General features: G+C 73.3%; 41 protein-coding genes, 2 tRNA genes and 1 riboswitch (2 of these 44 only partly in view). Of the genes, 26 read left to right on the top strand and 17 right to left on the bottom strand.

Annotated features, from left to right (window positions below):
* The 3 genes from NAEX_RS40855 to NAEX_RS40845 form a co-directional block, all read left to right on the top strand.
* Nucleotides 1-1565, top strand: partial view of a RecQ family ATP-dependent DNA helicase gene (locus NAEX_RS40855; RefSeq protein WP_245913910.1) — the 3' portion only. 463 nt of this gene lie to the left of the window's left edge; the window shows 1565 of its 2028 coding nt (coding positions 464-2028); the start codon falls outside the window, past its left edge; it ends in the stop codon at nt 1563-1565.
* Between the two features lie 155 nt (nt 1566-1720).
* Nucleotides 1721-2020: a GIY-YIG nuclease family protein gene (locus NAEX_RS40850; protein ID WP_096332872.1), complete on the top strand. Its 300-nt coding sequence runs from the start codon at nt 1721-1723 to the stop codon at nt 2018-2020.
* A 38-nt stretch (nt 2021-2058) separates the two neighbouring features.
* Nucleotides 2059-2682: a histidine phosphatase family protein gene (locus tag NAEX_RS40845; RefSeq protein ID WP_096332871.1), complete on the top strand. Its 624-nt coding sequence runs from the start codon at nt 2059-2061 to the stop codon at nt 2680-2682.
* A 337-nt stretch (nt 2683-3019) separates the two neighbouring features.
* Here NAEX_RS40845 and NAEX_RS40840 read toward each other — a convergent pair whose 3' ends face one another.
* The gene (locus NAEX_RS40840; protein ID WP_143140624.1) at nt 3020-4102 is read right to left on the bottom strand and encodes a hypothetical protein; all 1083 of its coding nucleotides are present in this window, start codon (nt 4100-4102) and stop codon (nt 3020-3022) included.
* A 541-nt stretch (nt 4103-4643) separates the two neighbouring features.
* Here NAEX_RS40840 and NAEX_RS40835 point away from each other — a divergent pair.
* Nucleotides 4644-5426 carry a BtpA/SgcQ family protein gene (locus NAEX_RS40835; RefSeq protein WP_096332869.1) on the top strand — a complete coding sequence of 261 codons (783 nt, stop codon included), beginning with the start codon at nt 4644-4646 and terminating at the stop codon, nt 5424-5426.
* A gap of 30 nt (nt 5427-5456) precedes the next feature.
* On the opposite strand, the gene NAEX_RS40830 is transcribed toward NAEX_RS40835, so the two are convergent.
* From NAEX_RS40830 to NAEX_RS48985, 5 genes are all read right to left on the bottom strand, one after another.
* A tRNA-Arg gene (locus NAEX_RS40830) sits at nt 5457-5530 on the bottom strand.
* A 52-nt stretch (nt 5531-5582) separates the two neighbouring features.
* Nucleotides 5583-5659, bottom strand: a tRNA-Pro gene (locus NAEX_RS40825).
* Nucleotides 5660-6016: 357 nt separating this feature from the next.
* A complete protein-coding gene (locus NAEX_RS40815) occupies nt 6017-6670 on the bottom strand; it encodes a non-canonical purine NTP pyrophosphatase (protein ID WP_096333894.1) in 654 nt (217 codons plus the stop codon).
* Between the two features lie 32 nt (nt 6671-6702).
* A complete protein-coding gene (rph, locus tag NAEX_RS40810; RefSeq protein WP_096332867.1) occupies nt 6703-7449 on the bottom strand; it encodes a ribonuclease PH in 747 nt (248 codons plus the stop codon).
* 247 nt (nt 7450-7696) lie between these two features.
* A complete protein-coding gene (locus tag NAEX_RS48985) occupies nt 7697-7960 on the bottom strand; it encodes a hypothetical protein (protein WP_143140625.1) in 264 nt (87 codons plus the stop codon).
* 281 nt (nt 7961-8241) lie between these two features.
* Here NAEX_RS48985 and NAEX_RS40800 point away from each other — a divergent pair, with 281 nt between their 5' ends.
* The 5 genes from NAEX_RS40800 (at nt 8242) to NAEX_RS40780 (ending at nt 15185) form a co-directional block, all read left to right on the top strand.
* Nucleotides 8242-10314, top strand: a complete 2073-nt coding sequence (locus NAEX_RS40800; protein ID WP_170136431.1) for an enoyl-CoA hydratase-related protein — start codon at nt 8242-8244, stop codon at nt 10312-10314.
* A gap of 324 nt (nt 10315-10638) precedes the next feature.
* Nucleotides 10639-12696 (top strand): TonB-dependent receptor, encoded by a 2058-nt coding sequence (locus NAEX_RS40795; RefSeq protein WP_143140626.1) that lies wholly within the window; start codon nt 10639-10641, stop codon nt 12694-12696.
* A 259-nt stretch (nt 12697-12955) separates the two neighbouring features.
* The gene (locus NAEX_RS40790) at nt 12956-13693 is read left to right on the top strand and encodes a hypothetical protein (protein WP_096332863.1); all 738 of its coding nucleotides are present in this window, start codon (nt 12956-12958) and stop codon (nt 13691-13693) included.
* A gap of 14 nt (nt 13694-13707) precedes the next feature.
* The gene (locus NAEX_RS40785) at nt 13708-14478 is read left to right on the top strand and encodes a hypothetical protein (protein ID WP_096332862.1); all 771 of its coding nucleotides are present in this window, start codon (nt 13708-13710) and stop codon (nt 14476-14478) included.
* A 188-nt stretch (nt 14479-14666) separates the two neighbouring features.
* Nucleotides 14667-15185, top strand: coding sequence for a hypothetical protein (locus tag NAEX_RS40780; protein WP_096332861.1), 519 nt, complete (start codon nt 14667-14669; stop codon nt 15183-15185).
* A 130-nt stretch (nt 15186-15315) separates the two neighbouring features.
* Here the strand turns inward: NAEX_RS40780 and NAEX_RS40775 are convergent, their stop codons facing one another.
* Entirely contained in the window at nt 15316-16380 is a 1065-nt protein-coding gene (locus NAEX_RS40775; RefSeq protein WP_096332860.1) for a saccharopine dehydrogenase family protein, read from the bottom strand.
* A gap of 88 nt (nt 16381-16468) precedes the next feature.
* Here NAEX_RS40775 and NAEX_RS40770 point away from each other — a divergent pair, with 88 nt between their 5' ends.
* On the top strand, nt 16469-18304 hold the full coding sequence (locus NAEX_RS40770) for an STAS domain-containing protein (RefSeq protein ID WP_143140627.1): 1836 nt from the start codon (nt 16469-16471) through the stop codon (nt 18302-18304).
* Between the two features lie 48 nt (nt 18305-18352).
* Nucleotides 18353-19840: a serine/threonine-protein kinase gene (locus tag NAEX_RS40765; protein WP_096332858.1), complete on the top strand. Its 1488-nt coding sequence runs from the start codon at nt 18353-18355 to the stop codon at nt 19838-19840.
* Nucleotides 19841-19888: 48 nt separating this feature from the next.
* On the opposite strand, the gene NAEX_RS40760 is transcribed toward NAEX_RS40765, so the two are convergent.
* Complete coding sequence (locus NAEX_RS40760; protein ID WP_096332857.1) at nt 19889-21442, bottom strand: DUF4215 domain-containing protein; 1554 nt, start codon at nt 21440-21442, stop codon at nt 19889-19891.
* 365 nt (nt 21443-21807) lie between these two features.
* Nucleotides 21808-21900: riboswitch (TPP riboswitch) on the top strand.
* Between the two features lie 43 nt (nt 21901-21943).
* Between NAEX_RS40760 and thiC the strand changes: the two genes are divergently transcribed.
* Nucleotides 21944-23626 (top strand): phosphomethylpyrimidine synthase ThiC, encoded by a 1683-nt coding sequence (gene thiC / locus NAEX_RS40755; RefSeq protein ID WP_420814179.1) that lies wholly within the window; start codon nt 21944-21946, stop codon nt 23624-23626.
* A 103-nt stretch (nt 23627-23729) separates the two neighbouring features.
* The gene (locus NAEX_RS40750; RefSeq protein ID WP_096332855.1) at nt 23730-26042 is read left to right on the top strand and encodes a sulfatase-like hydrolase/transferase; all 2313 of its coding nucleotides are present in this window, start codon (nt 23730-23732) and stop codon (nt 26040-26042) included.
* Nucleotides 26043-26310: 268 nt separating this feature from the next.
* Here NAEX_RS40750 and NAEX_RS40745 read toward each other — a convergent pair whose 3' ends face one another.
* From NAEX_RS40745 to NAEX_RS40720, 6 genes are all read right to left on the bottom strand, one after another.
* The gene (locus tag NAEX_RS40745; RefSeq protein WP_096332854.1) at nt 26311-27123 is read right to left on the bottom strand and encodes a hypothetical protein; all 813 of its coding nucleotides are present in this window, start codon (nt 27121-27123) and stop codon (nt 26311-26313) included.
* A gap of 503 nt (nt 27124-27626) precedes the next feature.
* Nucleotides 27627-29108 (bottom strand): proton-conducting transporter transmembrane domain-containing protein, encoded by a 1482-nt coding sequence (locus NAEX_RS40740; RefSeq protein ID WP_096332853.1) that lies wholly within the window; start codon nt 29106-29108, stop codon nt 27627-27629.
* Complete coding sequence (locus tag NAEX_RS40735) at nt 29105-30445, bottom strand: proton-conducting transporter transmembrane domain-containing protein (RefSeq protein ID WP_096332852.1); 1341 nt, start codon at nt 30443-30445, stop codon at nt 29105-29107. Before NAEX_RS40735 ends, NAEX_RS40740 begins: the two co-directional genes overlap by 4 nt.
* Nucleotides 30446-30469: 24 nt before the next feature.
* Nucleotides 30470-33622 (bottom strand): DUF2309 domain-containing protein, encoded by a 3153-nt coding sequence (locus NAEX_RS40730; RefSeq protein WP_170136430.1) that lies wholly within the window; start codon nt 33620-33622, stop codon nt 30470-30472.
* A 243-nt stretch (nt 33623-33865) separates the two neighbouring features.
* Nucleotides 33866-34759 carry a KPN_02809 family neutral zinc metallopeptidase gene (gene ypfJ / locus NAEX_RS40725; protein WP_096332850.1) on the bottom strand — a complete coding sequence of 298 codons (894 nt, stop codon included), beginning with the start codon at nt 34757-34759 and terminating at the stop codon, nt 33866-33868.
* Nucleotides 34760-34774: 15 nt separating this feature from the next.
* Entirely contained in the window at nt 34775-37849 is a 3075-nt protein-coding gene (locus NAEX_RS40720) for a hypothetical protein (protein WP_170136429.1), read from the bottom strand.
* Nucleotides 37850-38108: 259 nt separating this feature from the next.
* On the opposite strand from NAEX_RS40720, the gene NAEX_RS40715 reads away from it, so the two are divergent.
* Nucleotides 38109-38867 carry a sugar phosphate nucleotidyltransferase gene (locus NAEX_RS40715; protein WP_096332848.1) on the top strand — a complete coding sequence of 253 codons (759 nt, stop codon included), beginning with the start codon at nt 38109-38111 and terminating at the stop codon, nt 38865-38867.
* A gap of 259 nt (nt 38868-39126) precedes the next feature.
* Here NAEX_RS40715 and NAEX_RS40710 read toward each other — a convergent pair whose 3' ends face one another.
* The gene (locus NAEX_RS40710) at nt 39127-39510 is read right to left on the bottom strand and encodes a response regulator (RefSeq protein ID WP_211302558.1); all 384 of its coding nucleotides are present in this window, start codon (nt 39508-39510) and stop codon (nt 39127-39129) included.
* A 136-nt stretch (nt 39511-39646) separates the two neighbouring features.
* Between NAEX_RS40710 and NAEX_RS40705 the strand changes: the two genes are divergently transcribed.
* From NAEX_RS40705 to NAEX_RS40685, 5 genes are all read left to right on the top strand, one after another.
* Complete coding sequence (locus NAEX_RS40705; RefSeq protein WP_143140628.1) at nt 39647-41143, top strand: BamA/TamA family outer membrane protein; 1497 nt, start codon at nt 39647-39649, stop codon at nt 41141-41143.
* Complete coding sequence (locus tag NAEX_RS40700; protein WP_096332845.1) at nt 41140-41784, top strand: hypothetical protein; 645 nt, start codon at nt 41140-41142, stop codon at nt 41782-41784. Before NAEX_RS40705 ends, NAEX_RS40700 begins: the two co-directional genes overlap by 4 nt.
* Nucleotides 41781-43778, top strand: a complete 1998-nt coding sequence (locus NAEX_RS40695) for a sensor histidine kinase (protein ID WP_096332844.1) — start codon at nt 41781-41783, stop codon at nt 43776-43778. The genes NAEX_RS40700 and NAEX_RS40695 overlap by 4 nt, the downstream gene beginning before the upstream one ends.
* Before the next feature lie 218 nt (nt 43779-43996).
* On the top strand, nt 43997-46741 hold the full coding sequence (locus NAEX_RS40690; RefSeq protein ID WP_096332843.1) for a DUF4388 domain-containing protein: 2745 nt from the start codon (nt 43997-43999) through the stop codon (nt 46739-46741).
* Between the two features lie 674 nt (nt 46742-47415).
* A complete protein-coding gene (locus tag NAEX_RS40685) occupies nt 47416-48894 on the top strand; it encodes a DUF1254 domain-containing protein (protein WP_170136428.1) in 1479 nt (492 codons plus the stop codon).
* Nucleotides 48895-49013: 119 nt separating this feature from the next.
* Here NAEX_RS40685 and aac(3) read toward each other — a convergent pair whose 3' ends face one another.
* On the bottom strand, nt 49014-49835 hold the full coding sequence (aac(3), locus tag NAEX_RS40680) for an aminoglycoside 3-N-acetyltransferase (RefSeq protein WP_170136427.1): 822 nt from the start codon (nt 49833-49835) through the stop codon (nt 49014-49016).
* Nucleotides 49836-49908: 73 nt separating this feature from the next.
* Here aac(3) and NAEX_RS40675 point away from each other — a divergent pair, with 73 nt between their 5' ends.
* Nucleotides 49909-50352 (top strand): hypothetical protein, encoded by a 444-nt coding sequence (locus tag NAEX_RS40675; protein WP_170136426.1) that lies wholly within the window; start codon nt 49909-49911, stop codon nt 50350-50352.
* A gap of 63 nt (nt 50353-50415) precedes the next feature.
* Here the strand turns inward: NAEX_RS40675 and NAEX_RS40670 are convergent, their stop codons facing one another.
* Nucleotides 50416-52686, bottom strand: coding sequence for a S46 family peptidase (locus tag NAEX_RS40670; protein WP_096332839.1), 2271 nt, complete (start codon nt 52684-52686; stop codon nt 50416-50418).
* Nucleotides 52687-52876: 190 nt separating this feature from the next.
* Here NAEX_RS40670 and NAEX_RS40665 point away from each other — a divergent pair, with 190 nt between their 5' ends.
* The 6 genes from NAEX_RS40665 to NAEX_RS40645 form a co-directional block, all read left to right on the top strand.
* Complete coding sequence (locus tag NAEX_RS40665; RefSeq protein ID WP_096332838.1) at nt 52877-53932, top strand: diacylglycerol/lipid kinase family protein; 1056 nt, start codon at nt 52877-52879, stop codon at nt 53930-53932.
* 246 nt (nt 53933-54178) lie between these two features.
* Entirely contained in the window at nt 54179-55183 is a 1005-nt protein-coding gene (locus NAEX_RS40660) for a DUF3829 domain-containing protein (RefSeq protein ID WP_096332837.1), read from the top strand.
* A gap of 58 nt (nt 55184-55241) precedes the next feature.
* On the top strand, nt 55242-56282 hold the full coding sequence (locus NAEX_RS40655) for a zinc-binding dehydrogenase (RefSeq protein ID WP_096332836.1): 1041 nt from the start codon (nt 55242-55244) through the stop codon (nt 56280-56282).
* 115 nt (nt 56283-56397) lie between these two features.
* Entirely contained in the window at nt 56398-56538 is a 141-nt protein-coding gene (locus tag NAEX_RS51505; RefSeq protein WP_170136425.1) for a hypothetical protein, read from the top strand.
* Complete coding sequence (locus tag NAEX_RS40650) at nt 56535-57275, top strand: class I SAM-dependent methyltransferase (RefSeq protein ID WP_096332835.1); 741 nt, start codon at nt 56535-56537, stop codon at nt 57273-57275. Before NAEX_RS51505 ends, NAEX_RS40650 begins: the two co-directional genes overlap by 4 nt.
* 144 nt (nt 57276-57419) lie before the next feature.
* Nucleotides 57420-57671, top strand: the start of a protein-coding gene (locus NAEX_RS40645) for a GAF domain-containing protein (RefSeq protein ID WP_096332834.1). The gene runs 825 nt beyond the window's last position; 252 of the gene's 1077 nt are visible here — the first part of the coding sequence; it begins with the start codon at nt 57420-57422; its stop codon lies off the right edge, out of view.

The following is a 57671-nucleotide window of genomic DNA, read 5'->3' as shown; positions in this document are numbered from 1 at the left end:
GCCGGATCGCCGTCCCCCTGGTCGCCGTCGACGAGGCCCACTGCATCAGCGAGTGGGGCCACGACTTCCGCCCGGAGTACCTGCAGATCGGCGAGCTCCTGGCCGATCTCCCGCGCGCGCGCGTCCTCGCCTGCACCGCCACCGCCACCCCCGTCGTGCGCGACGAGATCCTCTCGCGCCTCGGCTTGCCGGCCGACACCCCGCAGATCGTCCGCGGCTTCGCCCGCCCCAACCTCGCCCTGCACGTCGCCGAGGAGGAGGACCGCCGCGCGCGCGAGCGGCTGGTCGATCGCACCCTCGAGCAGGCGCTCGGCCGCGGCCCGGGCGCCCGTCCTGCGGGACATGCCGCGGAGGACATGTCCTCCGGGACAGCCATCATCTACGCCCCCACCCGCAAGGTCACCGAGCAGGAGACGGTCCGGCTGGTCGCCCGCGGCTGGCGGGCCGAGGCCTACCACGCCGGCCTGGAGGGCCCGCAGCGCGAGAAGGTCCAGGCCCGGTTCTCGCGCGGCGAGCTCGACGTCGTCGTCGCCACCAACGCCTTCGGCATGGGCATCGACCGCGGCGACGTGCGGGCGGTGATCCACCTCGCCCCGCCGGGCTCGATCGAGGCCTACTACCAGGAGGTCGGCCGGGCCGGCCGCGACGGCCGCGACGCGCTGGGCCTCTTGCTGATCGCCCCCGGCGACCTGCCGCTGCGGCGGCGGCTGATCGAGCGCGGCGGCGGCGACGACAGCTCGCCCGCGCCCGCGGTCGTCGAGCACAAGTGGAACACCTTCCTCGAGCTGATGCGCTGGGCCGAGGGCGGCTCGTGCCGGCACGACGCGATCCTCCGCTACTTCGGCGACGAGGGCGAGGCGCTGGGCGGCTGCGGTCGCTGCGACGTGTGTCGCCAGCTCTCGGCCGAGGCCGACGACGACCCCGAGGCCACCACCCTCATCGTCCGCAAGGCGCTCAGCGCGGTCGCCCGGATCCACCGCCGCTTCGGCCTGCAGGCGGCGGTCAGCCTGCTGCGCGGCGCCGCCGACGAGCGGCTCGAGCGCACCGGCCTGGTGAACACCCCCACCTTCGGCGCCCTGCGCGAGCACGACGGCGCCTGGCTGCTCCGCCTGCTGCGCCGCTGCGTCGTCGCCGGCTGGGTCGACTTCACCGGCGACGACCGCCCGGTCGTCGTCCTGACCGACATCGGCCGCCGCGTCATGCGCGGCGAGCTGCCGGCCCGCCTGCTGCTGCCGCCGCGCGTCCGGCCTGCCACAAAGGACATGCTCCCTGAGACAGGCTTCGCAGGACATGCCCCGAAGGCCAGCGCTCGCGCGCGCGAGCCGGAGGCCGTGCTCGACGCCGCCGCCCTGGCCCTGTTCGAGCGACTCCGCGCCCACCGCATGCAGGTCGCCAGCCGCGAGGGCGTCCCGCCCTACGTCGTCGCCAGCGATCGCAGCCTGCGCGACCTCGCGCTGCTGCGCCCGCGCAGCCGCGACCAGCTGCTCCTCGCCCACGGGATCGGCCCGGCCAAGGCCGACAAGTACGGCGCCGGCCTGCTCGAGGTGATCGCCGCCGCCGGCTGAGCCCCGCGCTCCGCCCTCGACGGCCCACCGCTGCGCCCGCCGGCGCGCCTCGCCCTCCGTCCGCGCCCTCGCCCGCCCTTCGGAGCGCGGCGCCCACGCCCGGGGGCGCCGCCTCGCTCCTCGCGCCGGGCGATTCGCGAGTATCGTGCTCCCCCGTGCCCGAGCGGCGCTACACCGTCTACCTCCTCCGCTGCGCCGACGGCTCGCTGTACGCCGGCATCACCGACGACCTCGCGCGTCGCCTCGCCACCCACAACGCCGGCAAGGGCGCCAAGTACACGCGCGCGCGGTTGCCGGTCGAGGTCGCGTGGAAGCGCGGGCAGCAGCTGCCGCGGCACGCCCGGCAGTTGGAGTACGCGCTCAAGGCCCTCCGGCGGGCCGACAAGGAGCGGCTCGTGGCGGGGGACCTCGCGCTGTGGCGGCGGCTGCGGCGGCTCGCCGTGACTCCTTTGTGAGCCCCCCGGCCCCGTGTTACAAAGCGCCGCCGCGCCCTATGAGCCTCGAAGTCGTCCACAGCCGGGTCATCCTCGTCCGGCACGGCCACTACGAGCGGATCGGCGACGAGGGCGACACCGTCTGGGGCCTCACCCCGCTGGGCCGGCGCCAGGCCGTGCGCACCGGAAGGCGCCTGGCCCAGATCCTCGACGCCGCCCAGGGTCGGTTCGAGGGCCTGTTCTCGAGCCCCTGGCCGCGCGCCCTGCAGACCGCCGAGATCGCCGCGCACGAGCTCCACATCGACCGGATCAAGGTCAAGCCGTACCTCCACGAGGTCCTGCCGATCGTCGACGCCAACCGCGTCGCCGAGTTCGGCGTCCACCCCGGCCTGCCGTTCACCAGCCCCGAGGACCGGGCGCTCACCGTCAAGCAGGTCGAGAAGGTCCGCGACCGCTTCTTCCGCGCCCCGAAGCAGACCCAGTTCGCGGTCATCTTCACCCACGGCAACCTGATCCGCTACCTCGTCGCCCACACCCTGCGCCTGCCCTACGAGGCCTGGAGCCGCTTCGACTGCTCGCACTGCGGGATCACCGAGCTCCGGATCTACCAGGAAGACTTCGAGGCGCTGATCAACTACAACGACACCGGCCACCTGCCCCCGTCGCTGATCACGACCGCCTGACCGTCTCTGTCTGCGAGGGCATGCCCGATCGAGCATGTCCTCACGGTCACGGCCCGGGCCTTGCCGACCCCCGGCGACCGGGGGCGTTGGCGACGCCCCGCGGAGCCCGGGTCAGCGCGGGGCGAGACCGTCGCCCGCGAGCTCGTCACGGCCCCGTCCAGGCCGCGTCGGGATCGGACGGCTGCGATGGCACGCGGCCCCGCCGCGCACGCTCGACCCGCCGCCCGGCTCGCGCCTGTCCCTGGGGACAGCTCATTCGCACCGGCGAGCGTCACCACCGACCGCGCGGCGCGACCAGACAGGTCCGTCGAGGCGCGTCCGCGCTGCAGGGGTCGGCCTAGAAGTGGTAGTCGAGCCGGTACGGCACGCAGGCCAGCATCTCCGGGTTGTCGACCTTGATCCACACCTTCGCCGAGTCGTCGAGCCCCGTGCAGTTCAGCGCCGGCGACACCGTCCCGAGCCCGCAGCAGCCCTTCTGGCCCATCGGCGCGGTGTCGGGCGTGTCGTTCCCGCCGCACGTCACCGTCGTCGTGCCGCTGTCGCACTGCAGGTACACGCACAGCCGGCCGGCGTCGTTCTCGGCCACCAGCGTGCGCGACGGGTCGACCATGTTGAGGAACGCGTCGACCCCGCTGAACGTGTACCAGTCGACGTCGCCGGCGCCCTGGATCGTCCCGCAGGCGAACGACCCACTGGCGTCGGCGTCGGTGATCTCGCCGAGGCTGTGGGCGGTCGCCTGCGTCTCGTGCGGCTCCGCCCCGTAGTCCTCGCACGCGTCGGTGACCTCCCTGCACGCCTGGCAGCTCGCGTCGGAGTGGCAGAAGTTCGCCCCCATCGGCCCGCACGGGCTGTGCATCGGCTTGGCCGAGAACACCGGCTCACCGGCCATGCACGTGTCGATCGTGCAGTCGTTGTCGTCGTTCGGCAGGTCGTCGTCGGCCGGCGTGTACTCGACCTGCCCCTGAAGACAGCCAGCCAGCTTGCAGTCCCCGGGCGCCTGCGGCGGCGGATCGTCGGTCGGGATCTCCTTCGTCCCGCCGCCGCCGTCGCACACCGTCGCCCGGCAGTCGCCCGGCAGATCGTCCACGGGTGTCCCTTCGGCCAGGTTCATCGTCCCGCACACCCCGGCCTCGCAGGTCGGCGCCTGGCACGTCGGCGCCTGGCAATCGGCGGCCGTCTGGCACTCCGCCGGCTCGCCCGTCGTCGGTGACGTCGTCGTCGGTCCCGTCGTCGTCGTCGTCGTCCCGCTCGTCGGGGGATCCGGCTCCGTCGTCGTCGGTCCCGTCGTCATCGTCGCGCTCGCGTCGGTCGACGTCCCCGTCGTCGTCGCCTCGCTGGCCCCGCCCGTGCTCGTCCCCGGCCCGCTGTCGCCGCAACCCCCGACCACCAGCGCCGCCGCGATCGTCCACGTCCCCCGCATGCCGAACACCTCCTGCGCCGACGCTATCCGCGCCGCGTGTGCGCCGCGTGTGCGGGCGATCACCGGCGATCCCCGGCGCGCGCGTTCGCGGGTCGATGCGCTCGGCCGAGCGCGCAGCCGCCTCTTCGGCCACCGGGCCGCGTCCACGCGAATCTGTCTCCATCGCCGCAGCGCAGCTCGCTGCGCACGGGCACGAACGCCTCGTGCTCGCCGGCCCCGCGCTCGCGAGTCGAGCTCGCGTCGGCGTGGTCGGATCTCCGCCTCGCGCACCGCCGACCGGCTCGCCATCGATCTCGACCACCGCATGTCGTCGCGGCCCTGCTGCCGACCGGCTCGCCATCGATCTCGACCACCGGGTCGCGTCGCGGCCCTGCTGCCGCCCAAGTCGCCCGCGATCTCGATCACCGCCACGCGTCGTGGCCGCCTCGCGCACGGGTGCTCGGCCTTCATCCGCGCGACGCACCCTCGTCGTGCGTGTCTCCGCGAACCCACTCCCGCTCGCCGGCTGCGCCCGCGCGGCATCGCTGCTACCTTCGCCGCCATGCGCAGCCTCGTCGGCGTCTTGCACCTCCCGCCGCTCCCCGGCAGCCCGCGGAGCAGCGAGCCCGTCGCCGCGATCGCCCGCGCCGTCGCCCGCGACGCGCAGGCCCTCGCCGCCGCCGGCTTCGACCTCGCCGTCGTCGAGAACTTCGGCGACGTCCCCTTCTTCAAGGGACATGTCCCTCCGGTCACGATCGCCGGCATCACCGCCTGCGCCCTCGCCGTGCGCGACGCCTGCCCCGACCTCGCTCTCGGCATCAACGTCCTGCGCAACGACGGCCTCGCCGCCGTCGCCATCGCCGTCGTCGTCGGCGCCGCCAGCGTGCGGATCAACGTCCTCTCGGGCGCGCGCGTCACCGATCAGGGCCTCGTCGAGGGGCAGGCCGCCGAGGTCCTCCGCTTGCGGCGCGAGCTCGGGCGGCCCGACCTCGCGATCTGGGCCGACGTCGCCGTCAAGCACTCCGCCCCGCTCGCCGCCCGCGACCTCGCCGACGAGACCCGCGACCTCGTCCAGCGCGGCCTCGCCGACGCCGTCCTCGTCACCGGCAGCGGCACCGGCGAGGCCGTCGACCCCGACCACCTGCGCCGCGTCCGGGCGGCCGCCGGCGGCGTCCCGCTCTACGTCGCCAGCGGCGCCACCGAGGCCGCCCTGCCGGTCCTCGCCGGCCTGTGCGACGGCGTCATCGTCGGCAGCGCCCTGCGAGCCGACGGCCGCGCCGGCGGTCCTGTCGACCCCGAGCGCGCGCGTCGCTTCGCCGCCGCCTGGCGGGCCGCCCGCGCCTGAAGCCTTTTCCGCGGCCGGGCGCGAACGCGACGCGCCCACCAGGATTCGAACCTGGGACCCTCGGCTTAGAAGGCCGATGCTCTATCCAACTGAGCTATGGGCGCCGGGCCTGGGGAGGCCGTGGAACAGGCCGCGGACGGCCGTGAAACGAGAAATTGGTCGGGGCGAGAGGATTCGAACCTCCGGCATCCTGCACCCAAAGCAGGCGCGCTACCAGACTGCGCTACGCCCCGAGCGGTCCCGGACCATACACGACCCCCGGGCCGCGATCCAGCGCCACGAACCCCCGCCGCCCTCGGCGCGCCTCCTCCGGCCGACGCCCCACGAAGGCCCGGCGCCCGCACGCTCGCCTCGTTCCGGTCCCCGCGACCGAGCGCCACGCCCCCTCGCCGCCGCGGATCACGAGGCCCGCCGTGCCGACGGCGTGCAGCGCCAGGGCGAACCGGACCGGGCTGCTGGTGAGGAGGCCCGCACGATCGCCTGGGTCCTGGTCGTGCGCGCCGGCCCGCACCGCCGCCCTGCGACGCCTCGGCCTCACCGCCGAGGCCTCACCTTGCGGCCTCGCAAGATCCGCCCGCCTCGTCGCCCGCTCAGCAGGCCAGCACCGCCGGCAGCGCCGCCAGCAACTGCGCCGTCGCCCGGCCGCGGTGGGACAGCGCGTTCTTCTCGGCCGGCGGCAGCTCGGCCGACGAGCGGTCGCTGCCGGTCGGCCAGAAGTACGGGTCGTAGCCGAACCCGCCCGAGCCGCGCGGCGTCGTCCGCACCGTCCCGTCCCAGCGGCCCGTGAACAGGCGCACTGCTTCGTCCGCGCCGGCGATCGGCGCCCCGTCGACCCGCGTCAGCGCCAGCACGCACAGGTAATACGCCGGCGAGCGGTCGAGCCCGCGGGCGTTCAGCTCGGCCACCAGGCGGGCGTTGTTGGCCGCGTCGTCGGCCTGCGGCCCGGCGAAGTACGCCGAATCGACCCCCGGAGCCCCGTCCAGCGCCTCCACGCAGATCCCCGAGTCGTCGGCCAGCACCAGCGTCGTCCCCGGCTCCCCGCGGCTGCGCAGCCACTCCGCGATCGTCAGCGCCTTGAGCCGCGCGTGCGCCTCGAAGCTGCCTTGATCCTCCGCGACCTCCGGCGCCGGCCCGAGCGAGCGCGCCGAGCAGACCGTCAGCGGCAGCCCGGCCGCCCGCACGATCACCGCCAGCTCCGTCACCTTGTGCGGGTTGCTGGTCGCCAGCACCAGCCTTCGGGACATGCCCGATTGTTCCTGCCCGATCATTTACGAACTCACAATCTTGCCTGTTCGGCCACCTTCGCCAGGGCCGCGCGCTGGCCCGCGAACAGCGACGCGATGCCCGACTCGGCCAGGTCGAGCATGCGCGACAGCGTCGGCCTGTCAAAGCCGCCGCGCTCGCCGGTGCCCTGGATCTCGACCAGCCCGCCGCGCTCGAGCATCACCACGTTGCAGTCGACCACCGCCTGGCTGTCCTCCACGTAAGCCAGGTCGAGCATCGGCGCCTCGGCGCCGGCGGCCGGCAGCGGGCACACCCCGACCGAGACCGCCGCCACCAGCGAGCGCACCGGGTCGGCCGTCAGCACCCCTTCGCGCTGCAGCGCCCGCACCGCCAGGGCCAGCGCCACCATCCCGCCGGTGATCGCCGCCGTGCGCGTCCCGCCGTCGGCCTCGATCACGTCGCAGTCGACCGTCAGCGCCACCGGCCCTTGCGGCCCGACCAGCTTCTCGAGATCGATCGCCGCCCGCAGGGAGCGGCCGATGAGCCGCTGGATCTCCTTGGCCCGGCCGTCGGGCTCGCGGCGTCCGCGAGGGCGTACGGCCCCGGGCAGCATCGCGTATTCGGCCGTCACCCAGCCGCCCTGCGTCAGCCAGCCGGGCGGCTTGGCCTCGCGGCTCGCGGTGCAGATCACCCGCGTCCGGCCGGTCGCCACCAGCACCGAGCCGAGGGCCGAGCCGATGAAGCCGGGCTCGAGGGAGAAGGGTCGTAATTGATCGAGGGCGCGGCCGTCGTGGCGCATGGCTCACCCTAGCAAAACCGTGCGGCTCTTCGCTGTGCAGTCGGCGACGCGGCGCAGCGGTCGTGACGAGCGGCCGAGGGCAAGACCGTGGTGCCTGCTCGTGGCAGCGACCGAGGGCAAAAAAACAAGGCCTTGAAAAACAAGGCCTTGAAAAACAAGGCCTTGAAAAACAAGGCCTTAAAAAACAAGGCGAGGTGCCATCGTGGCGCCTCGCCGTGTCTTGCTTGGTGGCTGAGAAGAGGACCGATTACTTGCCGGCCTCGGGGGCGGGCGGCGGGGCCGCGGCACCACCGGGCGCCGGGGCGGCCGGATCGGCCGGCTTGGCGTCCTCGGGCTTCGCCTCGGGCTTGGCCTCGACCGGCTTGGGGGTCTCGACCGTCTTCGTGGTCTCGACCTTGGTCTCGACCTTCTTCTCTTCCTTCTTCTCTTCCTTCTTCGCGTCCCCGCCGCAAGCCGGGAGGGACAGGGACATCGCGGCGAGGGCCGCAAGGACGATCTTGGTGTGCTTCATGACGGTTCTCCTACGTGCCTTGATCGTGGGTCGATCGAGTCGTGAACGGCACTGTAGTCCGAACGCCGCCAATTCGGCAACGATCGAGAGAAAACCTCGGCGCCTGCCGCGCAAGCGAGCGAACACCCGCTATATAGAAGGATCATGGCCATTGCCGTGGATCGCCACGAAGCGGCCGGCAGATGGCGGATGACGGCGAATACACAATTTGTCCGGGGCGTGGGGAAGCTCAATCGAGCCCGCGATCGGGCGGTCGCCGACGCCTTTTATGCTCCCGGCCCATGGAAAACGCGCGCGATCCCTCGGTAGCAGCCATCTTTCAGCCGGACGGCGGTCCGCCGCGGGCCCTGCTCGTCGCCGGGTGCTGCGGCAACGTCGGTTTCGGCAAGCTCGGGCAGCTCGCGCGCATCCTCGCCCGCCACGGCGTCCCCGTGATCGCGCTCGACCTGTCGCCCGCCGTCGACCAGGTCGCGGCCAGGCTCGCCGAGCAGTTCGCCCCGCGGGTCTCGCCGGCCGAGATCGAGGCCATCACCCGGGCCATCATCCCGATCCGGGGCGGCATCGCCGACATCCCGGCCGAGCTCAAGATCGGCCTCGTGTTCGAGGCCGTGCCGGAGAGCCTCGCCGTCAAGAAGCCGCTGTACGCCGCGATCCGGGCCCGCGACCCCGAGGCGCTGATCTTCTCGGCCACCAGTGGTTTCACCACCCGGCACCTGTTCGACGGCCTCGAGGGCGCCGATCGCTGCGGCGTCCTGCACCCCTTCTTCCCCCACCTCACCAACAAGCTGTGGGAGCTGCCCGAGCAGGGCGCCGTCACCGGCGCCGCCACGCTCAAGCAGATCAAGGCGTTCCTCGGCCGCGCCGGCATGACCCTGATCTCGGTCGGCGACGTGCCGAGCTTCGCCGCCGATCGCCTGTTCTGCGGGATGATGCTCGAGGCCGTGCGGATCCACGAGAGCACCGGCCTCACCCCGGCGCAGATCGACGACGCCTGCAAGCAGCTGCTCGGCACCTCGCCGTTCTTCGTCCACAACCTGATCCGCGGCGCAAACGGCCTGTCGGCCCACTGCATGGAGCTCATGCGCGAGGAGGTCGACAGCACCCTCTACGCCATCCCCGACGCGTGGAAGCCCTACATCGCCGACCCCGGCAAGCAGTGGCCCTACGAGCGCGGCCAGAAGTGCCCGCCCGAGGGCCTCGCCGTCGTCCGCGCGCGCATGTTCGGCATGCTGTTCGCCCTCACCGCGCGCATGCTGGCCCACAAGATCGTCGCCGCCGACGCCCTCAACTACCTCGCCGAGAAGGCGCTCGCCTTCCGCGACGGCCCGCCGGCGCTGATCGCCGCCCTGGGCCTCGAGCAGGCCGCCGCCCTGACCCGCGCCTTCCTCGTCGAGCAGCGGATCACCCGCGCCGACGAGGTCGCCCCGCTGGACGTGTTCTCGCGGACAGGTCTCGGCGAACATGTCGGATGGGACAGCATCTACGTCGGCCGCAGCGTCAGCGGCGGCGTCGGCCTGCTCTCGCTCAAGCGCTCGACCCTCGGCCACACCTTGCTGGCCGAGTTCGGGCGGGCCGTCGACGCCCTCCAGGCCGACCCTGCGGTCGAGGCGATCGTCGTCGCCCCGGACGGCCACTACAACCGGGACTTCGGCCACGGCGCCGACATCGGCGCGTTCGTCCCGGTGCTCGGCAAGCGGGACGCCGCGCTCGCCCTGATCCAGGGCTGGAAGGCCGCCCTGGCCAAGCTGCGGGCCGGCAAACCGACCGTCGCCGCGATCGTCGGTCGCGCCCTCGGCGGCGGCATGGAGCTGGCCAGCTCGTGCCACGCGCGGATCGCCGGCGACGGGGCCGTCATCGCCCAGCCCGAGCCGACCGTCGGCGTCATCCCCGGCCTCGGCGGCTGCCACCTGCTCCACCGCAGCAGCGCCCCCGAGCACTACGCCGCCCTCAACGAGCTGCTGCTGACCGGCAAGAGCATCAACGCCGCCCGCGCGCGCGAGCTCGGCCTCGTCAGCGCGGTCGTCCCCGTGCGCGACCTCCCGCGCGCCAGCGGCGAGTACGCCCTCGCCCTGGCCCGAGGGACAGCCCCGCTCCCGCCCTTCCGCACCGGCCCCGCCGAGGTCGCGGTCGACCGCGACGTCGATCCGCGCAACGAGCAGGGCGTCGTCCTCGACGCCGAGCTGCGCGACCTCCTCGCCCGCACCATCCAGGACGCCAACGCCCTCGACGTCGACGCCGCCTCCGCCCTCGAGGAGCAGCGCGCGGCCGACAGCCTGTGCCAGTCGGCCGCCCGGGTCGGCGTCACCGCCATGAGCCGCGGCAAGCCGCCGGTGTTCGAGCACCCGCTCGCCTGAGCCCTCGCGCGGCGCGACACCTCGCGCCGCGCCTCCCGGCATGCACATGCACCCGCCGCGAGCCCCGGCGCTCGCGGCGACGACCTGCAGCTCGCGCGGCGCGTCCACCTGTCATCTGCTCTGTCCGCTCGTGCACCTGCACGTCGGACCCTGCAGCACCTCCCGCGTCCACACGTGCACCTCGACCATCGCCGGTTCGCCGTGACGCGCGCCAGGGGCCTGCGCGCCGGCGAGCGCTCCAGGCCCCCCACGCTCCTGACACGGCCTCGCCCTCGCCTTCGCCTCGATCCGCCGCCGGGCGCCTCGCGTATCCTGGCCCGACGCGTGCGCCGACCGAGCGAGCCCCTGCTGCGCGCCTTTGCGCTCCTCGCCGTGCTGGCGGCTCCTGCGGGCGCGGCGGCGCATGATGTCCCCAAGGACAGGCGGTACGCCACCGTCGTCGTCAGCGATCGCAGCCCGCGGACGGCCTCGCGGCGGACCATCGGACCGGCCGAGCTCGCCACCAGCCCGCGCCGGCGCAGCGCCGACGACCTCTTGCGGCTCGTCCCCGGCGTGCTCCTGATCCAGCACGGCGCCGAGGGCAAGGGCCAGCAGATGTTCATGCGCGGCTTCGACGCGGCCCACGGCGCCGACATCGAGGTCAAGGTCGCCGGCGTCGCCGTCAACGAGCTGTCCAACATCCACGGCCAGGGCTACGTCGACCTCGGCTTCGTCATCCCCGAGGTCGTCCGCCGCGTCACCGCCAACAAGGGCCCCTTCCTGCTCGATCAGGGCAACTTCGCCAACGCCGGCACGATCCGCTTCGACCTCGGCGTCGAGCCCGACGCCCGCGGCAGCCGGGTCGGCTACGAGTTCGGCAGCACCCTGCGCCACCGCGGCGTCTTCGTGCATGCCCCGAAGAACATGGCCAAAGAGACATTCTTCGCCGTCGAGGCCATGACCGACAGGGGCTTCGCCGCCGCGCGGGCGGCCCAGCGGGCCACCTTCCTCGGCCAGATCCGCCTGCTCGACAGCAAGACCGCCGGCGCCCTCGACCTGACCGCCGGCGTCTACGCGGCCAAGTTCGACGCCCCCGGGGCCGTGCGGGCCGACGACGTCGCCGCCGGCCGCGTCGACTTCGCCGGCGTCTACCGCGACGACGGCGGCGGCCGCTCGCACCGCCTCTTCACCGCTTTGCGCCACCAGCTCGATCTCGGCGTCGGCAAGCTCGAGCAGCGGCTGCACGGCCAGCTGCGCGCCCTCGACCTCGTCGAGGACTTCACCGGCTACCTCCTCGATCCCGTCGCCGGCGATCGCCGCAACCAGCGGCACCGCTTCGCCAGCCTCGGCTACCAGCTCGACTACCGGCGCCCGCTCCATCGCACCGTCGAGCTGCTGGCCGGCGGCGCCTGGCAGGGCGACCTCGTGCGCCAGCACGACGTCCGCGTCGATGTCCGCCACCACGTCGTCCGCCGCAGCTGGGACCTCGGCGCCGGCCAGCACCAGGCCCACGCGCGCGCCGGCGTGCGCTGGCGGCCCGTCGATCGCTTCGTCCTCGAGGCCGGCGCGCGCCTCGACCTCGTGGCTTACGCCGTCCGCGACCGCATCGATCCCGGCCGGCGCGCGCGCAAGCTCCTCGCCCTGCCCTCGCCGCGGATCAACGCCAGCGTACGCCTGGCTCCCTTCGCCACCCTCTTTTTCGCCTACGGCCGCGGCCTCCGGGCGCCCGAGGCCCGCGCCGTGCTCGGCGGCACGGCTGTCCCCGAGGACACGTCCCTCGACCGCTACCGCGGCGGTCCGGCGCGGATCGTCGCCTCCGACAGCGTCGAGGTCGGCACGCGGTTTCAGCACCGCGAGCTGGTCAGCGCCGGCCTGGCCCTGTTCGGCACCTGGATCGACCGCGAGCTCGTCTTCGATCACGTGTCCGCCGTCAACATCGAGCTCAACCGCACGCGCCGGCTCGGCGTCGACGTCGACCTCGTCGTGTGGCCGCGGCGGTGGCTTCAGCTGCGGCAGGACCTCAGCCTCGTGCAGGCGCGCTTCGTCGACTCCGGCGCCCCCGTCCCGCTCGCGCCGCCGTTCATGTCGGCGACCGGCCTCACCGTCGTGCACCCCTCGGGCTTTCGCGCCGGCGCCCGCTTCCTCGTCGTCGGCAGCCGGGCCCTCCCGCACGGCGCCCGCACCTCGGCCTACGCCCTCCTCGACCTCAGCCTCGGCTACCGCGTCGGCCCGCTGCAGCTCGACCTGCAGATCGACAACGTCACCAACGCCCAGTGGAAGGAGGGCGAGTACCACTTCGCCTCGTGGTGGGATCGCAGCGAGCCGCGCAGCACGATCCCCGCCCTGCACCTCCTCGCCGGCCCGCCGCTGACCGCCCGGATCGGCGCCACCCTGTGGTTGTGACCTCATGAAGCGACATGTCTCTTCGGCCATGTCCGCCTCCATTCGCCCGGACGGGGTCGAGCCAGCCCGGCTCGACGCGTCCGGCGCCTCGGCGTCAGCTCCCATGGGCCCGCCCGCGCCGAGCCGCGCGACACCAGGTGCCCCGTTTGACCCGTCCCGTAGGCATCAGGGAACGACTCATCCTTCCAGACAGGTCCCTCGAGACCCGTCCATTCCAACCTGTCCGATCGGCCTCATGAAACTGCATGTCCTTTCCGCCATGTTCATCGCCACCTGTCTCTCGGCCGCCTGCGCCCCGAGCCAGGAGGCCGCGCGGGTCGAGCTGCCGGTGGTCGTCGACGGCAGCCGGCTCGTCGACGCGCCCACCGACCTCGGCTGGACGATCCACCTCGACAGCGCGCGGATCGCCGCCGGCGACCTCGAATTCACGATCCAGGGCGAGATGCACGCCCTCGCGCGGCTGTGGGATCTGCTCGTCCCCTCCGCCGTCGCTCACCCGGGTCACTACGCCGGCGGCGACGTCACCGGCGCCTTGCCCGGCAGCTTCGTGCTCGACTGGATCGCCGGCGACGGCGTCGAGCTCGGGCGGGCCGAGCTGCTCGTCGGCGACTACCACGGCTGCAACATCGCCTTGCGGCGGGCCGACGAGCTGCAGGCCGAGGACCCGCTCGCCGGTCACACCGCCCACTTCGCCGGCACCGCCAGCAAGGGCGGCCTCAACGTCGCCTTCACGGCGGTCCTCGACCTCGACGTCGGCGCGGCCGTCATCGGCGCCCCGTTCGACCTTGCGATCGACGAGGGCAGCAACGAACCGCTCGGCGTGCAGCTGCGGCTGCGCGACGACACCAGCGGGGCCGCGCTGTTCGACGGGGTCGACTTCGCCGCCCTCGACCCGGGCGACGGCACCGCGGTGACCATCGGCCCCGGCGACCCCGCGCACAACCTCGTGCGGCGCGCTTTGCAGTCTCACGTGTTCTACACTGTCGCTCCTCTCTGACCCCGAGAACCGCCATGCGCACCGTCCTGTTCCCGCTCCTGCTCGTCTGCGCCTGCACGGCCGTCACCGAGCGCACCTACGAGGCCTCGATCTACGGCGAAGAGTTCATCGAGGAGGGCATCCCCGCCGCGATCTTCTCCGACGACTGGTCCGTCACCTTCGACAAGTTCCTCGTCAGCGTCGGCGACATCACCGTCGCCGACCAGCCGCTCGGCGAGGAGGACGAGCCGTACCGGATCTTCGACCTCGCCCAGGCGAGCGACGGCGCCGGCTTCCCGATCCTGGAGGGCACGATCGCCGCCGAGGATCCGGGGGCCGCCTACGTGATCGGCCCGAGCAGCGGCGCCGTCGCCGGCAACGCCAGCGAGGAGGACGTCGCGCTGATGAAGGACGGCGGTTACTCGATCTACGTCCAGGGCGCCGCCACCCGCGGCGGCGAGACGCTGACCTTCATCTGGGGCTTCTCGACCCGCACGCTCTACACCTACTGCGCTCTGGCCGGCGCGACCGACGTCCAGCTCACGATCCACGCCGACCACCTGTTCTACGACGACCTGTTCGCCGAGAACCCCAGGGTCTCGTTCGACCTGATCGCCGCCAGCGACGACGGCGACGGCGAGCTCACCGCCGACGACCTGCGCGCGGTCGACATCACCACCGAGGAGCGCTACCAGGTCGGCCACCTGACGAACATCACCGACCTGTGGTCGTTCGTCGAGCAGCTCACCGCCACCCTCGGCCACATCAACGGCGAGGGCCACTGTTCCGCCGTCCGCACCGACTGAGGCGCGCGGCCGTCGCACGCGACGACGCCGCGTGCTCGCCAGTCCTCGAGGACATGTTTCCTCAGACATGTCCGTACGGACTCCCGAACACCCCGGTCTTCGCGCGCCTGCGAGCGCCCGGAGCCGGCAGGCGGCCCGTCGACGGCCGGACGTGCACGACCGGCGTCGCCGCGCTAGGCTCGCCGCAAATGTTCGCCCGCTCCGCCCTCGCGTGCGCCACGCTCCTGCTCGTGTCACCCGGCTGCGGCCCCGAGAGCGAGCCGCTCCCGCCGTCCGGCATCTACCGCATGACGGCCGTCACCCTCGAGAACGACTGCCACCCGAAGCTCGACGACGACCACACCGGCGAAGAGGTCGTCCACGTCACGCCCGACTGGATCAAGGTGCCCCACGTCGTCTATTTCGGCATCTCCGATGCCTGCGAGGCGTGCGTGGCCCTCACCGGCTACATGTTCACCCAGGTGCGCTTCGACCCGGAGGCTGACGAGTACGCCCTCGAGTGGCGAGGAAGTGGTTGCATACAGCGCCAGCGGATCGAGGTCGAGCCCGTGGACGGCGAGACGGTGCGCAGCCGGATCACCAACGACTGGCGCGACGACGGCAGCTGCGCCTGGGCCGGCGAGGGCTGCACCGTGGTCCGCGAGTACACCTACGAGCTCGTCGAGCCGTGCGACGACTGCGAGTTTCCGCTGCACCTCGACGAGTGAGGCGGCCGGAGCCCGACGCGTCGCCGGTCTCTCCCGCGCAGCGTCGCGTCCCGGTGGGCGCGCGGGACCTGCCCGCCCGGGCAGGTCCTCGCGAGCATGTCCACGCGGACATGCTTCTTCCGACATGCCCTCAAGCGCCGGTCGTGTCGGGCACCACCAGCGAGCAGCCGGGCAGCGTGGCGACGAAGCCGCCGCCGAACGCGGTCGCCGGCGTGTGGTAGCCCGGCGACGGCGGCGCCTCGAGCATGCGGCGGACGATCGCCAGCGACGCGATCACCGTGAACTTGTAGCCCTCGGGCGCGCGCACGCGGCCCTCGACCGCGCGGCCGTCGGGCGCCTCGACGCGGCCCCAGATCTCGCTCGATCCCGACTCGCGGACCTGCTCGTTCGGCCCGGTGACGCGGCGGTCGACGATCGCCTGCAGCGCGCGGATGACCGGCTTTCTGCGCAGCAGCGGCCCGAGCAGCCCGAGCAGCCGCATGACCCGGATCTGCGCCCTCGGGAAGCTCATCCAGGTGGTGATGTTCTCGATCCCGGTCGACGTGTACGCGGTCGACAGATCGCCCCACGGGATCGCCACCACCAAACGCTCGCGCCCGCCGAGGCGGACGGTGCGGGTGCGGGAGCCGGCCGCGATCGGCACCAGGCGCCCGCCCTCGCGCACCGCGCCGCCCTCGCCGAGGTGCTCGATCATCGTCTTGGTCGTGCCACGGCTGAGCTCGCCGAGCGCCAGGATCGCCAGCTCGAGCCGCGTCGCCTCCGGCAGCGCCTCGGCCAGGGATTTGGCCAGGCAGTCGGACGGCACCACGTCGAAGCCGACGCCGGGCATCAGGACCACGCCCCGCTCGCGCGCGCTGGCGTCGAGGGCCCGACAGGCCTCGAACACGGGGATCTCGCCGGTGATGTCGAGATAATGAATTTTGCTTTCGAGACAGGCCGCGACCATCGGCGCGCTGGTCCGCGAGAACGGGCCGGCGGCGTGGAGCACCAGGGCGGCGCCCGCGATCCCGCGGGTCAGCGCCGCCGGATCGTCGAGCGCGAACACCCGCGCTTCGAGCCCGAGTTCACCGGCGAGGCGCCGGATCGCGGTCGCGTCGCGGCCCGCCAAAATCGGGCGTAAACCCTCGGAGACCGCCTGACGGGCGATGAGATCGCCGGTGTAGCCGTTCGCGCCGTACAGCACCCATTCGCGCATACCACCCGCTATAGCGCGGGTGCGGGCGTCCCCGCCACAGAAAGCGCTTGTACTCGGCGGCCGCTCGGCTCATCGTCTCTAGCGGCTCATGATCCCAGACCCGCGCGCCGAAGCAGGTTTCCACGGCCCCCAGGGCGTGGAACTGGCCACGACCTTCGCCCGGGCCCTCCTCGCCCTCGTCGAGGCCGACACCGACGACGCCGTCCTGCGCGCGGTCGCCTCCGCGGTGAGCAGCTACGGCCCGTCGCTGATCCGCTTCTACACCCTGCGCGACGACCCCGGCGACCTCGGCCCGCACGACCCGCGCTTCATCGACCGCAGCGGCCCGCGCCCGGCGCAGACCGACGCCGGCGTGCCCACCCACGCCGAGCTGTCGAGCGTGTGGCAGGCCGGCATCTGCCCCGCCACCGATCCGCTGCTCGGCCGGCCGTTCGCGCTCGCCGACCACCCGGTGCTGGCCCGCTGGCTGGCGGCGCCGCGGCAGGCGCTGGTGCTGCACGACCTGTCGGCCGACCCGCGCCCCGGCGCCCATCCGGGCGAGCGCAGCGCCCAGGCCCTGGTCGTCCTGCCGCTCACCACCGGCGGACCCGACCCCCGCTGGCCCGGCGTGCTGGTGCTGTCGTGGAAGATCGTCCACATCCCGAGCCCGCGCGAGCGGCTCGTCTACGACATGCTCGGCGCCGCCGTCGCCTCGCTGCTGGTCGCCCGCGACGCCCTGCGCGACCACCAGCGCGCCATCGACGAGGCCAACACCATGTACGTCGCCGCGCTCGCGCTCGCCGAGGCCGCGACCCTCGACGAGACGCTGGCGGCCCTGGCCGAGCCGGCCCAGGCGATCGACGCCTCGAGCGCCGCGCTGTGGCTGCGCGACCCGGCCGACCCGACGCGGCTGGTCCTGCGCGCCGGCGGCGAGCGGGCCACCCGCCCGCTCGCCGACCTGGCTGGTCTTTTCACCAGGGCCAATGAGCCATGGCTGTTCGAACAGGTCCGTTCGGACACCCCGACGGAGATCGAGCCCGGCGCGCCGACCCCCCGGGTGTCCGAGCCGACCGGCCCCGACGGGGCCGCGCTCGGGGCCACGCTGCTGCTGCCGCTGGCCTGGGGCGGCCGCGAGGTCGCCCTGCTCGAGCTGGGCTGGTCGTCGCCGCGCCCGCTGCCGACCGCGCTGCGCCGCCTCTACGCCGCCCTGGCGGGCCCCGCCGCGGTCAGCCTGGCCGGTCGGGCGCTGCTCGCCGAGGCCGCCGCCGCCGCCCCCACCGGCGACTTGGCCGGCCTGGAGGCGCTCCCCGTCGCCGCCGTGGTCGGCACCGGCGAGGCGCTGCAGGGCAACTCGCGCTGGTCGGCGCTCGGCCTGACCGGCGGCGCTCACGTCCCCGTCGCCAGCGCCCTCGCCGACGCCGTCGGCGCCAGCGCCGAGCTGCGCCGCGACCTCGTCGGCGAGCCGGCCCTCGCCGTGTTCGCCGCCCCGCTCGTCGGCGTCACCGGCAAGGCCGTCGCCGTCCTCCTCGACACCTCCGAGGACGCTCGCGCCGAGCGCCAGCGGCTCGAGAGCCGCGACGTCCTGCTCGAGCGCCAGGGCGCCCTGCTCGCCCGCCGCGCCGTGCCCGTGCTGGCGATCGTCGACGAGCTCGCCGTCATCCCGGTCACCGGCGCCCTCGACGACGCGCGCGCCCAGCAGCTGGCCGAGGTCGCCGCCGAGGTCCCCCGCGGCCCGCGGACGCTGATCCTCGACTTCACCGGCGTCACCGGCGTCGACCCCGGCACCGCCACGGTCGTCCACGAGGCCGCCCGCGGCCTGGTCGCCCGCGGCGCCAGCGTCATCTTCTCCGCCGCCCCGGCGACCCTGGTCCACGCGCTCGCCGGCGAGCACATCGACAGCCTCGGCGACGCCCTCGCCAGCGCCCTCGTCAACCCGCGCGCCTGAGCCTTCCAGTCGGCCTGTCCCCAGAGACAGGCCGCGACGCCGTCCGTGATGCAGCCCGGCGACCTCGAAGTGACCCGCACCCGGGCCCTCGCCGAGCTCCCGACCTCGCCCAGCGCGGGCGGCGGGTCGCGGCCGCTGGAGAGCGCGCGGATCGGCCGGTACACGGTCCTGCGGGCGCTCGGCGAGGGCGGCATGGGCGTCGTCTACGCCGCCTACGACGAGCAGCTCGATCGCAAGGTCGCCATCAAGCTGCTCCATGGCGAGAGCAGCGGCGGCACCCAGGGTCGCAGCCGGATCTTCCGCGAGGCCCAGGCGCTGGCCCGGCTGTCGCATCCCAACGTCGTCCAGGTCCACGAGGTCGGCGAGCACGAGGGCCAGGTCTACGTGGCGATGGAGTTGGTCGACGGCGTCACCCTCGCCGCCTGGCTGCGAGCCGAGGCGAGGCCGCTCGCCGCCGTCGTCCACGCCTATCACCAGGCCGGCCTGGGTCTCGAAGCGGCGCACCGTGTCGGCCTCGTCCACCGCGACTTCAAGCCGGACAACGTCCTCGTCGGGGCCGACGGCCGGGTCCGCGTCGCCGACTTCGGCCTCGCCCGGGCCGCTGGCGCCGCGAGCCCCGGACCGTCCGCGCTGCCGCCCGCCGTCGACAGCCCGCTCGACTCGCGGATGACGATCACCGGCGCCGCCATGGGCACGCCCGCGTACATGTCCCCCGAGCAGTTCGCCGGCGGCACGGTCGACGCGCGCAGCGACATCTTCTCGTTCTCGGTCTCGCTGTGGGAGGCGGTCCACGGCGAGCGCCCGTTCGCCGGCGACACCATCGACGCCCTCGCGCGCAGCGTCCGCGACGGCGACCGTCGGCCGCCGCGGGTCCAGCTCCCGGTCCGCCTCGCGCACGCGCTCGAGCGCGGGCTCGCCCGCGAACCCGACGCGCGCTGGCCGACGATGCGCCCGCTCCTCGACGCCCTGGCCGTCGATCCGTCCGCCGACCCCTCGGGCGTGCCCGTCGAGCGCCGGATGTTCGGCACCGTGATGATCACGACCCTCGCCGTGCTCCTCGCCGTGCTGGCGGCGACCCTCCAGTTCGGGGCCGAGGACGCCTTCCGCGGCCGCTTCATCGCCATCGGGCTGGCCATCGTCGCCGTCCTCGTCGGCCTCGCGCTCGCGCTGCGGCGCTCGCTCCTCCGCAACGCCTACTACCGCAAGGTCGTCCTGTTCATGGTCAGCGCCGCGCTGGTCGGCACCTCCCAGCGGGTCATCGGCCTCCTCCACGGCCTGCCGCTGATCGACGTCCTGCTCGACAGCTTCCACCTCCTCGCCGGCATGTCGCTGGTCGCCGCGATCTGCTTCGCCCGCTGGTTCGCCGTCCTCGCCGTCATCGCCGCCGTCGCCGTCGCCCTCGGCGCCGCCTGGCCGGAGGCGTACCCCGCGGCCCTGTTCGTCGTCATGCCGGCCTTCGCGCTGACCTTCGTCGTGTCGCTGCGCCGCGCCGCCCGGACCAGCGCCGCGGAGGCGCGTCCCGCCGACCCGCAATAAGATGTGCTTTCAGACAGGTCTGAAAGCACATGCCCTCGAAGCCAGGTGTCAGCGCACGTAGATCGTGTAGCGCCAGCCCGGCACCTCGATCGCCTCGATGTTGCCGGCCTTGCAGCACATGCCCTGGTCGTTCCAGTTGGCCCAGTTGCTGAAGATCGACGCCTGGCGGTCGTAGCCCCACAGCATGATCTGCTCGTCGTAGCCGAGGCCGACGTGGGGGAAGTCGTCGTCGTCGCCGGTGCGGAGCGTGCGGGTGTTGCCGGTCGGGACGATGTCGAAGTCGCCGACCTCGACCCCCGCGCCGCAGAAGCCGTCGAGGTAGCACACCCCGGACAGGCCGGCCTGTGACTCGAGCCGGCCGTAGCGGGCCACGTCGCTGCCGCTGGTCGGCGCCCAGCCGAACACCGCCTCGGTGAAGTCGGCCAGGACGAGGCCCTCGGTGAGGATCGCCGGGCTGTTCGAGTCGGGCAGCACCGGGCCGGCGGGCGCGTTGACGATCAGGCTGTCGAGCATCGCCTGCGCCGCGGCCTCGCCGATCGGCTTGTCCATCATGTTGTACACGGCCTGCCAGCCGCCGCCGTTGAACGTCATCTCGCAGAACACCTGCGCCGGCGGCAGCGGTCCGTCCTGGCCGTCGGGGTCGATGCCGTAGACCCCGTCCTCGGACTCGAGCCCGAGGTCGCGGATGTCGCGGCAGTGGTGGGGCGTCACGCACAGGCCCTCGTGGCAGTAGTTCGACATGCAGTCGGCGTTCTTGGCGCAGGACTGCTCGTCGAGGCAGCCGAAGCAGTGCAGGCCGCCGCAGTCGACGTCGCTCTCGCCGCCGTTCTGCTCGCCGTCGAGGCAGTTGGCCGGCGCGACGCAGTCGTTCTTGCAGAGGTCGTTGTCGATCTCGTTGCCGTCGTCGCAGGCCTCGACGCCCTCGTGGACGAAGCCGTCGCCGCAGCGCGCGACCTGGCAGTTGTTGAGGCAGTCGTTGCCGTTGTCGCCGTCGCCGTCGTCGCACACCTCGACGCCCTCGCGGACGAAGCCGTCGCCGCACTTGGCGACCTCGCAGGTGTCGAGGCAGCCGTCGCTGTTGTCGTCGTCGCCGTCGTCGCACGGCTCGGTGCCGGTGTACACGTAGCCGTCGCCGCAGCTGGCCAGCTGACAGCTGTTGAGGCAGCCGTCGCTGTTGTCGGTGTTCATGTCGTCGCACTCTTCGCCGACGCTGACCACCCCGTCGCCGCAGCCGGCGGCCTGGCAGGCGCTCGTACACGAGTCGCCGTCGAGCGTGTTGCCGTCGTCGCAGCCCTCCCCGGGGCCCTGGAAGCCGTCGCCGCAGGCCACCTTGGTGCAGTTCGGGGTGCAGGGGCGATCGGCCCCGTTGTCCGCGCCGTCGTCGCACTCCTCGCCGGCGTCCTGCACGCCGTCGCCGCACGAGGGCGGGCCGCCCTCCGTCACGCTGACCGTGCCGGTCGGCGCGTCGGTGGTCGCGCCGGTCGACGTCGACGGGTCGCCGTCGGTGTCCTGGCCGGGCGAGTCGGTGGTCCCGCACCCGCTGAGGGTGAGGGCCACGGCGGTCGCGCAGAGGGAGATGAGAGCGTGCTTGTGGGGCTGCATGAGGGTCCTGCGTGGTACGAGTCCGGTGGCGCGAGCCCCGGCCGGCGTACGTGCCGGGCGAGGCGTTCGCGTCGCGCCGCTCAGGGCCAGGCGCGGCTGGGGGAGACGCGCTGGCGTTGTGCCGAAGTGCAGCGGAAAATGCTCCGCTCCCCGAGGCTCTGATCCAACCCCTCGCGGGCAGACCCTGAGCGGACGAAACGCACAATAAACGGCGTTCTGCGCGTTTTTGTGCCCTCAGGGGCGAGCCGCGCCGAAACCGGGGTCTACAGACCTCGGCCTTGCCGTTCGTTGCGCAGAAACACTAGCGCACAGGCTTTTTCTCGCGCAGATCACGTGCCCGCCGCGGGCAACTGCCGTATCGTCCCCGTCTCGCCTGGGGGTGGCCATACGGCCTGAGAACATACCCCTCGAACCTGATCCGGATAATTCCGGCGGAGGAAAGTGCGAATGGACCGTCAAGACGACACATCCGACAGCTCTGCGCGGCGCGCAGGATTGCCCATCGCGGGGCCCGACGTACACCCGCTGCGTCCCGTCCCTCCTCTTCAAACCAGCTTCCCGAGCTCGACCAAGATCGAGGTCGGCGACCTCAAGGTCCCGTTCCGCAGCATCCAGCAGACCGGCGGCAACCCCGACGTCGTCGTCTACGACACCACCGGTCCTCAGGGACATGACCCGAGAGCCGGGTTGCCGCCGCGGCGCAAGGACTGGATCGCGGCCCGCCTCGCCGACAGCGACGGCAACCACACGCAGATGCACTACGCCCGCCAGGGCCTCGTCACCGAGGAGATGCGGTTCGTCGCCATCCGCGAGCAGGTCGACCCCGAGTTCGTGCGCAGCGAGGTCGCGCGCGGGCGGGCCATCATCCCCGCCAACATCAAGCACCCCGAGCTCGAGCCGATGATCATCGGCCGCAATTTCCTGGTCAAGATCAACGCCAACATCGGCAACAGCGCCGTGTCGAGCAAGATCGAGGACGAGGTCGAGAAGCTGCAGTGGTCGACGCGCTGGGGCGCCGACACGGTGATGGACCTGTCGACCGGCAAGCAGATCAAGGAGACGCGGGAGTGGATCCTGCGCAACGCGCCGGTCCCGATCGGCACGGTGCCGATCTACCAGGCGCTCGAGAAGGTCAAGGGCAAGGTCGAGGACCTGAGCATCGACATCTTCATGGAGACGCTCGAGGAGCAGGCCGAGCAGGGCGTCGACTACTTCACGATCCACGCCGGCGTGCTGCTGCGCTACGTCCCGCTGACCGCGAGGCGCGTCACCGGCATCGTCTCGCGCGGCGGCTCGATCATGGCCAAGTGGTGCCTGCACCACCACAAGGAGAACTTCCTCTACACCGAGTTCGAGCGGATCTGCGAGCTGATGAAGAAGTACGACATCAGCTTCTCGCTCGGCGACGGCCTGCGCCCCGGGTGCATCGCCGACGCCAACGACGCGGCCCAGTTCGGCGAGCTGCGCACGCTCGGCGAGCTGACCGAGATCGCGTGGCGCCACGACGTCCAGGTCATGATCGAGGGCCCGGGCCACGTCCCGATGCACAAGATCAAGGAGAACATGGACGAGCAGCTGCGCCTGTGCCACGAGGCGCCGTTCTACACGCTCGGCCCGCTGACCACCGACATCGCGCCGGGCTACGACCACATCACCTCGGCGATCGGCGCGGCGATGATCGGCTGGTACGGCACCGCGATGCTCTGCTACGTGACGCCGAAGGAGCACCTCGGCCTGCCCGACCGCGACGACGTCAAGGCCGGCGTCATCGCCTACAAGATCGCCGCCCACGCCGCCGACCTGGCCAAGGGCCACCCCGGCGCCCAGGCCCGCGACGACGCGCTCAGCAAGGCCCGCTTCGAGTTCCGCTGGCGCGACCAGTTCAACCTCTCGCTCGACCCCGAGACCGCGCAGAGCTTCCACGACGAGACCTTGCCGGCCGAGCCGGCCAAGGACGCCCACTTCTGCTCGATGTGCGGCCCGCACTTCTGCTCGATGAAGCTGACCCAGGACCTGCGCGACCTCGGCGAGGGCGTGTCCTCGGGGACAGGGGTCGACGAGGCCGCGATCGCCCGCGGCTTGCAGGAGAAGGCCGAGGAGTTCCGCGCCGGCGGCGGCGAGCTGTACGTCCGCGTGCGCGAGGACCTCTTGCCCGGCCAGGCCGCCACCCAGGGCGCCGAGTGAGCGACGACGATCGCATCACGCCCCCCCCGACGGCGACGAGGAGCCCTCGTCGCCTGCCGCCGCCGCGCCGCCCACGGCCGACGACGAGGCCCTGCGCGCCACCGTGCGCGACCTGCCCGAGGTGCGCAGCGGCCTGCGGGCCCGCCGTCCGCGGGTCCAGCCGTCGCGCGGCGTGATCGCGGGCCTCGCCGTCGGCCTGCTCGGCGCCGTCGCCATCGCCCCGATCGAGCACCGCGCGCTCGGGGGCAGCGCCGACCTCGGCGCGATCTGGGCCGCGTGGTCGCTGCTCCTCGCGCTCGGGGCCGCGATCGGCTGCGTCCTCGCGCTCGCCGAGTGGCTGGTCGCCCGCCTGCGCTCGCGCCCGCTGGTGACCGCGGCCCTGCGGGCGACCTGCTGCCTCCCGGTGCTGATCCCGGTCGCCCGCCACCTGTTCGACGGCGCCTTCGCCAGCACCCTCCCCGGCGCGAGCACGGCGTTCGTGTGGGTCCCGCTGCTCGGCTGGCTCGGCCTCCTCCTGGTCTTTTGGCCAGGTAGCAAGTGGCTGCAGTACCCGCGGCCCGACACCGTCGGCCGGGCCCCGCCGAAGGGCGCCGCGCTGCCGCTGTTCATCCGCCGCCGGCGCCTGATCGCCCTCGCGCTCGGCCTCGGCGCCGTCGCCTGCGAGTACGTCAACCGCACCTTCCTCCGCAGCGAGTACCCCGACATCCACACCACACTGGTCGTCGGCGCCGTCGCGGCCGCCGGCCTGTCGCTGTGGCTCGGCTTCACCCGTCCCTGGCGCTACGACCAGGTCGAGCGCCGCGCCCCCGTCGCCCAGGGCCGCGCGCTCGCGCTGGCGGGCCTCGTCAGCGCCGTCATGGCCGTGGTCGCCAACCTCGTCGCCTGCGTCCAGCTCGGCCTGCGCGACCCCGACACCCGCTTCATCGTCGCCACCCAGGGCATGCACACCCGCCTGCTCGCGCGGGTCGTCCGCGCCCTCGTCGACGCCGACGGCGACGGTCACTCGCCCGCGCTCGGCGGCGCCGACTGCGACGACACCGACCCGCAGGTCCACCCCGAGGCGCGCGAGGTCATCGGCAACGACGTCGACGAGGACTGCGACGGCTACGTCGCCCGCGAGGACCTCGCCGCCGCGCTGGCCCAGGCCGACGAGGTCGCCGCGCGCAAGCAGGGCCAGTGGCGCGACGAGCCCGAGGTGCGCGAGTTCTTGCGCCGCACCGCGCCGATGCACGTCGTCCTGCTCAGCATCGACGCCCTGCGCGCGGATGTCCTCGCGGACAGCCCCGAGAACCGCGCCGAGTACCCGCGGATCTTCCAGCTCTTCGCCGACGCGACCGTGTTCACCCGCGCGTTCGCGCCGTCGGCCGGCACCGACCTGTCGCTCTCGGGCATCCTCACCGGGCGCATCGACCCGTTCACCCACATCGACAAGACCCTCGCCGAGGCGCTGCACGACGCCGGCCGCGTCGCCCACGGCGTCATCCCCAGCGAGGTGCTGCGCTACGCCGGCAAGACCCTCCTGACCCGCGGCCTGCACAGCCACGACCGCCTGGTCAACGACGCCGGCCAGCGCGACATCGGCTCGTACAGCACCTCCGCGCGGACCACCGCGCTCGGCCTCGCCTTCCTCGACCAGCGCAAGCAGGCGGCCGACCAGGGCGCCGCGGCCCCGTTCTTCCTGTGGCTGCACTACTTCGACGTCCACGAGCACGACGAGGTCGACGGCGGCGACCGCAGCCTGCGGCGCGTGCTCGCCAACCCGAACCCGCGGCTCGGCCGGCGCGAGAAGTACCGCGCCATGCTGCGCCTCGTCGACGAGCAGATCGGCGCCCTCATCGACGAGCTCGTCGCGCGCCAGCTGTGGGACAAGACGATCGTCGTGCTCGTCAGCGATCACGGCGAGGGCCTCGGCGAGGACCCGCGCCTGCCGGACAACCACGGCCGCGTCCTCTACAACCCGCTGGTCCACGTCCCGCTGGCGATCCGGATCCCCGGCGCCCCCGGCGGCCTCGCCACCGACCCAGTCAGCGTCCTCGACGTCACTCCCACCCTCCTCGACCTCGTCGGCGCCGAGCCGCTCCCCGGCGTCGACGGCCGCAGCCTCCTGCCCCACCTCGTCCCCGGCGCCCCCGACGAGCTGCGCCCGCGCGGCCGCCCGCTGATCCTCAACGAGAGCGACCAGTACGGCGTCATCGCCTGGCCCTACAAGCTGCTCGTGCGCCCCGGCGACAACCTCACCGAGCTCTACGACCTCAGCGGCGACTTCGGCGAGCGCAACAACCTCGCCGAGTCCGCCCCCCGCCGCGTCGGCGAGCTGATGCAGTACTACCACGCCGCCCCCCACGTCGAGCTCGACCGCACCAGCCGCGGCCGCCGCCTGCGCGAGCGCAACGCCGTCGCGCCCGGCGAGCCGTGAGCGTGTCCCTTGCAGCATGTCCCCAAGGACATGCTACCAAGGACATGCGCTGAAGCGCATGTCCCTCGCGGCATGTCCCGAGTGGCCGCCCACCCGCTTCGCCGGCGCCGTGCCGCGGCCGCGGGCCCACGCCTCATGAGCCGCCGCGGATCCGTCCCAGAGGCACGCCGGGGCGGCCGCGTCGGACGAGGCGGGAGCATGCTCGATGGGCATGCTCGACGGCGCGAGTCCGACGCGGCACGCGGGGGACGGGCGACGGCTGCTCGCGTCACCTCGCCGCGGCGCGCAGCGCCGGCGCGCCGGACCGACGGTCCCTCTGGTCCTCCAGGTCGCTCGACGGCACGACGGTCAGCGGCAGGCGGGAGTCCAGCGGGAACCTGTACCAGGTGCTGCACTCCGGCTCGCCGTCGACCAGCGACTCGTTGATCCGGGTCGCGCAGGTGTTGGCCTCCTCCGGCGTCAGGATCGAGCCGCAGTCGCCGAGCGCGGCGTTGACCTCGTCGAGCGCCTCTTGCACCGACATCCCGTGGCACGGGCTGTGCTTGTCAGCGATCAGGAGCGAGGCGAACGGGGGCAGATCCTGGGCGACGAACGCCTCCACCCAACTGAAGCCGACGTTGAGGCTCAGCGCCAGCGCCTGCCCGGCCAGCACCGTGCCGAGCTGCGGGTCGTCTTCGCCGTCGAAGTGCGTCATCTCGTCCTTCGTGAGCGCGCGCGCCTGGCCGCCGGCCGGCAGCGCCTCGCGGACGGCGACCGAGTTGATGAAGGTCGCCGTGTTCGAGCCGCAGCCGATCACGAGGTGGTCGGGGCCCGGGAAGACGTGATCGAAGTACTCGTCGCGCGTGCAGCCCGGATTGTCGCCGCTGCACGTGCTCGACCAGCCGCCCTGGGTCTGCGTGCGATAGCCACACACCGAATCCCCGCCGCCGCCCTTCTCACCGCCCTCGTCCCCGCCCTCGTCCACGGATTCGTCGCCGCCCGACGAGGTGATGAATCGCAATACCGCGGAGTCGCCCTCTTGATGGCAGCCGCCGACGACGACGACCGCGCCGATCCACAGATTACGAAATACGCTCGACATACCCATACTGCTCGTCCTTGCCGCGTCACGTCGCGGCAACCCCAGTTTGCGCCGCTCCTCGGGCGTGTCCCGAGCGCGACGCGGCGGCGTCACAGGTCGAAGCCGGCCCGCTTGCGCCGCTCCACGGCCGCGATCCCCTGCCCGACCCGTGCAGCAGGTGTTATTTTTTCGGCGAAGCGAAGCGGAGGCCGCGCAGATGGAAAGTGATCCGGCGCGTCGCCCTCGACGGCGCGCGCGCCTCGCCGTGAACGCGAAGGTCGGTGGCAGCGCCGGCGCGTCGAGCGACCATTTCTCGCGCCACCCTTTACTGCTTGCGCCTACATTGTCGACATGACCTTTGAGACAGCTCATCACCGCAGGCATCGATCGCGTCGACGCTGCCCCTCGCGCTCCAGGCCGACGCAGGCCCCCCGGGGGCGCGTGACCTCGAGACTGGAAAAGGATGCGATCGATCGCGAAGCCGACGATGTGAACGAGGGCCGCCTCCCGCGCGCTCGCACGCGTCAGTGCCCGCTCGCCTCGACCTGCGCCGGCGCCTCGATGCGCCCGATCGTGTCGACCACCCCGCGCCGGACCGCCAGCAGCGGCTCCGGCAAGAACCCGCCGAGCAGCAGCGTCCCGATCATCCCTGCGATCGCGTACGACTCCCAGCGGCGCAGGTCTTCGAACCCGCGCAGGTCGTCCGCGTGGGGCGACGGCGGCCCGAGGAACGTGCGCTTGAACGCGCGCCACAGCGTGATCCCGTTGACCGCCGTGACGATGAACAGGAGCCCGACCACGAACGGGTGGTCGCGCAGGAGCCCCTGGCCCACCAGGTCCTCCGCCACGAACGAGATCGTGCCCGGGAACCCGACCGCCGCCGCCGCCAGGATCAAGTAGGCGGTCGCCATGCGCGGCGCGTTGTGGGCCAGCCCGCCGAGCTTGCGCAGGTCCGTCGTGTTCGCGCGCACCTCGACCGCCAGCGTCAGCAGCATCAGCCCGCCGCACTCGACCACCGTCGACATCGCCTGCAGCAGCGCCCCCGACACGCTCGCGTCGTCGAGCCCGGCGAAGCCGGCCAGCACCAGCCCCGACTGCGAGACCCAGAACCACGCCACGATCCGGCGCAGGTCGAACTGGCCCACCGCCAGGAACGCCCCGTACAGGGCCGTGAACACCCCCACCGCCATCAGCAGCGGCGCCGCCGGCCCGAGCACGCGCGGGAAGATCGCCAGCGCCAGGCGGGCCAGCATGAACGACCCGACCGGCGTCAGACATGTCACAAGGGCCAGGTGCGGCGTGCTGTGCTGCGCCGTCGCCGGGATCCACAGGTGCAGCGGCACGATCCCCATGCGAAGCAGCGCCACCGCCAGCACCAGCGTCCCGATCCACGGCGACGGCGTGTACGGGCTGTTCGCCAGCGCGACCAGGTCGAGCGGGTTCTTCACCCCTGCGGCCGACGCCTCGAACGCCAGCCCGATCATCGCCACCGTCAGCGCCAGCGTCGTCGCCGCCACCAGCGACTTCATGATCACCTGCAGCGGCCGCGACCCGCGGTGCTTCGCGTCGAACCACAGCGGCAGCAGCGACAGCACCACGAAGAACGACAGCAGCCCGGCGTCGAGCGCGAGGAAGCTGCCCATCAGCGCCCCCTCGACCACCATGATCTTCGCCGCCAGTCCCGCGCGCATCTCGGCGCGCGGCGTCATCAGCAGCGCCACCAGCGTCAAACCGGCCGTCAGCGGCAGCAGTACCGCGTTGAGGCCGTCGACCGCGAAGTGGCTGTGCAGCCAGCCCATGCCCTGCTCGAGGTGATCTTCCTTGTACGCGTGGCGCGTGCCCTCGTGGACGAACAGCGCGCACGCGACCAGGAAGATCGGCAGCGCGAAGCCCAGCGACAGCGCGCGCTGCTTGGTCGCCCCGCGCACGCCCCAGCGCAGCGCCGCCGCCGCCAGCAGCGGCGCCAGCCACAGGAAGATCAGCGAGTACTGCACCCACGCGCTCATCGCCGGCCTCCCTCGGTCTCACGCGGCCTGCGCTCCGACTCGCCGTGCAGCGCCAGCAGCTGCGACTCGAGCCGATCGAGCCGGCGCGACAGCGCCATCACCGGGCGCACGACGTAGCGCTCGAGCGCGATCTCGACGTCGAAGCGCTCGATCGCCAGGCGGTACACGTACCGGCGCGTGCGCAGCCCCAGCGCCTCCCAGCGGACCGCGCCCTCGTCGGCCTCGGTGCGGCCGAGCGCCGCCCGGCGGGCCAGCGCGTCCTGCAGCGCCGACGGCGTGCGCAGGAACTGGTAGTAGCGCAGCATCGCGTGGGCGACGAGGTGGATCGTCGCCAGCGTGTACAGCCCGAACCCGATCTCGACGAACATCAGCCCGACCTGGCTGGCGGTCGCGTACGACAGCGCCGACTTCGCGTCCGGGCTGGCCTGGCTGCTCATCGCCGAGATGATCGCCGTGATCGCCCCGACCGCGATCATCATCGCCTGCGCCGCCAGCGAGTGCTCGAGCAGCGGCGCCGCGCGCAGCAGCAGGTACACCCCCGCGTGTACCGACAGGCTGCCGTAGAACACCGCGGAGGAGGCCGTCGGTCCCTCCATCGCCCGCGGCAGCCAGCCGCCCAGGGGGAACTGGGCCGACTTGCCCATGGCCGCGAACACCAGCGACAGGCCGACGAACGTCGACGGCCACGGGTTCGAGAGCGCCGCCTGTTCGGCCGCCAGCCAGTCGCTCGTGTGCAGCCAGCGGTGCAGCGACACCCCCGCGGTCAGCAGGCCGATGTCGCACAGGCGGTACGTCACCAGCACGCGGGTCGCCGCCTTCACCGGGCCCTGGCGCTCGTGGAAGAACCCGACCAGCAGCACCGACGTCATGCCGACGATCTCCCAGCCGACGAACAGCAGCTCGAGGTTGCCGGCCAGCACCAGCGTCTGCATCCCGGCGCCGAACACCAGCATCAGCAGGAAGAACCGGTTGAAGCCGGGCTCGCGGTGCAGGTACGCGATCGAGAACTGGCTGGTCGCCGCCAGCAGCAGCGACACCAGGGCCGACACCGCCGCCGAGCGGCCGTCGACCAGCAGGTCGATGCGGAAGTCGTAGCCCGCGCCCGAGTACCACGAGCCGAACCCGAGCTCGAGCGGACCTTCGGGCCCGAGCCACCAGCCGAGCAGCCCGACGAGCAGGCCGAGGAAGCCGAGGCCGATCGCCGTCTGGGCCACCGCCGCCACCAGGCGCTCGCTGCCGAGCCGCGCCGCCAGCACCAGGGCGATGATCACGGCCCCGAGCGCCGGCGCGGCCGGGGCCAGCGCGATCACGTGAGCGAGCGAGTTCGAGTCGAGCATGACGCGGAGACCATGTCCGAAAGGTCAGGGCCGGATCAGCGCCGGCGGCAGGAATTGGTCGCGACCGGTGTACCAGTCGCTCGAGCGGCCCACGCGCGGCAGGCCGGCGCTGAGCGGGGTGTAGGGGCGGAAGCCGAAGCGCGCGTCGAACGTCTGGATCTCCCGCGTCGCCGGGTCGACCGAGATCAGCCGCAGCCACTCGTTCGTGACCAGCTCGGCGACGATCGGCTGGCGGCCGGCGATCGCCAGCAGCGTCGCCGGCGACGCCTCGACCACCAGGTGCAGGCGGACCGGCTCGTGGATCTCCGTCATCTGCTTGGGCAGGCCGGTGCGCAGGTCGCTGCTGGCCCCGTTCATCACCCCGAACAGGCCGGTCACGTTGTGCGGCAGCTTGGTCCCGGCGCCGAGGCGCTCCATGTCGACCGTCGAGAAGAAGTACTCGAGGTTGATGCCGGCGCCGACGGGGCCGGCGGCGAGCAAGATCCGCTCGAGGATCGCGCCCGTCGGATCTTGCGCCGGGTCGTACGAGACGAGGAACGCCCGCCGGTCGAGGAACAGCCCCGCGGTCAGCTCGCGCCGGCCGACGAAGCAGGCCGCGTTGGTCGCGTGGCCGAGCTCCGGCCGCGCCTGCGCCAGGTCGAACGTGCGGGCCTCGACGTGCCGCAGCGCCCGCTCCGGCGTCGCCCGCCGCGGCGCCGACGCGAACCGGCGGCAGCGCTCGTGGGCGTTGCGGCGGCACATCTCCTCGAGCTGCGGCGACAGCACCCGCAGCTCCTGCAGCGCCGCGTCGGGCAGGTCCTCGGCGTCGTAGAGGCGGATCAGGTCGTTGGCGGTGTCGTACAGCCCGCCGACGAACACGGTGTCGTCGGGGATGACGATCCCGCGGGCCGCCAGGCGCTCGCGCACGCCTGGCTGATTGGCCATGCGCGCGAACAGGCGCGCGTTGGGCCCGCCCGAGCGGCCGCCGCACGCGCCGCACGAGTAGGCCGGGAAGTACGGGTTGTTGACGCTGGTCGAGTCGTGGCCCAGCACCACCACCAGCTTCCCGAAGCGGTGGGCGATGCCCATGTTCTCGAGCAGCGCCGCGACGCGGGTCGCCATCTCGTCGAGGGTGAAGCCCGACATCACCTGCGCCGTGCGGGTGCCGTCCTGCTCGGCGCGCAGCTCCGTCAGCCGCGTCATCGGCTCGGGCAGCCACCAGCGCGCGATCGCCTTGCGCACCCGCCCGGCCGCGCGCGGCGAGAACACGGTGGCGAGCAGCGGGATCGCGGCGAAGAACCCGGCGATGGCCGTCACGATCGATCCGAGCAGCAGCGAGCGCGACATCCGGCCCCACGCCGTCTCGATCTCGCCGAGCTGGCGGCGCCGGCTCGCGCGCAGCTCGGCGATGCTGAACTGCCGCGTCAGCGCCTGCTCCTCGATCCGGTGCTGCGGCTCGACCACCACCGGGCACAGGGGGAACGTGCTCGGGTCGTCGATCCCCTGGTACGCGATCGCCAGGCCGAAGAACCCGGCCGCGCCGAGGGTCTCGCACTCGGGCGCGATCTCCTCGAGGTGGCGGCGCGACGACTCGAAGCGGTCGTCGATGCAGAACACCACCTGATGCCGCGGCCGCGTCGCCACCGGCGGCGGCGCGGCCAGGTTGGCCGCCAGCGCGTCGAGCAGCTCGACCCGGTAGCGGCGCTCGTAGGCCTCGTGGAGCACGCGCAGGCGGGTCGGCTCGTCGAGCTCGTCGAGGAACGCCAGCACCGCCTCGACGTCGGCGCGGCTGGCCGCGTAGACCGTCGCCGCCGACACGCCCGCGAGCTGGCACAGGCGGAACAGCGGCCACGAGGTGTCGTGGCGGCCGCGCTGCTTCGGCCCCGAGATCTGCGGCAGCTCGGCGCAGGCGGCCCGGATCGCGCGGGCCTGGCCGCGGATGCCGAGGCGCGCCCCGACGTCGCAGTACGCGAACAGGTCGAGCGTCAGCCGCACCGCCAGGTAGTCGATCAGGTGGACCTGCGCGCGCGTGCGGCCGATCGGGCCCGGCGCGCGCTCGAGGCGGTGGAACATCCCCGCCCACCCCGGCAGCTGCAGCAGCGTGTGCTCGACGAACGCCTCGAGCTCGTGGTCCTCGATCCCGAGCTCGGCCAGCAGCTCGATCACCACGTCCTCGGCGCCGAGCTTGCGCGCGTCCCAGTCGCGCAGGCGATCGCCGAGCCCCGCCAGCCACGCCGGGCGCACGCCGAGGCCCGACGACAGCACCTTCGACCACGCGCGGAAGAACCCGCGCTCGCGGTCCGGCATCGTCCAGTACGACTGCCCGCGGTCGAGGAACGCCGCGCACAGCGGGATCAGGTGCGCGTGGACCATCTCGTTCGGATCCTCGCCGCTGGTGCGCAGCAAGAGGTCGCGGTGGAACACCGCCGGCGTGGCCTGCGGGCACGGCTGGCCCTCGAGGTGCTCGCACGCGCGGACGCACGCGGTCCACAGCGCGCGGACCGAGAACAGCTCCGGGTTGCAGGCGAACGCCGCCATCAGGTCGCGCGGGTCGACGCGGCGGCCGAGCAGCGCGCCGAGCTTGAGCAGCGGATCGAGCGCGCGCTCGCCGGGCGTCGGGCTGACGACCTTGGCCGCGACCCCGCGCGCGCCCGCCGGGCCGCCCGCGGCCGCCACCTCCTGCTCGAGCCACGCCCGCGTGCTGCGGACGATCGCGTCGCGCGGGCCCTGGCGGATGTCGGCGTCGAAGCGGTTGGCCGCGTCCTTCTCGACCAGGTTCCAGCGCAGGTGGGCGATCGTCTCGGCGCCCACGCCGTGGCGGATCACCAGCGCCGCGGCGACGTCCCGGTTGGGGAAGCCCGGCGCGATCGGCTCGGCCGGGAACCGCTCGTCGGCCAGCACCGCGTCGAGGTCGTCGTCGCGGATCCGTCCGCGCGCCAGCAGATCGCGGTATGTCTCTTTGGTCAGGTAGCCGCGCACCCGCAGCTTGCTCTGCGCCTCGCGGATGGCCGCGTGGAACGGCAGGTGCTGGAACGCGTGCAGCGTGTTGTGGTGGACGAACACCTCGAGCGGCGCCTGGGCCGGGAGGTAGTGCGAGGCGTGCTCCAGCGCCGCCCGCAGGCGCGCGCGCATGTCGGGCCCGGCTGCCGCCTCGGGCTGCGCGTCGTGGAAGAGCTGGTGGGCCGTGGCGGTCGACATGAGAACCCCGCGCGAGCACCTCGCGGCCCGGCCAGCATGAACGCTGGACCCGGCGCTCGCGGTGAACCGGCGGTTAAGCTGCATTCATAAAGCGCGCGAGGCCGGCAACCGACTCGCGTGGACGAATGCCCGCCCCGCTCCGGGCGCCGCGTGGCGCGCGCCACGCGCGCAACCTCTCCGAGTGCACCTTCGTGGCCTATCGGACATGTCCCGCGCATCATGTCCTCCGGCACATCTTCGCCGTCACAGCTCGGCGGCAGTGAAGGTGTCGCACCGGGCCGGGTCGTGCGAGTCGTGGCCGCGCGCGAACCACCGCGCCCGCTGCTGCGACGTGCCGTGGCTGAACGACTCCGGCTGCACGGTGCCGCGGGCCATCTTCTGCAGGCGGTCGTCGCCGATCGCCGCGGCCGCGCGCATCGCCTCCTCGATGTCGCCGGGGTCGAGCTTGCCGCGCAGCTCGGCGTCGCGCGCCCACACCCCGGCGAGGCAGTCGGCCTGCAGCTCGAGCCGCACCGACAGCCCGCCGGGGCCCTGCAACTGGCGCGGCGACGCGGCGTGGACCTTGTCGGACAGCCCGAGCAGGTTCTGCACGTGGTGCGCGACCTCGTGGGCGATCACGTAGGCCTGGGCGAAGTCGCCGGTCGCGCCGAGGCGGTCGCGCAGCTCGCGGTAGAAGCCGAGGTCGATGTACACGCGCTGGTCGGCCGGGCAGTAGAACGGCCCCGAGGCGGCGTCGCCGTAGCCGCAGCCGGTCGGCGTGCGGTCGGTGAACAGCACCAGCTTGGCCTTGCGGTACGGCGTCGGCCCGGCGCCGGACACCGCGATCGGCGAGCGCGCGAGCCACGAGTTCTGCACGTCGTCGAGCGCGTAGGCGACGTAGCTCGACAGGTCGTCGGCCTTCTCGGGGGCGACCGGAGCGTCGCGCTGCTCGGTCAGGTAGGCGCCCTGCTGCTCACAGCGGCCCACCGTCGCGTAGAGCACGAGCGTGAGGATCACGCCGATCCAGCCGAAGCGCGAGCGCAGCAGCATGCCGACCAGGCCGAGCAGCGCCCCGCCCCCGCCGCCTCCGCCGCCGAAGCTCCGCTGGCCTCGGCGGTCGATGACGTCGTCGCTGCGGTAGCCCTTCTCGAAGCGCATGCCCCGAGCGTGACCTCATTTGCCGGACGGCGCCAGCGAGGCGACCGCGGCCGGGGCGGGGTCGGCCGGCGCCAGCGGGCCCTTCAGCGCCCCGAGGTCGACGTAGCCGCGCTGCTTGAGCACCACGAACGGCCGCTCGTCGAAGTACAGCTGGCCCGCCCCGTCGTGCTCGACGATCTGGACCTTGCCCGCCCCGTAGTCGGCGTTGCGGCCGTAGTAGCCGACCTCGAGGCGGTACGGGTAGGCCGAGGCGGGGCCGTCGATGACGAACGCCTCGAGCCCGTAGCCCGCGTCCATGTCGTCGATCAGGCGGCCGCCGGACTCGAGCGTCTTCTCGCGGTAGAACGCGTGCCAGCCGTGGCCGTCGCGCACGTGCAGGTCGAGGTCGCCCTGCTCGTTGTCCCAGCTCAGCACGAACCGCAGCGACGGCTCCTCGGCCAGCTCGGCCTCCTGCACGCGCAGCGCCTCCATCACGTAGTCGCGCTGGTCGGGCCAGCGGCGGATCCACGCCGCCGCGACCAGCCCGAGGTCGTCCTTGAACACGCGCTCGAGCCCGCGGGTCTTCGGCTCGACCCGGGCCCACGCCATGCCGTCGAGCAGGGCCGCCCACGCCTCGCCGAAGTAGCCGGCCCGCAGCAGCGCGTAGGCGTACAGGCGGTAGCCGGCCGGGTCGTCGTAGCGCTGCTCGATCGCCCGGCTGTAGGCGTCGAGCACCAGCCAGTTGGCGGCCTCGCCGGTCCGCTCGAGCCGCCCCGCCGCCGTGCGCCGGACGTCGGCGCGGCCGGGGTACAGGTCGATCAGCGAGCCGTACGCGCGGGCCGCCAGGTCGTCGCGGCCGTTGGCCTCGAGCGCCTCGCCGAGGGCGAGCAGCGCCATCACGTCGGCCGGGGCCGCCCGCTGCCACCGCTCGGCAACCCCGAGCGCGTTGCGCTTGTCGTCCCACGCGCCGAGCAAATTCATCACCGCCAAAAAGTTGCCCTCGTAGGCGTCGGCCGGCGTGCGGTGGGGCCCGAAGCGCAGCCCGGCGTCCTTGTCGCGCAGGCGGTCGCGCGCGTCCTCGCGGGCCTGCTCGGCCGCGGCGGCCTCGGCCCGGCTGTTCTCGCGGACAGGTCCCTTCGGACCTTGCCGTTCGGACCTGTGCGAACGGACGGGCGGCACCGGCGGCACCGGCGGCGCGGCGGTCATCGCCGGCGGCGCGGCGTCGAAGCTGGTCATGCGCAGCTCGGCCAGCAGCGCGTGCGACGGCGGCGCGGCGCGCTCGTCGGGCAGCGGCACCGGGGCCGCCTCGCGCCACTCGGCGCCGAACTTGCCGACCGCCAGCACGTCGCGCAGGGAGGTGCCGTCGAGGCCGAAGCGGGCGTAGTCGTGGGCCGAGCCGATCACCACCATCGCCGTGGCGTCGTTGACGATCCGGTTCGACAGCGAGAACTCGACCGCGCGCTCGCGGAACTTGTCGCAGGTGTCGTCGGGTCCGCGGGCGCACGAGCGGGCCTGGTCGATCAGCCAGGCGGCGCGGGCCCCCGCCCACGCGTCCTGCAGCAGCGGCGACGGCGAGCGCGTCAAGGCCACGCCGTGGCGGGCCGCGACCTCGTGCCCGACCAGCTCCACCTCGAGCTCGTCCTCGGCGTACTCGGCGTAGACCAGCACGTCGTCGCCGGCCTGCACGCTCTCGAGCTTCTGCGGGTAGACCCAGCCGCTGCCGGGCACGCGCACCTCGACGTCGCGGACCACCGTGCGGGTCAGGCGGTGGGCCGCGACCCGCGGCGTCACCCCGCTGCGGAGCACCAGCCCCGGCCGCGCCGGCGCCAGCTCGTGGCCCATCGCCTTCAGCGTCTCCGGCCGCGCGCCGAGCTGCGTCAGCGTCGTCAGCCCGCGGAGGAGCGCCGGGTCGGCCACCCCGCCCTCGACCATCACGTCGAGCCGGGCCACCCCGAGCTTGCGCAGCCGCTCGGCCTCGGCGACGAGCGCCGCCTCGGTGTGCGCCCCGGCGGTCACGAGCCCGTCGGTCATCACCAGCATGCGCCGGGCCGCCCGCTCGCCGCCGCCGCGGGCCGCGAAGCGCAGCGCCCCGAGCAGGTTCGACGCCCCGAGCGCCCGCCGCGAGCGGACCGCCGCCAGCTCGGCCTCGCCGAACCCGCGGATCGGGCCCTCGTAGGCCACCTCGGCGCCCTGGTCGAACGCCACCACGCGCAGCGGGATGTCCTCCGGGACACGTGCGGCGAGCTCCGCGATCAGCTGGCCCAGGCGGTCGACGTGGGTGTCCCAGCCGAGCGCCTGCGACGCGCTGGTGTCGAACAGGATCGCCAGGCTCTCGATCGGATCCGGGTGGTCGTGGGGGATCGGCGAGATCCGGGCCACCACCATGTTGTCGTGGCGCAGGCCCAGCTCGCGCGGCCCGTGCGGCTGCACGACGATGTCGCCGGTCGGTCGCACGTCGGCGAAGCGGTAGAACTCGCCGTCGCCGCGGACCCCGGCGAACAGCGGGTCGCCGGCCATCACCAGCGGCGAGCGCGAGCGCAGCGCCACCGCCAGCTCGCGCAGCGGCGCGAGGCCGGCCACCGGCACGCGGTACGGCTCGCTGCGCCCCCGCATCTCCTGCGTGTACGCGACGATCAGCCGCGTCTGTTGCCGCGCCGCGATCGGCTCGACGCGGGCGACGAAGCGCTCGCCCTCCGGCGCGCCGACCAGCTGCGGCTCCTGCGGCGCGTGGTCCAGCGCCAGCTGCTGGATCGCCGTGCGCCGCGGCACCACCTCGGCCTCTTGCCACGCGCCGTCGCGGAACGCCGCGAACCGGGTCACGCGGGCGCCCGGCGGGATCGCCAGCGCCAGGCGACCGGCCAGCGTGCGGCCCTCCGGGTTGTCGAACGCCAGCTCGAGCTCCGTGAACGCCAGCGGCTGATCGAGCACCGCGCGCACGCGCAGCACTCGCAGCGGCAGCTCGGTCCCGTCGGCCGCGGTGAGCGAGATCGGCGGCTCGCGGCGGATCGGCTCGTCGGCGCCGGTCTGCGCGACCAGGTTGGCCAGATCGGGCCCGCTCTCCGAGCCAGCGCTCGGGCCGCCGCACGCCAGCGCCAGCACCGCGACGGCCACGGGCGCCGAGCTCCAACCAGCCGACCTGTTGCTACTGCGTGCCATCCCGATGCGCGCGGACCGACACCAACGGTCGCACAGGGGACCTTGCGGCGCAACCTGGCGGCCCCGGAGCCCCACGCCGCCGCGAGGCAGCCGGCCGCCGACGAGGTCCCACCTTGTCCCACGCGAGCGCTCCCGCGCCTGCGCAGCGCACGACGCCCCGGCACGAGCTGACCCGAACGCCAGGTCGCGGCGATTTTGCTAAGGTCCGCCGCGCGTGCCAGCCGATCCCGTCCCTGCCTCGCCCCCGATCGCCGTCGTCCTCGCCGCGGGCAAGGGCACGCGCATGCGCTCCGACCTGCCCAAGGTCCTGCACCCGCTGGCCGGCGAGCCGCTGGCCGTGCATGTCCTGCGCAGCGCCCGGGCGGCCGGCGTCGCCGGGCTCGTGGTCGTCGTCGGTCACGGGGCCGAGCAGGTCGAGGCGGCCCTGCGGCCCGTGTTCGCCGACCTCCGGTTCGTGCTGCAATCCCAGCAGCTCGGCACCGGGCACGCGGTCCAGTGCGCACTACCCGCGATCGGCGAGCACACCGGTCCGGTGCTGATCCTGTCCGGCGACGTCCCGCTGCTGCGACCGGCCACCCTCGCCGGCCTCGTCGACGCCTGCGCAACCAGCGGCGCCGGCCTGGCGCTCGCCACCTTCGAGCCCGCCGACCCGCACGGCTATGGCCGGATCGTCCGCGACGACCACGGGCGGATCCAAGCCATCGTCGAGGAGCGCGACGCCGACGCGGCCACGCGCGCGATCCGGGAGTGCAACGCCGGGGTCTACTGCGCCTCCGCCGAGCTCCTGCGCAGCGAGCTGCCGACCCTCGGCCGGGCCAATGCGCAGGGAGAGATCTACCTCACCGACCTCGTCGCCCGGGTGGCCGGCCGCGGCGTGCTGACGCTGAAGGTCCCCGCCGACGAGGTCGCCGGCGTCAACACCCCCGAGCAGCTGGCCGCCCTGGCCGCCCTGCTGGCCGCCCGCGCCGACTGACCCTGCGGGCATGTCCGGGAGAGCATGCCCGAACGCGCATGTCCCTTCAGACCTGCCTTTTCAAACCTGCCCCTTCGGCCCTGCCTCTTCGGGCATCCTGCGGGGCGCCTCCCGTGATCGACCCGAGCGCCTCCGTGCCCGGCGAGCGACCGGCGCTTCGCCGCCTCGACGGCACCTCCTCGCCCCGACCGCGGGCCGCTCGCGCCGCGCCCGCCCGCGACCTCACCGCCCGGGCTGCCGACCCTCGCGGCCGGTCGCCTCAGCGCTGGATCGCCGCCACCTCGTCGACCTGGCTGCGCAGCTCGTGGATGTCGAACGGCTTCTCGATGAAGCGATCGCAGCCGGCGTCCATCGCCTGGCGGCGCTCGCGTTTCATCACGCTGGCGGTGACCGCGAGGACCGGCGTCGCGGCGATGTCGGGGGTCGCGCGGATCCGCTGGACCACCTCGATCCCGCTGATCCCCGGCAGGTCGAGGTCGAGCAGCACGACGTCCGGTCGCCGGTCGCGCACCAGGGCCAGGCCGGACACCCCGTCCTTGGCGCCGATGACCTCGTAGTCGCCGGACAGCTCGAGGATCTTGCGGGCCAGAGCGAAGTTGCTCGGGTTGTCCTCGATGTAGACGACGAGCTTGCGGCCCTCCACGGACTGCAGTCTAGCGGACAACGGAGCGGCGCGGGCGCGCCTTGCGTTACACTCGCGGCCCATGCACGCCCCTGACGTCCGCGCAGGCGACCGCCGATCCCGGCGGCCTGCTCCGAGTCGGTGGTCGTGCGGCCCCTTGTGGGGTCTCTTCGCGGCAGGGGTCGTGCCGTGGACCGCTGCGGCCGCCGGTCCGCCGGCCCCCGTCGGCGCTGCCGCTCCGGCGAGCCCGACCGCGAGCCCCAGCGCAGGGCCCGCGGCCGCCGGGGCGCAGGAGCGGCGCAGCGTCACGATCGCCGCGCTCGAGGTCCGCGGCACCGAGCAGACCCCGGCGGCGCGGGTGATCGAGATCCTCGCGGGCGAGGGTCTGCGCCAGGGCGAGACCTTGTTGTGGCCCGAGGACGCGCGGGTCCAGCGGGCCCGCCTGCGCCTGTTGCAGACCGACGCCTTCGAGCGCGTCACCCTGCGCCTGCGCCCGCTCCCCGGCGAGCCGGGCAGCGTCACCTTGACCGTCGACGTCGAGGAGCGCAGCTCGCTCGAGGTCACCGACCTGTACCTCGGGACATCTCGCTTCACCCCGTTCCGCGGCGGCATCCAGGCGCTCGAGCGCAACTTCCTCGGCCGCGCCTTGCAGCTCGGCGGCGGCTTCATCTGGGGCAGCTTGCCGCGGCACGTCCCGCGCAGCCGGCGGCAGCAGGCCTTCCGTCTCCACCTCGCCGCTCCGCGCCTGCGCGGCTCCCGGTTCGGCCTCGCCGGCACCGTCTACGTCACCTCCGCGAGCGAGCCGTACCGGATCGCCGGCCGCACCGACGACCCCGACCCCTCGCTGTTCCGCGCCGTCGACTACGGCCGGATCGGCGGCATCCTCGGCACCACCTTCAACGCCGGCAACCGCCTGGTGTTCGGCCTCGACTACCGGTTCGAGCGCGTCAATGCCCAGCTGCCGACCGATCCGACCTACACCTCCCCGATCGGCGAGTCGCAGCCGATCGACCTGGAGCTGCTCCCGGGCGTCCACCGCCTCACCTCGTTTAACTTCGGCCTCAACTACGACGGCCGCGACGAGGCCGCGCGGTTCGGCAAGGGCGCGCGGGTCGCCCTCGACCTCCAGCTCAGCTCGCCGCTGGTCGGCAGCCAGTACGAGTACATCAAGCTCGTCGCCGGCGCCGCCTACAGCTTCCGCCTGCCCTGGGGCCACTGGATCACCCCCAGCGTCGTCGCCGGCCAGATCGCCGGGCGGGCCCCGCGGTTCGAGCGCTTCTTCGCCGGCGATCTCAGCGACTGGACCCCCGGACGCGAGCTGGGTCTCATCTACACCACCCGCAGCCCGGTCGACGTCTTCAATACCGGCATCGACCGCCGCGTCCTCGGCTCGTTGTTCGCCCGCTTCGACCTCGAGTACGTGTGGCCGCTGTTTCAGCGCAACCGCGTGCGCGGGATCAAGGCCGGCTACCTCGTGTGGTCGACCGGCATCTTCACCTTCGCCGGCGACTCGGCCGAGCGGGCCCGTCACCGCGCCGCCGGCGAGTGGGCCGCCCCGATCGGCTTCAACGCCAACTTCGGCCTGCGCCTCGAGACCGTCGTCGGCGCCCTCGAATTCACCGTCGGCAACGTCCTGCGGAGGACCCCGCTGTGAGACGGCGCGCCCTCCTCCTCGCCGGCCTCTCGCTGCCGCTGCTGGGCGCCAGCGGCCTCGAGCTGCTGCGCAACCGCCGGGCCAAGTTCGAGGAGGTCGGCGACGGCGTGCTCATGACCGTCGCCATGCCGGAGCTGCTGCCCACGCGCGACGTCGACGCCATGGCCTCGCTCGAGTCGGCGTTCGCCACCACCCTCGTGTTCGAGATCGTCGTCTACCGCGCCGGCCACAGCGTCCCGGTCGACCAGCGTTCGCGCGTCGTCAAGATCCAGTACAACCCCTGGAAAGAGCGCTACGTGGTCAACACCAGCGATCCGGGGCGGGCCCCGCAGATCCGCTACTACACCGACCGCGACGAGGCCATCGCCCGCGCCACCACCCTCGACCGCGTTCGCGTCGGCCGGGTCAGCGCCCTCCAGCGCGGCCCCGACGCCGTCTACTTCGCCACCGTCGTCGGCCAGCGCAACCCGATCGACCGCGACCTGCTCGCCCCGCAGTCGGGCGACGAGTGGGACCGCGGCCAGGGCCGCGACCTCTCGGTCTTCTCGCGCTGGGTCGGCATCTTCGTCCGCGCCACCCAGAGCGCCGAGCAGACCTTCGCAATAAAAACCGTCCCGGGCTTCTATCTGGTGTCGTCATGAGTCCGCGCGGTCCCAGCGACGACGACGCCCCGCGCCCGGGGCCGGCGGACACCCCGCCCGGCGAGCGCGCGGCCGATCCGTCGCGCCCGATCTCCTCCGGGGCGCGCGACGACCTCGCAGGATCCGCGCGCACCGCCCCCGGAGCGCGCGACGACCTCGTCGACGCCTCGCCCCCTACGCCTCTCGACCCGCTCGCGCCCGGCAAGCGCGAGCCCTCGCGCCCGCTCGCGCGGTCCGTCGCTCGCCCGCCCTCGGCCGTCACGCCGGCGGCGCGGCCCGAGTCGACGGCCCACGCGGGCGCCGACAAGTCGTCGACCGGGGCTCCGCAGCGGCCGTTCGCCTCGGTCGCGCGCTTGCCGGCCCCCGACTCGCGGCCCTCCGATCTCTCGCGGATCCGCATGACCCGGATCGGCCAGCGGATCGTCGCCGCCCCGCGGGTGCCGTGGTGGGGGCGGCTCGAGTCGCGGGTCATCACCGCGCTCGTGTGCCTCGGGATCCTCTGCGTCGGCGCCTCGGCCTACCTCGTCGCCCTCACCGTCCAGTACTTCGAGGGCATCGTCGGCTCGGCCACGCAGAAGAGCGACGACGCCGTCGCCCTCGCGCTGCCGTTCTACGACGGCTACGTCAAGGCGCGCAAGGAGACCTACCGCGCCCGCCTCGAGGCGATGGCCCGCGAGCTCGAGCTGGCGGCCGCGCGCGGCGAGCTCGCGGCCGACGACCCGGCCGGCCTGCGCGAGCTGCTGCACGAGCTGCTCCGCCGCGAGCCCGACCTCGTCGAGCTGCAGGCCCAGGGCTCGCACTCGGCCCTGGCCGAGCGGCGCGCCCTGCTGCCCGAGGACGAGGGCGCGCGGATCTGGGTCGTGTCGGGCCCTGTCCCTTTGAACATGTTCCCGGGGACAGGACTAATCGACCAGGGCAGCCTGGGCGCCATCTTCGCCCTCGACCCCGCGCTTGACCGCGACTACCAGTCGCTCGGCATGATCAAGCGCGGCCTCGACTACGTCACCGTCGACGGCAACGTCGTCGATCGCGGCGAGCTCGAGCGGGCGGTGTACCGCGCGATCGGGGCGGCCAGCGCGCTCGTGCTGATGGTCGCCTTCATCGCCGGTTTTTTGCTCGCGCGGGCGACCACGCGCAAGCTGAGCATGCTCAGCGACGCCATGCTGCGGGTCGCCGGCGGCGATCTGCTCGCGCGCGTGCCCGAGCTCGGCAACGACGAGCTCGGCCAGCTCGGCGCCGCCTTCAACGGCATGCTCGACGAGCTCGCCTCGGCCCAGCGCAAGCTGTCGTACCTGCAGCGGGTCGGCGCCTGGCAGGAGATGGCGCGGCGGATCGCCCACGAGATCAAGAACCCGCTGACGCCGATCCAGCTGGCCGCGCAGCAGCTGCGCGAGAAGGACCCCGGCACCGACGAGAATTTCTCGCGCCTGCTCCGCTCCTCGGTCGAGATCGTCGAGGACGAGATCGAGTCGCTGCGGCGCATGGTCACCAGCTTCTCGCGCTTCGCCAAGGTGCCCGAGGCCCAGCTCGAGCCGACCGTGGTCGCGCGGATCCTCGCCGAGTTCGAGCGCGCCTACGGGCACCTCACCGAGCGCGAGTCGGATGTCCTCGAGGTCATCCCGGCGCCGCCCTCGCTCGTCATCCTCGGCGACCGCCAGCTGCTCAAGCAGTGCCTGGTCAACCTGGTCGAGAACGCGGTGCTGTCGCAGCGGCAGCGCGGCCCGGTGCACGTGCGGGTGGCCGCGCGCCCGGCCGAGGGCGAGCCCGGGTTCGTCGAGCTGCGGGTCGACGACAACGGCCCCGGCATCGAGCCCGAGCGGCGCGAGCGGGTGTTCGAGCCCTACGAGTCGACGCGCAAGGAGGGCACCGGCCTCGGGCTGGCGATCGTCAAGAAGGTCGTCCTCGATCACAACGGCGAGGTGCGGGTCGAGGACAGCGAGCTCGGCGGCGCCGCCGTCGTGATCCGGCTGCCGCTCCACGAGCCCGGCGGTTGAAGGTCGCCGCCTCCGCCGCGCGGGGCAGATCTGCGCAGCGCGCCGGCCTCTCCGGCCGCGCAAACAGCGCGACGTGAACGCTGACGGGGACCGTGCCGCGCCCCGGGCCTGCGCGCCTCGTCCGGGGCCCGATCCGGCGCAGACCCCACGCGGACCGGGCTGCCCGGCTTGGGGCCGCCGGGGTATCGTAGGCCCGCTCGGCTCCAGAGCTCTCGCGCATGACCTCCGCTGACACCGATCTCGGGTTCCCGACCAAGGGCTCGCTCAAGCGCGTGCCGTTCTCCAGCCTGCTGCGCGACATCGCCGGCGCCGGCGTCACCGGCAGCCTGTACCTGATGAGCGGGGACACGAAGAAGGTGGTGTTCTTCGTCGACGGGCGGCCCTGCGTCGTCCGCAGCAACCTCGCCAGCGAGTTCCTCGGCCAGGTCCTGACCGATCAGGGCCTCATCACCCAGGAGCAGTGCGACAACACCCTCGAGGCCATCCGCCGCACCGGCAAGAAGCAGGGCGAGCTGCTCGTCGAGATGGGCATCCTCTCCGAGCAGAACCTGCGCTACGGCCTGGAGGAGCAGCTGCGGCGCAAGCTGTTCGAGATCTTCGGCTGGGAGGAGGGCCGCTTCCAGTTCAAGGAGGGCGCCGAGCCCGGCCTCACCGGCACCCCGCCCGCCGGCACCACCGAGGCGCTGATCCTCGCCGCGATCCAGGAGCGCTACACCGACGAGCGCGCGCGCGAGGCCCTGCGCCCGTACGCCGACAAGTACCCGACCCAGAGCCCCAAGTGGAGCGGCGACGCGGCCGGCCTCGACCTCCTGCCCGAGGAGCTGTACTTCCTGCGCTGCATCGACGGCAGCCGGACCACCGACGAGCTGCTGTCGCGCCGGCCCGACCTCGAGGTCCCGCAGCTGTCGACCCTGCTGCTCGGCCTGATCAGCGCCGGCGTCGTCGACCCGCTCGACGTCAAGTCGCCGCGGAAGCTGGCCCCGCTGCGGCCCAACCTGACCCCGCCGACCTTGCCCGAAGAGCAGCTCGCGCCCGGCTTCGAGGTCCTCTCGACCATCGGCGAGTACGAGGACACGCCGCTGCCGAGCCGCCTGCCCGTCGACCTCGGCGCCTCCTCGAGCCGCAACCCCCGCGTCCCGTTGCTGCCGACCGAGGACGAGGAGATGTTCCGCGGCCTCAACGTCGACGAGAGCATCGTCACCGACCCGCGCAACCTGCGGGCCAAGCTGCAGGCCGCCGCCAGCCGCGAGATCATCCCGCGCCCCGCGCCCGCGGCCGCGCCCACGCTCACCCCGGCGCCCGCCGCCGACATCTCGGGCTCGTTCGACGCCGAGACCGACTTCAGCGACCTGCGCGACGGCCCCGAGGACTCGATCCGGGCCGCCGTCCCCGCCCCCAAGCTCCCGGGCCCCGGCCACAAGCTCGGCCCCCCGCCCGGCCTGTCCTCCCTGCGCAAGGAGACGCCCGCCGTGGCCGCGCCTCCGGCCGAGCCCGCCGACGCCTCGCACACCTCCGCCGTCATCGCCCTGCTCGACGATCCCGAGCTGCCCGACGACCTGCCCGATCCCGACGACCTCCTCGGCGACGAGTCGCTCGCCGGCGTCGCGCTGCCGGACGAGTCGCTCGCCGGCATCGCCCTCCCCGACGAACCGCTGCCCGACGAGTCGCTCGCCGGCGTCGCCCTCCCCGACGAGCCGCTGCCCGACGAGTCGCTCGCCGGCGTCGCCCTCCCCGACGAGCCGCTGCCCGACGAGTCGCTCGCCGGCGTCGCCCTCCCCGACGAGTCGCTCGCCGGCGTCGCCCTCCCCGACGAGCCGCAGGAGTCGCTCGCGGCCGACGGCGACGAGCCGCTCGAGGACATCGAGGAGCTCGAGGAGCTCGACGACGAGATGATCGAGGACGAGGACGAAGCGGGCGGCGAGGACGAGCCGGCCGAGGCGCCCGTGGCCGCCGCGAGTCCGGTCGACGAGCCGCGCGGCGAGGCCGACGACGCCCTCGCCGACCTCGCGGGCCTCGCCGGCGGCGACGCCGAGCCGCCGCCCTCGCTGGCGCCCGTGACCCTCGCGCCCGAGGCGCTCGCCGACCTGCCCGAAGAGCCAGGTGACCTCGGCGACCTCGCCGGGGACAGCGCTTTGCAGCCGGCCGCCGCCGTCGCAGTCGACGCCGGCCTCGATCCCGACGCCGGCCTCGATCCCGACGACCTGCTCGCCGGCGTCGACGACGACCTCTTGCTCGGCGACAGCGACGAGCCCTTGCCCGACCTCGACGACCTCGACGGCCTCGACCTCGGCGACGACCTCGGCGACCTCGCCCTCGGCGACGACCTCGACGGCGCCCCGCTCGATCCCAACGTCTCCGGCGACCTCTCGCTGTCGGTCGACCTCGCCGACCTCGGCGATCCCAACGTCTCCGGCGATCTCTCGGCCGAGGTCGGCGACCTCGGCGAGGACGAGGCCGAGGAGCTCGACCCGCTCGACGAGGAGCCCGAGCTCGGCGACCTCGGCGGCGAGGCCGGCTACGCCGACGAGCCGATGCTCGCCAGCGGCGAGAACACCTTCGTCGGGCCGAACGACGAGGGCGGCGGCGCCGACGGCGGCGCCGAGGCCTACGCCGCCATGCGCTTCGGCGAGGCCGAGGTCGCCATGCGGGAGGGCGACTACGACACCGCCGTCGCCCTGTTCGAGGACGCCTACAACACCGGCTTCGACACCGCCGACCTGCACGCCCACCTCGCCTTCGCGCGCTACCGGGCCAGCGGCGGCGACCCCGAGATCGCCCAGAACTCGCTCGAACTGCTCGACTACGCCGAGAGCATCAACCCCAGCCTGGCGATCCTCCACGCCTACCGCGGCGCCATCTACGTCGGCATGGGCGTCCCCGACAGCGCCCGCGAGTGCTTCGAGCGCGCGCTCTACCTCGACCCGTACTGCGAGCTCGCGCTCGAGTACCGCGACGCCGAGTAACGCGCGCCGCGGCCGCTCGACGGCCGGCAAGCGGCCCGCCGCGCCGGCGCCGACGTGTCCCTCGGGCCACCCGCGAACCCCGTCTCGCAGACATCGACGGGCGCCCCGTGGCATGTCCCGCGGGACACCCACGTTCGAACCGCACATGTCCCTCGGGCCATCCGAGCCCGGTCCGCGACATGTCCCTCGGGACACCCACGTCCGACCTCGACATGTCCTTCGGGACCTCCGAGCTCGATCCGCGACATGTCCCTCGGGACACCCACGTCCGACCTCGACATGTCCTTCGGGACCTCCGAGCTCGGTCCGCGACATGTCCCTCGGGACACCCACCTCGGCACATCCACGCTCGGCTCGCGACATGTCCCTCGGCACATCCACGCTCGGTCGCCAGGTCCGCCTCGCGGCACGTCCCCGCGGCACACCCGCACCGAGTGGCGACCCGTCTCGAGGACATCCGCGCCAAGGCCCCCCCTGTCCCCCCGGGCATCCCCCGCCGCCGAGTCACGACCTGTCTCGAGGGACATCCGCGCCAGGGCCCCCTGTCCCCCCGGACATCCCCCGCCTTCCCACGACACGTCTCCCCACGACCCCGCGCCCGCCGCCCGCTCGTGCCCCCCGATCCCCGCGTCGAGCCTGCTTGCGCCGCCGCGGGCCTCGGCCAGCCTAGCCCGATGCATCGCAGCTCGTCCTGCCGCTCGTTCGTCCCGCTGCTCTCGGCGGTCGTCCTCGCGCTCGCCTGCCACCGCGACCCGCGGGTCGCCGTCGCGCCCGCGCAGGAGCCCGCGCAGGACGTCCCCGCGCCGGCCGAGACCACCCCCGAGCCGCCGCCCCCGCCTGCGGCTCCGCCGACCGCCGACCCGCAGCTGCGGCGGGTCGCCGAGCAGGTCTACACCTTCGCCTATCCGCTCGTGCTCATGGACGTCACCCGCCAGGTGATGACCGTGCAGACCCCCGTCCACACCTTCCAGCACCTGCGCGCCTACCCGAGCGCCAAGTTCCGCGACGTGGTCAGCCCCAACGCCGACACCCTCTACTCCTCGGCCTGGCTCGACCTCGCCCGGGAGCCGATCGTCCTGAGCATCCCCGACATGGGCAAGCGCTACTGGCTCATGCCGATGCTCGACGGCTGGACGAACGTGTTCGCCTCGCCGGGCACGCGCACCACCGGCAACAGGGCCCAGCACTTCGCCGTCGTCGGCCCCGGCTGGCAGGGCCAGCTCCCCGAGGGCCTCGTCGAGCTGCGCGCCCCGACCGACATGGTCTGGATCATCGGCCGCACCGAGGTGAAGAACCCGCTCGACACCCTCGCCGTCCACAAGCTGCAGGACCAGTTCAAGCTCACCCCGCTGTCGGGCTGGGGTCCCATGGCCGTCGCCCCCGAGCCGCCGCCGCCGACCACCGGCGTCGACGTCGGCACCCCGCCGCCGCAGCAGGTCTTCGCCATGCCGCCCGAGCAGTTCTTCGCCCGCCTCGCCGAGCTCCTGCCCGAGAACCCGCCGGCCGACGCCGACGCCCCCATGGTCGAGAAGATGCGCGAGCTCAAGCTGGTGCGCGGCGAACCGTGGAGCGCCGCCGACCTCGCGCCCGCGGAGGCGCTCGCGCTGCGCGAGGGCGTCGAGGACGCCCGCGCCGAGCTGGCCGCGGCCGCGCGCCACCTGCCGGGCGACAGGGTCAACGGCTGGCGGATCGTCGGCGACACCGGCCAGTACGGCGTCGACTACGAGCGGCGGGCCCTCGTCGCCGAGGTCGGCCTCGGCGCCAACCTGCCGCAGGACGCCCTCTATCCGGCCACCAGCGTCGACGGCAACGGCCAGCCGCTGACCGGCGCCCATCGCTACGTCCTCCACTTCGACAGGGGCGAGACCCCGCCGGTCCACGGCTTCTGGTCGGTCACGCTCTACGACGACCAGCACTACTTCGTCGACAACCCCCTGGGCCGCCACGCCCTCGGCAGCCGCAGCAAGCTGCGGCGCAACAAGGACGGCTCGATCGACCTCTATCTCCAGCAGACGTCGCCCGGCCAGGCCCGAGAGGCCAACTGGCTGCCCGCCCCCGCCGGCCCCTTCAACCTCGTCATGCGCCTCTACTGGCCCGAGGAGCCGGCGCTGCGCGGCGACTGGGTCCCCCCGCCGGTCAGCCGCATGCCGTGACCGGCGCCGTCCCGCCGGGCTGACGCGCTGACCTCCGAAACATGTCCCGGCGGACATGCTGCAATAAACATGTCTTTTCGAGCATGCTCTTGGTGCAATGCCCCAGGGGACATGCCCGCTCAGGCGAGCTGCGCCGCCGTCGCCGTCATGATCGGCACCGCGAACTCGACCAGCGCGCGGGCCGGCAGCAGGTGGCTCTCGGCCGCGCCGATCGCCCCGCTGCGCGCCAGCCCGGCGGCGATGAAGCGCTCGACGATGGTCCCGAAGAACCGGTCGGGCCAGTCGCAGACGTTGTTGTTGGTGTCGAACTCCTCGACCTCGATCCACGTCCGGACCCCGTCCTGCAGCACCGGCACGCGCACGTGGGCCAGCCGCTTGCCCTCGATCGGCGCCACCGCCTCGGCGTAGTGGAGCAGCGTCACCTGGTCGAGGTCGGATCCGACCAGCAGCACCTTGCCGCCGATCTCGCACAGCCGCGCCAGCGGCGAGCCCTCGCCGAGCCCGTAGTTCGGCCCGTGATCGCGGGTCAAGAAGTCCGCGCGCGCGCCGACGGCCGCCATGCGCATGCCGGCGTTGGCGCTGCAGCGCACGCGCGGGTGGCCGCGGAAGAACTCCGGCAGCACCCCGAATTCGCGGTTCGCTCGCGTCAGGTAGGGGTCGAACGGCGGACAGTGCTCCTCGATGAAGCGCTCGTCCTCGGGCGAGTACAGCCCGCGGCCGAGGTCGTCGTACGGCGACGGGCAGCCGAGATAGACCAGCATCGTCCCGGCCTCGCCGACCGCCGCCAGGATGCCGTCGATCAGCGCGTCGGGCCCGCCGAGCAGCGGCCCGACCGCGCGCAGCGACGCGTGCACCATCACCGTGTCGCCGGGCACGACGCCGAGCGCCGCACAGTCGCGCGCCACCATCTCTCGAGTCATCCGCGGACAGACGAAGTTCACGGCCGCTCCTGTCGCCGACCATAGGCCGGACCCGCGCCGGCGACAAGCGTGGGCACGGGTGTTACAAGCAGACATGGACCCGCACGTCCTCGATCTCGGGACGCACATCGGCCCGACTCTGGTGCGGCGACAGTTCCTCGACGCCCACCCGCGCGTCGGCGACGCGCTCGAGCGGGACCACGCGCGGATCGTCGTGTTCGAGCCGGACGACCGCATGGCCGCGTTCTTCCCGGCCGTCCAGCGCGCCCTCGACGTCGCCCTGCCGGCTGTCCCTGCGGACATCTTGCCGCTGTTCGTCGCCCTCGTGGTCCTGCCCGACCTGGTCGCCGCGTGCGGCTACGACTTCTCGCGCACCCACGCGCCCGTGCCCCCGCTCGTGTGCCCCCGCGGCGCCTTCCTCGGCTACATCGCCATCGGCGAGGGCGGCGGCCTGTTCTTCGCCGCCGACGGCCGCCGCGGCACCCCCACGCCCGACGCCGTGCTCGCCGTCCTCGCGCGCGCGGCCGGGCGGCCGTGAAGACGACGACGACCCCGGGAGCCGCGCCCCCGAGGTCGTCCTCGCCTCACCGCGCTCGCGGCCTCAGATCGTCGGCGTCACGCCGAGCTCGGTGAGCAGGTGGTCGGCGCCGTCGACCGCGTCCATCACCCACAGCACGTAGCGGATGTCGACGTGGATCGAGCGGGTGATCGGCGGCATGAACACCCAGTCGCTGGCCATCGCCTCGATGTTGCCGTCGAACACCAGGCCGGTGAGCTCGCCCTTGGCGTTGAGCGTGGCCGAGCCGGAGTTGCCGCCGGTGATGTCGAGGTCGGCGAGGAAGTTGAGCGGCACCTCGCCGAGCTCCGGGGCCGCGTAGGGCCCGAACTTCTTGGCCGTGATCGCGTCGAGGGCCGCCTTCGGGGCCGCGAACGGCTCCTCGCCGGTGTTCTTGGCCACCATCTCCGACACCGTGGTGAACGGCCTGTAGATTGGCGCGCCGGCCGACGGCGAGTAGCCGCGGATCGTCCCGAAGGTCACGCGCAGCGTCGAGTTGGCGTCGGGCGCCAGCGAGCCGTTGTGGTAGGCGCGCAGCGCCTCGATGTAGCGCGGGCGCAGCGCGGCCATCGCCCCGGTCGCGGCCTCGCCCTGCTTCTTGTGCTCGTCGACGAGCGGCTTCAGCTTGAGCGCCAGCTTGATGAACGGGTCGGCGCTGGCCTTGACCGTCTTGGCGCTGGCCGCACGCAGCGTCTCGAGCCGGACCACCGCGTCGCCGAGCTTGGTGCCCTTGTAGATCTTGTCGAGCGCCCGATCGATGTCGTTGTCGGTGATCGTGCCCTTCTTGCCGACGATCGCCGTCAGCACCTCCGGCCGCTCGGCCTCGGGCAGCTTGGCCGCGCGCTGCAGGTACAGGCGGAACACCGCGCGGTCGAGCTCGGGGTGGTAATTGGCCTGCAGCGCCTGCATCGACTGCTCGAGGTCCCGCTCGTCGCGGGCCTGCATGCCGAGCTTGCGCTGGTCGTCGGGCTTGGCCCGCTCGTCGGCCAGGCGCACGATCGTGTCGGCCGCCTGCAGCAGCAGCGAGCCGCGCACCAGCTCGTCGTGGGCCGCGTCGCGCTCGCGCGTCTTCGCCTTCTCGCTCGTCAGCGCCGCCATCTGCGCCAGCACGTCGCCGTACTTGGCCTTGCGCGCCTCGTCGGCCTCGATCCACTTCTGCAGCTCGCCCTCGATGCGGGCCTTGTCGGCCGCGACCCCGCCCTTGACCAGGCCGTCGCGCATGCCGCGGAAGTTGAGCAGGTAGTTGTTGAGCCCGCGCAGGCGCGAGGCCCCGGCGATCTGCGCCTTCGGGTCCTTCTTGCCGATCCCCTCCATCACCGCGATCAGCTCCTCGTAGAGCTGGATCTGCCGGCTGTAGTACCAGTCGGCCGCCTGCTGCGCCTCGGCGGCGGTCTTGAGCCGCTGCGTGCGGCCCGGGTAGCCGGCCACCATCACCAGGCTGCCCTCGGTCGCCTTGTCGGTCGCCACCTTCAGGAAGTGCTTCGGCTTGTACGGCACGTTCTCCGGCGAGAAGTCGGCCGGCTGCCCGTCCTTGCCGACGTACGCGCGCAGGAACGAGAAGTCGCCCGTGTGCCGCGGCCAGCGCCAGTTGTCGATGTCGCCGCCGAACACGCCGATGCCCTCGTGCGGGGCGTAGACCAGGCGCACGTCGCGGAGCTCGGTCTGCTCGATCTGGAAGAACTGCGCCCCCTCGTAGAAGCTCGCCACCGTGCAGCGCACCCCGGTGCGGCCGCCCTCGCAGGTGCCCACGAGCTGCTTGCGGCGATCCTCGATCTGGCCGGCGCGCTTGTCGTCCGCCACGCCCTCGAGCCCGCCGAGCACCTTGTCGGTGACGTCGGTGAACGCGGTCGTCACGAACACGCGCGCCGCCGGGCCGCCCGACTTCTCGTCGGCGCGGGTCTTGGCCAGGTAGCCGTTGTCGAGCAGGTTGTTCTCCGGCGTCGAGTTGGCCTGCAGGTAGCGCGTCACGCAGTGGTGGTTGGTGACGATCAGGCCCTCGGGCGACACGAACGAGGCCGAGCAGCCGCCGAGGCTGACGATCGCGCCGAGCGGAAACGCCGTCGGGTCGGTCAGCGCGGCCGGGTCGTAGGCGAGCCCGAGGCTCTTCAGCGTCTCGGCGTGGGCCGTCATCTGCCCGGGCATCCACATCCCGCCGGGGTTCTCGAACTTGACGGCGGGCTGGGTGGGACCTGTCTCTTGGGCCACACTCTCGCCGCCGGCCGGCGTGGCCGAATCGGCGCCCTTGCCGGCGCAACCGGCGAGGAGGAGCACGAGGGTGAGGCTGGAAGGCAGCGCGGCAGGGAGGGTGCGGAGCATTCCGGATGGGTATCAGATCCGCGCGGCGGCTGCGCGAGGCGTTCGCGTGACCTCCCCGGGTGCCGGGCGCTGAAACCCGCGCGACGGCGCGGCGAGCCCCGCGCCGCGCGTGAGGCCCGTGAGCTGCACCCGTGCGCCCCCTCGCGCGGACTTGCCCGCCGCGGGCCCTGAGGTTTAGCCTTCCGCGGCCGTGCCTCGCCCTCGCGTCTCGCTGCTCGTCGGCAACCCCACGGCCCGCAGCGGCAAGGCCGAGGCGGCGATCGCCGCGGCGATGGAGGGCCTCGCCCGGGCCCGGCTCGAGCCCGAGTTCTTCTCGACGCTGCCGCAGGGGGCCACGGTCGCGGCGCTCGCCGATCGGCTCGAGCGCGGCGACGTCGCCCGGGTGATCTACCTCGGCGGCGACGGCACCTTCGCCGAGACGGCCAAGGGCATCATCCTCGCCCGCGAGCGCTGCGGCATCGACACGCCGATGGGCATGTTGCCGATGGGCACCGCCAACGATCAGGGCCGCAGCTTCGGCGTCCACGCCGGCCTCAAGGCCCTGCCCGACAACATCGCCATCATCGCCGCCGGCGTCGAGCAGTGGCTCGACGTCGGCGAGGTCGAGGCCTGCGACGCCGCCGGCGAGGTCGTCGACCGCGACCTCTGGTTCGACAGCTGGGGCCTCGGCCTGTCGGCGCAGATCCTGGCCAAGCGCAACCGCGACCGCAAGATCGTCGCCAAGATCCCGGTGCTGCGCCAGCTCTACCGCGACAAGCTGGTCTACATCCGCGCCGGCCTGTCGAGCCTCGCCAAGAACGCCCTCAAGTCGCTGATCGGCAAGGCCCGCTTCGCCGCCCTGATCACCATCGACGGCGAGACGCGCGAGCTCGGCGGGATCAACGACATCGTCATCAAGGGCACCCTGCTCTACGGCGGCGACTGGATCTTCGACCCCACCTCCAAGCCCGACGACGGCAAGTTCGAGGTCATCATCGTCGAGAACCCCGCCGACTGGGGCGCCACCACGATCCGGGCCCACAAGCGCAACCCGGTGACGAGCGACGACCTCGCGGTCCTCGGCCTCGCGCCGAAGCAGATCCCGCGCGGCTCGCAGATCGAGGTCAAGATCTTCCGCCCCGCCGGCATGGGCCCGGTCCCCTCGCAGATCGACGGCGAGGAGTACGTCTCGACCGACCACTACCGGATCCGCAACCTCTTTCACTACCTGCGCATCATCGTCCCCGAGGACCCGCACTGGGTCTGACCGGAAGCACGGTCACCGAGGGCGAAGCGCCCCCCTGCCCGGCGCGTCGCAATCCCTTCAGCTCGTGCTCGGCGCGGTGGTCGGGCGCCGCGTCGCTCGTGTCTCGCACCGCGCGCGACCCCACGGCCGGTCCGCGTCGCTCGTGACCCACGTTGCGCCCCGCCCCGCCGGATCGTCGGGCTCGCTGGCCGCCCGGACGCTTGCGGGGCGCGGCCGGCCCGTGGCACGCTTTTCCGCCGGTTCGGCATGTCTTCGGGCCCGGCCACGCACCTCTCTCGGCTCCGCGGGCCCCTGCTCGCCGCGCCGCTGTGCGCCGTCCTCGCCTGCAACGGCGGCGTCGAGGGGCTGCAGCGGCAGATCAGCGAGCGCCTGCAGCAGGGCCTGACCGCGACCGACAACAAGCGGCCCGAGGAGCCCGACCGGCTGCCGCCCGAGCTCGTCCTCAACAAGCTGCGGCTCTACGTCGACTGCGTCGGCGCCACCCGCGTCCCGCTGTACGACGCCTACCGCGAGGGCGCGGCCGCGTTCGCCGGCCGCACGCGCACCCCGCCGGCCGAGGTCCCCCCGCAGGCGCTCGGCGAGTGCGACAAGGCCGAGCGCGAGGGCCCGCTGCTGAAGCCGCCGCAGCCGGCGCTCGAGCAGGCGCTCGCGGTCTACAACGACACCTCCAAGGTGTTCGCGGCCACCATCGACGCTGTCCGCGAGGACATGTCGCAACGGTCCTCCTCGATCGAGGAGGACGGCGAGCGCTCGCCGATCTACAACAACTTCAGCGACGCCTACCGCGCCTGGGACGAGTCGCGGCGGGCGCTCGAGGAGCAGATCGCGGCCCGCCAGGGCCGGCTCGACGCCGCCGTGCTGGCCGAGATCGAGGCGCGCGCCGGCGCCGGCCTCGAGTGGCACACGCGCAACGTCATCATCCAGGCCAAGCCGTACGTGCGCTGCATCGGCGACCACGACGAGTTCACCGCCGGCGTGTGCGACGCGTTCCACACCGCTTTCACCGCCGCCTACGCCGAGTTCCGGGCCGCCTACGACTCCGACCCCGCCGCCGCGGCCGCGGTGTTCTGGCTGCCGCAGTTCGCCGCCAGCCTGGCCGAGTACGCCGCCGCCGCCGACGCCCTGGCCCAGGCGATCCGGGCCCGCAAGGCCCGCTCGGGCGACATCAGCGCGGTCGTCCAGGAGTACGGCGACGCCGTCCACGACGGCGAGACCGTCAACTTCGCCCGCCTGCGCCAGCGCCCGGCCTGAACGTTCGCACCTGTCCCTCGCACCCTGTCCTTCGCAACCTGTCCTCCAGAACATCGCCATGAGAGCCGTCGTCCTCCGCCGCCACGGCGACCCCAGCGTCCTAGAGCTCGCCGACCTGCCCGATCCCGAGCCCGGCCCTGGCCAGGCGCTGGTCGAGGTCCGCGCCTGCGCCCTCAACCGCCTCGACATCTGGGTCCGCGGCGGCATGCCCGGCCTCAAGCTGCCGCTGCCGCACGTGCTCGGCAGCGACATCGCCGGCGTCGTCACGGCCGTCGGTCCCGGCGTCGACCCGGCCAAGGTCGGGGCCGAGGTCGTGGTCAGCCCCGGCGTCTCGTGCGGCCAGTGCGAGGCGTGCCTGTCGGGCTGGGACAACCTGTGCCCGAAGTACGGCATCCTCGGCGAGCAGTTCCCGGGCGGCTACTGCGAGCGGATCGCCGTGCCGGCGCAGAACCTGCTGCCCAAGCCCGACAACCTCGACTTCGTCGCCGCCGCCGCGATCCCGCTGACCTTCCTCACCGCCTGGCAGATGCTGGTCGTGCGCGCCCAGGTGAGGCCCGGGCAGACGGTGCTGATCCACGCCGTCGGCAGCGGCGTCGGCGTCGCCGGCCTGCAGATCGCCCGCCTGTTCGGCGCCCGCGTGATCGCCCTCGCCAGCAGCGACGCCAAGCTGGCCCGCGCGCGCGAGCTCGGGGCCGAGCTCACCTTCCGCAGCGACGACTCCGAGTGGGAGCGCCGGGTGCGGGCCGTCCCGTGGGTGCAAAAGCGCGGCCTCGACGTCGTGTTCGAGCACACCGGCGCCGCCACCTGGGAGGCCAGCCTGCGCCTTTGCAAGCGCGGCGGCGTGATCGTCACCTGCGGCGCCACCTCGGGCCACGCCGCCACCACCGACCTGCGGCAGGTGTTCTTCCGCCAGCTCCAGGTCCTCGGCAGCACCATGGGCAGCAAGTCGCTGCTGTTCCCGCTCCTCGCCCACGTCGGCCGCGGCGAGCTGAAGCCGATCCTCGACCGCACCTTCCCGCTCGCCGAGGCCGAGGCCGCCCACCGCTACCTCGACCGCCGCGAGCAGTTCGGCAAGGTCGTCCTCACCTTCGACCGATGACCCGCCTCGCTCCATCACCTGTCCTTTCGGGCAGCCGCCTCGCCGGCCCGCCGCGTGCCGCCCGCGTCCTCGACCGCCGCGTACCGTCCGGCGAGGTCGTCCTCCCCTGCGACCGATGACCCGCCCCGCGCCATCACCTGTCCTTTCGGGCAGCCGCCTCGCCGACCCGCCGCGCCGCGACCGCGGGCAGGCCGCCCGCCGCGACCTCGACCGCCGCGAACCGCTCGGCGAGGTCGGCCTCACCTTCGACCGATGACCCGCCCCGATCCATCACCTGTCCTTTCAGGCAGCCGCTTCGACTACCCGCTGCGCCGCGCCCGCGAGCTGTGCGGCGGGGTCGTCGTCGAGCTCGACGTCGTCTCCAGCCTCGACGCCGCCATCGACGCCCTGTGCGACGAGGTCGGCCGCAGCATCGACGACGCCGAGGCGCTGCGCCTCGTCCCCTACTTCGGCACGCTGTGGCCGGCCGGGCGCGCGCTGGCGGCCCACCTCGGCGAGCGACCGGCCCTCGTCCGCGGCCGCCGGGTCGTCGAGGTCGGCTGCGGCGTCGGCCTGCCCGCCCTCGTCGCCGCCCGCCTCGGCGCCCACGTCCTCGCCAGCGACGCCCACCCGGACGTGCCGGCCCTGCTGCGCCGCAACGCCGCCCTCAACGACGCCGTCATCGCCTACCACCCGGGCGACGTGGCCGACCCCGACGCCCTGGTCGCCGCCCTCGGCACCGCCGACGTCGTGCTCGCCAGCGACGTGGCGTACGAGGCACGCCTCGCCGAACAGGTCGCGCCGGCCCTGGCCCGCCTGTGCCGCCCGGGCGGGCGGATCGTCCTCGCCGACCCGGGACGCCCCCTGTTCCAGACCACCGTCAACGCCCTCGAGGCGCTCGGCTACCGCAGCGAGGTGGAGATCCGTCGCGCACGCCGCGGAGACGACAGCGCCACCACCGGCGCCGCCGGCACCGACGGCGAACAGGAGGTCTTCGTCGTCACCTTCGAGTGACGCGCGGCCGAGCCCGATCGGCCGCGAAACCGCCTGCGCCCCGGCCGCCCGGACCTGTCCCTCCAGACATGTGACGCCGCTCCGGCGGTCCAGCCGCTCGCGCGCTCCGTGTTGCCGGTCATACTTCGCCTGTGGAGGGGAAGCATGAATTTGCTCGACCGAGCCGCGCGGATCGCCGCAGCCGCGCGCATCGCCGAGGACCCTGACCGAGCCAGGGCGCGCGTGCTCGCCGAGCTGATGTGCGGCGACGACGAAGCGGGCGACAACAAGAACCTCGCCCGCCAGCTGAGCGCCCTGCTCGAGCTGTCCCGCGACCGCGAGCGACCGGACGTCGACCTCGCGACCGGCCTGAGGCGGATCACCGAGACCGCCGTCGACATTTTGAAGATCCACCGC

This window comes from Nannocystis exedens, from assembly GCF_002343915.1.
Taxonomy (GTDB): Bacteria; Myxococcota_A; Polyangia; order Nannocystales; family Nannocystaceae; genus Nannocystis; species Nannocystis exedens.
Note: the sequence above shows the minus strand (reverse complement) of the source record. Positions and strands in the feature narration are given on the sequence as shown.

Coding starts and splice junctions, on each gene's coding strand:
- NAEX_RS40845 (WP_096332871.1), top strand. CDS start 2,059: ATGAGCCTCGAAGTCGTCCACAGCCGGGTCATCCTCGTCCGGCACGGC.
- NAEX_RS40840 (WP_143140624.1), bottom strand. CDS start 4,102: ATGCGGGGGACGTGGACGATCGCGGCGGCGCTGGTGGTCGGGGGTTGC.
- NAEX_RS40835 (WP_096332869.1), top strand. CDS start 4,644: ATGCGCAGCCTCGTCGGCGTCTTGCACCTCCCGCCGCTCCCCGGCAGC.
- NAEX_RS40815 (WP_096333894.1), bottom strand. CDS start 6,670: ATGTCCCGAAGGCTGGTGCTGGCGACCAGCAACCCGCACAAGGTGACG.
- rph (WP_096332867.1), bottom strand. CDS start 7,449: ATGCGCCACGACGGCCGCGCCCTCGATCAATTACGACCCTTCTCCCTC.
- NAEX_RS48985 (WP_143140625.1), bottom strand. CDS start 7,960: ATGAAGCACACCAAGATCGTCCTTGCGGCCCTCGCCGCGATGTCCCTG.
- NAEX_RS40800 (WP_170136431.1), top strand. CDS start 8,242: ATGGAAAACGCGCGCGATCCCTCGGTAGCAGCCATCTTTCAGCCGGAC.
- NAEX_RS40790 (WP_096332863.1), top strand. CDS start 12,956: ATGTTCATCGCCACCTGTCTCTCGGCCGCCTGCGCCCCGAGCCAGGAG.
- NAEX_RS40785 (WP_096332862.1), top strand. CDS start 13,708: ATGCGCACCGTCCTGTTCCCGCTCCTGCTCGTCTGCGCCTGCACGGCC.
- NAEX_RS40780 (WP_096332861.1), top strand. CDS start 14,667: ATGTTCGCCCGCTCCGCCCTCGCGTGCGCCACGCTCCTGCTCGTGTCA.
- NAEX_RS40775 (WP_096332860.1), bottom strand. CDS start 16,380: ATGCGCGAATGGGTGCTGTACGGCGCGAACGGCTACACCGGCGATCTC.
- NAEX_RS40770 (WP_143140627.1), top strand. CDS start 16,469: ATGATCCCAGACCCGCGCGCCGAAGCAGGTTTCCACGGCCCCCAGGGC.
- NAEX_RS40765 (WP_096332858.1), top strand. CDS start 18,353: ATGCAGCCCGGCGACCTCGAAGTGACCCGCACCCGGGCCCTCGCCGAG.
- NAEX_RS40760 (WP_096332857.1), bottom strand. CDS start 21,442: ATGCAGCCCCACAAGCACGCTCTCATCTCCCTCTGCGCGACCGCCGTG.
- NAEX_RS40745 (WP_096332854.1), bottom strand. CDS start 27,123: ATGTCGAGCGTATTTCGTAATCTGTGGATCGGCGCGGTCGTCGTCGTC.
- NAEX_RS40740 (WP_096332853.1), bottom strand. CDS start 29,108: ATGAGCGCGTGGGTGCAGTACTCGCTGATCTTCCTGTGGCTGGCGCCG.
- NAEX_RS40735 (WP_096332852.1), bottom strand. CDS start 30,445: ATGCTCGACTCGAACTCGCTCGCTCACGTGATCGCGCTGGCCCCGGCC.
- NAEX_RS40730 (WP_170136430.1), bottom strand. CDS start 33,622: ATGTCGACCGCCACGGCCCACCAGCTCTTCCACGACGCGCAGCCCGAG.
- ypfJ (WP_096332850.1), bottom strand. CDS start 34,759: ATGCGCTTCGAGAAGGGCTACCGCAGCGACGACGTCATCGACCGCCGA.
- NAEX_RS40695 (WP_096332844.1), top strand. CDS start 41,781: ATGAGTCCGCGCGGTCCCAGCGACGACGACGCCCCGCGCCCGGGGCCG.
- NAEX_RS40690 (WP_096332843.1), top strand. CDS start 43,997: ATGACCTCCGCTGACACCGATCTCGGGTTCCCGACCAAGGGCTCGCTC.
- NAEX_RS40685 (WP_170136428.1), top strand. CDS start 47,416: ATGCATCGCAGCTCGTCCTGCCGCTCGTTCGTCCCGCTGCTCTCGGCG.
- NAEX_RS40675 (WP_170136426.1), top strand. CDS start 49,909: ATGGACCCGCACGTCCTCGATCTCGGGACGCACATCGGCCCGACTCTG.
- NAEX_RS40670 (WP_096332839.1), bottom strand. CDS start 52,686: ATGCTCCGCACCCTCCCTGCCGCGCTGCCTTCCAGCCTCACCCTCGTG.
- NAEX_RS40660 (WP_096332837.1), top strand. CDS start 54,179: ATGTCTTCGGGCCCGGCCACGCACCTCTCTCGGCTCCGCGGGCCCCTG.
- NAEX_RS40655 (WP_096332836.1), top strand. CDS start 55,242: ATGAGAGCCGTCGTCCTCCGCCGCCACGGCGACCCCAGCGTCCTAGAG.
- NAEX_RS51505 (WP_170136425.1), top strand. CDS start 56,398: ATGACCCGCCCCGCGCCATCACCTGTCCTTTCGGGCAGCCGCCTCGCC.
- NAEX_RS40650 (WP_096332835.1), top strand. CDS start 56,535: ATGACCCGCCCCGATCCATCACCTGTCCTTTCAGGCAGCCGCTTCGAC.